The organism is Pseudomonas boreofloridensis (assembly GCF_030580795.1).
Classification (GTDB): domain Bacteria; phylum Pseudomonadota; class Gammaproteobacteria; order Pseudomonadales; family Pseudomonadaceae; genus Aquipseudomonas; species Aquipseudomonas boreofloridensis.
In genome coordinates this window covers 1-56,664 of the sequence record NZ_JAUQOQ010000018.1, presented here as the reverse complement: position 1 = coordinate 56,664, position 56,664 = coordinate 1, and the positions used below count along the sequence as shown (strand labels likewise).

At 60.0% G+C, this 56,664-nt stretch carries 59 protein-coding genes and 2 tRNA genes (1 of these 61 only partly in view); 4 read left to right on the top strand and 57 right to left on the bottom strand.

The window, feature by feature from the left end; translation table 11 throughout:
• On the bottom strand, positions 1 to 713 hold the 5' portion of the coding sequence (locus tag Q6A47_RS19055) for a sugar nucleotide-binding protein (RefSeq protein ID WP_080754769.1). It extends 172 nt beyond the left edge of the window; 713 of the gene's 885 nt are visible here — the first part of the coding sequence; it begins with the start codon at positions 711 to 713; its stop codon lies beyond the left edge, outside the window.
• A 181-nt stretch (positions 714 to 894) separates the two neighbouring features.
• On the opposite strand from Q6A47_RS19055, the gene Q6A47_RS19050 reads away from it, so the two are divergent.
• Positions 895 to 1,740, top strand: coding sequence for an alpha/beta hydrolase (locus tag Q6A47_RS19050; RefSeq protein WP_304485071.1), 846 nt, complete (start codon positions 895 to 897; stop codon positions 1,738 to 1,740).
• Positions 1,741 to 1,763: 23 nt separating this feature from the next.
• On the opposite strand, the gene Q6A47_RS19045 is transcribed toward Q6A47_RS19050, so the two are convergent.
• Positions 1,764 to 2,576, bottom strand: coding sequence for a helix-turn-helix domain-containing protein (locus Q6A47_RS19045; protein ID WP_295488742.1), 813 nt, complete (start codon positions 2,574 to 2,576; stop codon positions 1,764 to 1,766).
• A gap of 178 nt (positions 2,577 to 2,754) precedes the next feature.
• On the opposite strand from Q6A47_RS19045, the gene Q6A47_RS19040 reads away from it, so the two are divergent.
• Together Q6A47_RS19040 and Q6A47_RS19035 are read left to right on the top strand one after the other, a co-directional pair.
• Positions 2,755 to 4,197, top strand: a complete 1,443-nt coding sequence (locus tag Q6A47_RS19040) for an alanine/glycine:cation symporter family protein (RefSeq protein WP_304485070.1) — start codon at positions 2,755 to 2,757, stop codon at positions 4,195 to 4,197.
• A gap of 68 nt (positions 4,198 to 4,265) precedes the next feature.
• Positions 4,266 to 5,255: an asparaginase gene (locus Q6A47_RS19035; protein WP_029614559.1), complete on the top strand. Its 990-nt coding sequence runs from the start codon at positions 4,266 to 4,268 to the stop codon at positions 5,253 to 5,255.
• A gap of 333 nt (positions 5,256 to 5,588) precedes the next feature.
• On the opposite strand, the gene Q6A47_RS19030 is transcribed toward Q6A47_RS19035, so the two are convergent.
• The 11 genes from Q6A47_RS19030 to Q6A47_RS18980 all read right to left on the bottom strand — a co-directional run bounded on the left by Q6A47_RS19030 (position 5,589) and on the right by Q6A47_RS18980 (position 19,747).
• Positions 5,589 to 5,684 (bottom strand) — tRNA-Sec (locus Q6A47_RS19030).
• A 6-nt stretch (positions 5,685 to 5,690) separates the two neighbouring features.
• On the bottom strand, positions 5,691 to 7,613 hold the full coding sequence (gene selB / locus Q6A47_RS19025; protein ID WP_295488778.1) for a selenocysteine-specific translation elongation factor: 1,923 nt from the start codon (positions 7,611 to 7,613) through the stop codon (positions 5,691 to 5,693).
• The gene (selA, locus tag Q6A47_RS19020; RefSeq protein WP_304485069.1) at positions 7,610 to 9,037 is read right to left on the bottom strand and encodes an L-seryl-tRNA(Sec) selenium transferase; all 1,428 of its coding nucleotides are present in this window, start codon (positions 9,035 to 9,037) and stop codon (positions 7,610 to 7,612) included. The genes selB and selA overlap by 4 nt, the downstream gene beginning before the upstream one ends.
• 116 nt (positions 9,038 to 9,153) lie before the next feature.
• The gene (gene fdhE, locus Q6A47_RS19015) at positions 9,154 to 10,080 is read right to left on the bottom strand and encodes a formate dehydrogenase accessory protein FdhE (protein WP_304485068.1); all 927 of its coding nucleotides are present in this window, start codon (positions 10,078 to 10,080) and stop codon (positions 9,154 to 9,156) included.
• Between the two features lie 4 nt (positions 10,081 to 10,084).
• The gene (locus Q6A47_RS19010) at positions 10,085 to 10,741 is read right to left on the bottom strand and encodes a formate dehydrogenase subunit gamma (RefSeq protein WP_029614560.1); all 657 of its coding nucleotides are present in this window, start codon (positions 10,739 to 10,741) and stop codon (positions 10,085 to 10,087) included.
• Positions 10,738 to 11,688 (bottom strand): formate dehydrogenase subunit beta, encoded by a 951-nt coding sequence (gene fdxH / locus Q6A47_RS19005; protein WP_304485067.1) that lies wholly within the window; start codon positions 11,686 to 11,688, stop codon positions 10,738 to 10,740. The genes Q6A47_RS19010 and fdxH overlap by 4 nt, the downstream gene beginning before the upstream one ends.
• Entirely contained in the window at positions 11,688 to 14,756 is a 3,069-nt protein-coding gene (gene fdnG, locus Q6A47_RS19000; RefSeq protein ID WP_304485066.1) for a formate dehydrogenase-N subunit alpha, read from the bottom strand. Before fdnG ends, fdxH begins: the two co-directional genes overlap by 1 nt.
• Before the next feature lie 181 nt (positions 14,757 to 14,937).
• Positions 14,938 to 15,756: an EndoS/ChiA family endoglycosidase gene (locus tag Q6A47_RS18995; protein WP_304485065.1), complete on the bottom strand. Its 819-nt coding sequence runs from the start codon at positions 15,754 to 15,756 to the stop codon at positions 14,938 to 14,940.
• A gap of 120 nt (positions 15,757 to 15,876) precedes the next feature.
• Complete coding sequence (gene poxB, locus Q6A47_RS18990) at positions 15,877 to 17,595, bottom strand: ubiquinone-dependent pyruvate dehydrogenase (protein WP_304485064.1); 1,719 nt, start codon at positions 17,593 to 17,595, stop codon at positions 15,877 to 15,879.
• A 199-nt stretch (positions 17,596 to 17,794) separates the two neighbouring features.
• Positions 17,795 to 18,343, bottom strand: coding sequence for a single-stranded DNA-binding protein (locus Q6A47_RS18985; RefSeq protein WP_029614564.1), 549 nt, complete (start codon positions 18,341 to 18,343; stop codon positions 17,795 to 17,797).
• Positions 18,344 to 18,352: 9 nt separating this feature from the next.
• Positions 18,353 to 19,747: an MFS transporter gene (locus Q6A47_RS18980; RefSeq protein ID WP_039580798.1), complete on the bottom strand. Its 1,395-nt coding sequence runs from the start codon at positions 19,745 to 19,747 to the stop codon at positions 18,353 to 18,355.
• 129 nt (positions 19,748 to 19,876) lie between these two features.
• On the opposite strand from Q6A47_RS18980, the gene uvrA reads away from it, so the two are divergent.
• Positions 19,877 to 22,711 carry an excinuclease ABC subunit UvrA gene (gene uvrA / locus Q6A47_RS18975; protein ID WP_029614566.1) on the top strand — a complete coding sequence of 945 codons (2,835 nt, stop codon included), beginning with the start codon at positions 19,877 to 19,879 and terminating at the stop codon, positions 22,709 to 22,711.
• 100 nt (positions 22,712 to 22,811) lie between these two features.
• Here uvrA and bfr read toward each other — a convergent pair whose 3' ends face one another.
• From bfr to tuf (Q6A47_RS18755), 44 genes are all read right to left on the bottom strand, one after another.
• Positions 22,812 to 23,276 carry a bacterioferritin gene (bfr, locus tag Q6A47_RS18970; RefSeq protein WP_039580802.1) on the bottom strand — a complete coding sequence of 155 codons (465 nt, stop codon included), beginning with the start codon at positions 23,274 to 23,276 and terminating at the stop codon, positions 22,812 to 22,814.
• 163 nt (positions 23,277 to 23,439) lie between these two features.
• Complete coding sequence (locus tag Q6A47_RS18965; RefSeq protein ID WP_304485063.1) at positions 23,440 to 24,879, bottom strand: catalase; 1,440 nt, start codon at positions 24,877 to 24,879, stop codon at positions 23,440 to 23,442.
• A gap of 172 nt (positions 24,880 to 25,051) precedes the next feature.
• Positions 25,052 to 25,438, bottom strand: a complete 387-nt coding sequence (rplQ, locus tag Q6A47_RS18960; protein ID WP_003255451.1) for a 50S ribosomal protein L17 — start codon at positions 25,436 to 25,438, stop codon at positions 25,052 to 25,054.
• A gap of 42 nt (positions 25,439 to 25,480) precedes the next feature.
• Positions 25,481 to 26,482 (bottom strand): DNA-directed RNA polymerase subunit alpha, encoded by a 1,002-nt coding sequence (locus Q6A47_RS18955; RefSeq protein WP_003255452.1) that lies wholly within the window; start codon positions 26,480 to 26,482, stop codon positions 25,481 to 25,483.
• Between the two features lie 22 nt (positions 26,483 to 26,504).
• On the bottom strand, positions 26,505 to 27,125 hold the full coding sequence (gene rpsD, locus Q6A47_RS18950) for a 30S ribosomal protein S4 (protein WP_029614568.1): 621 nt from the start codon (positions 27,123 to 27,125) through the stop codon (positions 26,505 to 26,507).
• A gap of 15 nt (positions 27,126 to 27,140) precedes the next feature.
• On the bottom strand, positions 27,141 to 27,530 hold the full coding sequence (gene rpsK, locus Q6A47_RS18945; protein WP_003255454.1) for a 30S ribosomal protein S11: 390 nt from the start codon (positions 27,528 to 27,530) through the stop codon (positions 27,141 to 27,143).
• Between the two features lie 18 nt (positions 27,531 to 27,548).
• Complete coding sequence (rpsM, locus tag Q6A47_RS18940) at positions 27,549 to 27,905, bottom strand: 30S ribosomal protein S13 (RefSeq protein ID WP_003255457.1); 357 nt, start codon at positions 27,903 to 27,905, stop codon at positions 27,549 to 27,551.
• 131 nt (positions 27,906 to 28,036) lie between these two features.
• Positions 28,037 to 28,153, bottom strand: a complete 117-nt coding sequence (gene rpmJ / locus Q6A47_RS18935) for a 50S ribosomal protein L36 (protein WP_011531897.1) — start codon at positions 28,151 to 28,153, stop codon at positions 28,037 to 28,039.
• Between the two features lie 29 nt (positions 28,154 to 28,182).
• Positions 28,183 to 29,514, bottom strand: coding sequence for a preprotein translocase subunit SecY (secY, locus tag Q6A47_RS18930; RefSeq protein ID WP_003257108.1), 1,332 nt, complete (start codon positions 29,512 to 29,514; stop codon positions 28,183 to 28,185).
• Entirely contained in the window at positions 29,515 to 29,949 is a 435-nt protein-coding gene (gene rplO, locus Q6A47_RS18925; protein ID WP_039580851.1) for a 50S ribosomal protein L15, read from the bottom strand.
• A 3-nt stretch (positions 29,950 to 29,952) separates the two neighbouring features.
• A complete protein-coding gene (rpmD, locus tag Q6A47_RS18920; RefSeq protein ID WP_029614570.1) occupies positions 29,953 to 30,129 on the bottom strand; it encodes a 50S ribosomal protein L30 in 177 nt (58 codons plus the stop codon).
• Positions 30,130 to 30,131: 2 nt separating this feature from the next.
• Complete coding sequence (rpsE, locus tag Q6A47_RS18915) at positions 30,132 to 30,632, bottom strand: 30S ribosomal protein S5 (RefSeq protein WP_003255465.1); 501 nt, start codon at positions 30,630 to 30,632, stop codon at positions 30,132 to 30,134.
• Between the two features lie 3 nt (positions 30,633 to 30,635).
• The gene (rplR, locus tag Q6A47_RS18910) at positions 30,636 to 30,986 is read right to left on the bottom strand and encodes a 50S ribosomal protein L18 (RefSeq protein ID WP_029614571.1); all 351 of its coding nucleotides are present in this window, start codon (positions 30,984 to 30,986) and stop codon (positions 30,636 to 30,638) included.
• Between the two features lie 10 nt (positions 30,987 to 30,996).
• Positions 30,997 to 31,530: a 50S ribosomal protein L6 gene (gene rplF / locus Q6A47_RS18905; RefSeq protein ID WP_009681972.1), complete on the bottom strand. Its 534-nt coding sequence runs from the start codon at positions 31,528 to 31,530 to the stop codon at positions 30,997 to 30,999.
• Positions 31,531 to 31,542: 12 nt separating this feature from the next.
• Complete coding sequence (gene rpsH / locus Q6A47_RS18900) at positions 31,543 to 31,935, bottom strand: 30S ribosomal protein S8 (protein ID WP_008089805.1); 393 nt, start codon at positions 31,933 to 31,935, stop codon at positions 31,543 to 31,545.
• A 209-nt stretch (positions 31,936 to 32,144) separates the two neighbouring features.
• The gene (gene rpsN / locus Q6A47_RS18895) at positions 32,145 to 32,450 is read right to left on the bottom strand and encodes a 30S ribosomal protein S14 (RefSeq protein WP_009397499.1); all 306 of its coding nucleotides are present in this window, start codon (positions 32,448 to 32,450) and stop codon (positions 32,145 to 32,147) included.
• Between the two features lie 13 nt (positions 32,451 to 32,463).
• The gene (rplE, locus tag Q6A47_RS18890; RefSeq protein ID WP_012316517.1) at positions 32,464 to 33,003 is read right to left on the bottom strand and encodes a 50S ribosomal protein L5; all 540 of its coding nucleotides are present in this window, start codon (positions 33,001 to 33,003) and stop codon (positions 32,464 to 32,466) included.
• 20 nt (positions 33,004 to 33,023) lie between these two features.
• Complete coding sequence (gene rplX / locus Q6A47_RS18885) at positions 33,024 to 33,338, bottom strand: 50S ribosomal protein L24 (protein WP_016715319.1); 315 nt, start codon at positions 33,336 to 33,338, stop codon at positions 33,024 to 33,026.
• Positions 33,339 to 33,349: 11 nt separating this feature from the next.
• Entirely contained in the window at positions 33,350 to 33,718 is a 369-nt protein-coding gene (gene rplN, locus Q6A47_RS18880) for a 50S ribosomal protein L14 (protein WP_011063774.1), read from the bottom strand.
• A 23-nt stretch (positions 33,719 to 33,741) separates the two neighbouring features.
• The gene (gene rpsQ, locus Q6A47_RS18875) at positions 33,742 to 34,008 is read right to left on the bottom strand and encodes a 30S ribosomal protein S17 (protein WP_023534981.1); all 267 of its coding nucleotides are present in this window, start codon (positions 34,006 to 34,008) and stop codon (positions 33,742 to 33,744) included.
• Positions 34,009 to 34,010: 2 nt separating this feature from the next.
• Positions 34,011 to 34,202 carry a 50S ribosomal protein L29 gene (rpmC, locus tag Q6A47_RS18870; RefSeq protein WP_002555481.1) on the bottom strand — a complete coding sequence of 64 codons (192 nt, stop codon included), beginning with the start codon at positions 34,200 to 34,202 and terminating at the stop codon, positions 34,011 to 34,013.
• Entirely contained in the window at positions 34,202 to 34,615 is a 414-nt protein-coding gene (gene rplP, locus Q6A47_RS18865; protein WP_009397508.1) for a 50S ribosomal protein L16, read from the bottom strand. The genes rpmC and rplP overlap by 1 nt, the downstream gene beginning before the upstream one ends.
• Positions 34,616 to 34,627: 12 nt before the next feature.
• On the bottom strand, positions 34,628 to 35,314 hold the full coding sequence (gene rpsC / locus Q6A47_RS18860; RefSeq protein WP_003255481.1) for a 30S ribosomal protein S3: 687 nt from the start codon (positions 35,312 to 35,314) through the stop codon (positions 34,628 to 34,630).
• 13 nt (positions 35,315 to 35,327) lie between these two features.
• Positions 35,328 to 35,660: a 50S ribosomal protein L22 gene (gene rplV / locus Q6A47_RS18855; protein WP_003103908.1), complete on the bottom strand. Its 333-nt coding sequence runs from the start codon at positions 35,658 to 35,660 to the stop codon at positions 35,328 to 35,330.
• A gap of 11 nt (positions 35,661 to 35,671) precedes the next feature.
• On the bottom strand, positions 35,672 to 35,947 hold the full coding sequence (gene rpsS, locus Q6A47_RS18850; protein WP_010486981.1) for a 30S ribosomal protein S19: 276 nt from the start codon (positions 35,945 to 35,947) through the stop codon (positions 35,672 to 35,674).
• A 16-nt stretch (positions 35,948 to 35,963) separates the two neighbouring features.
• Entirely contained in the window at positions 35,964 to 36,788 is an 825-nt protein-coding gene (gene rplB / locus Q6A47_RS18845; RefSeq protein WP_029614573.1) for a 50S ribosomal protein L2, read from the bottom strand.
• 14 nt (positions 36,789 to 36,802) lie between these two features.
• Entirely contained in the window at positions 36,803 to 37,102 is a 300-nt protein-coding gene (gene rplW, locus Q6A47_RS18840) for a 50S ribosomal protein L23 (protein ID WP_029614574.1), read from the bottom strand.
• Complete coding sequence (gene rplD / locus Q6A47_RS18835; RefSeq protein WP_009397517.1) at positions 37,099 to 37,701, bottom strand: 50S ribosomal protein L4; 603 nt, start codon at positions 37,699 to 37,701, stop codon at positions 37,099 to 37,101. The genes rplW and rplD overlap by 4 nt, the downstream gene beginning before the upstream one ends.
• Before the next feature lie 12 nt (positions 37,702 to 37,713).
• Positions 37,714 to 38,349, bottom strand: coding sequence for a 50S ribosomal protein L3 (rplC, locus tag Q6A47_RS18830; protein ID WP_304485062.1), 636 nt, complete (start codon positions 38,347 to 38,349; stop codon positions 37,714 to 37,716).
• 81 nt (positions 38,350 to 38,430) lie between these two features.
• Positions 38,431 to 38,742 carry a 30S ribosomal protein S10 gene (rpsJ, locus tag Q6A47_RS18825; RefSeq protein ID WP_003186070.1) on the bottom strand — a complete coding sequence of 104 codons (312 nt, stop codon included), beginning with the start codon at positions 38,740 to 38,742 and terminating at the stop codon, positions 38,431 to 38,433.
• Positions 38,743 to 38,883: 141 nt separating this feature from the next.
• Entirely contained in the window at positions 38,884 to 40,077 is a 1,194-nt protein-coding gene (tuf, locus tag Q6A47_RS18820) for an elongation factor Tu (RefSeq protein WP_003255489.1), read from the bottom strand.
• A gap of 27 nt (positions 40,078 to 40,104) precedes the next feature.
• Positions 40,105 to 42,252, bottom strand: a complete 2,148-nt coding sequence (fusA, locus tag Q6A47_RS18815) for an elongation factor G (protein ID WP_029614356.1) — start codon at positions 42,250 to 42,252, stop codon at positions 40,105 to 40,107.
• A gap of 30 nt (positions 42,253 to 42,282) precedes the next feature.
• Complete coding sequence (gene rpsG / locus Q6A47_RS18810; RefSeq protein ID WP_003246741.1) at positions 42,283 to 42,753, bottom strand: 30S ribosomal protein S7; 471 nt, start codon at positions 42,751 to 42,753, stop codon at positions 42,283 to 42,285.
• 106 nt (positions 42,754 to 42,859) lie between these two features.
• A complete protein-coding gene (rpsL, locus tag Q6A47_RS18805; RefSeq protein ID WP_003257088.1) occupies positions 42,860 to 43,231 on the bottom strand; it encodes a 30S ribosomal protein S12 in 372 nt (123 codons plus the stop codon).
• Between the two features lie 210 nt (positions 43,232 to 43,441).
• Entirely contained in the window at positions 43,442 to 47,641 is a 4,200-nt protein-coding gene (gene rpoC / locus Q6A47_RS18800) for a DNA-directed RNA polymerase subunit beta' (protein WP_029614354.1), read from the bottom strand.
• A 64-nt stretch (positions 47,642 to 47,705) separates the two neighbouring features.
• The gene (rpoB, locus tag Q6A47_RS18795; RefSeq protein ID WP_039581072.1) at positions 47,706 to 51,779 is read right to left on the bottom strand and encodes a DNA-directed RNA polymerase subunit beta; all 4,074 of its coding nucleotides are present in this window, start codon (positions 51,777 to 51,779) and stop codon (positions 47,706 to 47,708) included.
• Between the two features lie 220 nt (positions 51,780 to 51,999).
• Positions 52,000 to 52,368, bottom strand: a complete 369-nt coding sequence (gene rplL / locus Q6A47_RS18790) for a 50S ribosomal protein L7/L12 (RefSeq protein ID WP_029614619.1) — start codon at positions 52,366 to 52,368, stop codon at positions 52,000 to 52,002.
• Positions 52,369 to 52,448: 80 nt separating this feature from the next.
• Positions 52,449 to 52,949, bottom strand: coding sequence for a 50S ribosomal protein L10 (rplJ, locus tag Q6A47_RS18785; protein WP_029614620.1), 501 nt, complete (start codon positions 52,947 to 52,949; stop codon positions 52,449 to 52,451).
• A gap of 203 nt (positions 52,950 to 53,152) precedes the next feature.
• On the bottom strand, positions 53,153 to 53,848 hold the full coding sequence (rplA, locus tag Q6A47_RS18780; protein WP_029614621.1) for a 50S ribosomal protein L1: 696 nt from the start codon (positions 53,846 to 53,848) through the stop codon (positions 53,153 to 53,155).
• Positions 53,848 to 54,279 (bottom strand): 50S ribosomal protein L11, encoded by a 432-nt coding sequence (rplK, locus tag Q6A47_RS18775; protein ID WP_028633698.1) that lies wholly within the window; start codon positions 54,277 to 54,279, stop codon positions 53,848 to 53,850. The genes rplA and rplK overlap by 1 nt, the downstream gene beginning before the upstream one ends.
• A 119-nt stretch (positions 54,280 to 54,398) precedes the next feature.
• The gene (nusG, locus tag Q6A47_RS18770) at positions 54,399 to 54,932 is read right to left on the bottom strand and encodes a transcription termination/antitermination protein NusG (RefSeq protein WP_029614622.1); all 534 of its coding nucleotides are present in this window, start codon (positions 54,930 to 54,932) and stop codon (positions 54,399 to 54,401) included.
• 9 nt (positions 54,933 to 54,941) lie between these two features.
• Positions 54,942 to 55,310, bottom strand: coding sequence for a preprotein translocase subunit SecE (gene secE / locus Q6A47_RS18765; RefSeq protein WP_029614623.1), 369 nt, complete (start codon positions 55,308 to 55,310; stop codon positions 54,942 to 54,944).
• A gap of 44 nt (positions 55,311 to 55,354) precedes the next feature.
• Positions 55,355 to 55,430 (bottom strand) — tRNA-Trp (locus tag Q6A47_RS18760).
• A gap of 55 nt (positions 55,431 to 55,485) precedes the next feature.
• Positions 55,486 to 56,664, bottom strand: a 1,179-nt coding sequence (gene tuf, locus Q6A47_RS18755; protein WP_304485061.1) for an elongation factor Tu, incomplete at its 5' end; no start/stop codon positions are given.

The window sequence follows — 56,664 nt, the reverse complement described above, 5'->3', positions numbered from 1 at the left end:
TGCGTGTGCCACTGCGCGGCCTCGGTCAGGATCGCCTGGCCCAGTGCCAACGGCGTGGTCGCTTCGTTGCCGGCGTAATGGTAGGTACCCCACAGCGGCGCCGCGCAGTCGAGCTGCTTGAGCACCGAGAGGATCACCCGCGCGGCATCGTCCACCGGCGTCGGGTTGCCGCGACGGTCATCGGCCAGCAGCAGTTCATGAGGCTGCTCGGCACGCGTGAGGAAGCGCCCGAGAATGCCGTCGGGACTTTCGTCCAGCAACCAGCCGAAACGCAGCAGCACATGCTGCGGACAGGCCGCCCGCACGCTCTGCTCGATGCGCCACAGCGCTTGGCCGCGCGTACCCAGCGGCACGGGCTCGTCCTTTTCGCTGTAGGAGGTGGCCCGCGAACCGTCGAACACCCGGTAGCTGGACGGCTGCAGCAAGGTGATTTCGTGGTGCTGGCAGAGTTCAGCCAGGCGCTCGATCGCCCGCTCCTGGGACGCCAGGCGCGGCTCGCTGACCGACTCGGCCTGGAACCAGTCGAAATAGTAGGCCAGGTTGACCAGGGTATCGGGGCGGTGATCGTCGAGCAGTTGGGTCAGGCTGGCCGCGTCCCAGCCATTTTCCGGCGGGCGCGGCGCCAGGAACGCGATGTCTTCCTCGGCCCCGAGACGAATCAGCGCTTGCCCGAGGGCATTGCCACCACCCAACAGCATCAGGCGCATACGCATAGAGTCAGCAGGTCCGCTCAGATCGATTAGAAAGGAGGCATTTTGCGGTTTCCGCCCGGGGAAGTCCAACCCGGACGCCTGGCGCTTCGGGCAGCCCGCAGGATTTTGCGGGCAGCGCTTCTGCGCCACTTGAAACTGACCGATACTGCCAGACGATCATTCGAGTCGCAGCAGGAGCGCCATGGACTTCGTCACCCGCACCGAGCATCGCAGCCGCTGGCAGTACGACGAGCCCGCTCCCGGCCGGGAAGGCTTCATCGACGAAACCTTCGACGGCTACCACCAACAAGCCCGCCTGTTGCTGCCGGAGGTGGAGCGCGCGCCCGCCGTGTTCGTGGTCGGCGGCGCGCGGTCGGACTTCACCCGACTCAATCCGCTGCTGTATCGCCTGCAACGCCAGGGCATCGGCTCAATGACCGGCAACCTCTCCGGCCACAGCCAGGCCAGCGAGCCCGGTGCCTCGGCGCCGTCGCTGGCAGTCAACCTGATAGAAGCGCAGCGTTTCATGGCGCATCTGGGCGAGGACTGTACGACGCTGGTCGGCCACAGCCTGGGCGCGTCGATTGCACTGAAGCTGGCCGCGCAACGGCCGCAGATCGACAAGCTGGTACTGATCTGCCCGGCGGTATACCCCGACGCCGCCCACGGCGCGCCCTTCGGCCCGGCCTTCAGCGCCGCGATCCGCACGCCCTGGGCCTTCCTCGATTGCGACAGCTACGCGTTCCTGCGCCAGTTTTCGGGGCGGGTGTTGCTGGTGATCGGCGAATACGACGGCCTCAATTCCAAGACTCATGGGCAAGGCGCCGGCACCTCGGCCGGCACTCGCCTGCTGCGCGGCGTTCCACGCTACAGCCCGATCCCGGAGGAAGTGACCCACGCCCTGCTGCGCTCGGTGCCCGCGCCGCATGTGCAATGCCTGCTGTTGACCGACTGCGATCACGGCATCGCGGCGCACCTGCGCGACGCCCCGCAGGTCGCCGATCAGGTGGCCGAGACCGTGGCTGAATTCATCCTTGAGGACGCTTGATCGACTCACGCACAAACGCGCCGCTATTCGATCTCGAACAGCCCATTGCTGACCGTCCCGGCGCTGAGCCGCTCGCGAATGTCGTCGTCGATGCGCGGATCGTCCGGTCGATACAGCTTGACCTGGCGATAGGCATTGATGCGGTTGATTTCCTCGCCGAGGAATTCCCACACCACACGCGTGCAGGCCGGGTTGCGCCGGTCGCCGCTGGAGACGCCGGTCTTCAGGCCGTTCAGGCGGGTGATTCGGCTCTTGAAGCTGGGGATGAGCACGGTCTGGCTCATTTCGTTGAGGGTCAGCGACTCGTAGTCGATGAGAAACAGCCGGTCCTGCAACTGAAACGCTGCGCCCAGGTAGCGACAGCGCACTTCGGCCTGTTGCAGTCCGGCGCTGCTGCGCTCCTGGCGCTCCTGACGCTCGAACAGAAAACTGCCTCGCTCCTCCCAGAGATGCACCAGCGACACCAGGATCGAACCTGGCACCGACATGCAGTTGGAATATTCGAAGTAGTAGCCGCAGTAGCGCGACAAATTGCCGGCCTGGGCATGCAGCGGCTTGAACAGTTCGCTGATCGGATCGTTTTGCGGCCCGGAGGTGGCCGAGGCATTGCGCGCACCGATCAGGCGGGCGAACTGCTCGGGAGGGAGCTTGAGTTCGTAGTCCTCCACACCGAAGAAGTCGCCGATGCGCTTGAGGTTGTATTTCGTCGGCTCGCTCTGGCCACTCAGGTATTTGTTGAATTGCGCGCGATGAATGGCGAGCTGACGGCAAACCTCTGAAATAGAGCGGTAGTGACTGCAGGCGAGCTTGAGATTGGCGGCTAGAAAATCGGCCATGGGGGCACTTCCAGATGATGCGAGTGCTGCAATTCTAGCAGCATGTCGCAGCAAAACAGAGCAACCCGCGAAATTGTAACCACAGGTGTCATGGCCAACCATGCGCGGCAACGATAGCGTGCGCCCCTGCCGCCGCTGGTCACTCCACATAAAAAATAAGAATCGAGGTCATTTTCCAATGCTCGAAGCACTTAACGATTTTCTGTCAGGAAAACTGCTCATCGTCCTGATCGTCGGGCTCGGTAGCTACTTCACCATTCGATCCCGGTTCGTCCAGTTCCGTCATTTCGCCCACATGTTCGGCGTGTTCAAGGAATCGCTGCGTGGCCAGGCTGGTCAGCTGAGCTCGTTCCAGGCGCTGATGCTGAGCCTGGCCGGTCGTGTCGGCGCGGGCAACATCGCTGGTGTCGGTATCGCCGTGACCCTGGGCGGCCCAGGCGCGGTGTTCTGGATGTGGGTCACCGCACTGGTGGGCATGTCCAGCAGCTTCTTCGAATGTACCCTGGCCCAGGTGTACAAGCGTGCCGACGGTGACGGCCTGTACCGTGGTGGCCCGGCCTACTACATCCAGCATGGCCTGAAGCTCAAGAGCATGGCCATCGTGTTCTCGGTGCTGCTGCTGGTGACCTACGGCTTCGCCTTCATCGGCCTGCAGTCGTACACCGTGACCCACTCGCTGCAGAACGCTTTCAACTTCGATCCGCGCCAGACGGGCATCGTCCTGGCAGTGCTGCTGGCCATCACCTTCATCGGTGGCATCAAGCGTATCGCGGCGGTGTCCGACCTGCTGGTACCGATCAAGACCCTGGCCTACATCGGCGTCACGCTGTATGTGATCGGCACTCAGATCGAACACGTGCCAGCCATGCTGGAAACCATCTTCAAGAGCGCCTTCGGCCTCGACCCTGCCTTCGGCGGCCTGCTCGGCAGCGCCATCGTCATGGGCGTGAAGCGTGGCGTGTTCGCCAACGAAGCCGGTCTGGGCAGTGCGCCGAACGTGGCTGCCGTCGCAGCCGTCAAACACCCGGGCGCCCAGGGCGTGGTCCAGGCCTTCAGCGTGTTCCTCGACACCTTCGTGATCTGCACCTGCACCGCGCTGCTGATCCTGCTGTCGGGCTTCTACACCCCGGGCTTCGAAGGCGACGGTATCGTCCTCACCCAGAACTCGCTGGCCGCCGTGGTCGGTGACTGGGGCCGTATCTTCGTCAGCGTCGCCCTGTCGCTGTTCGTCTTCACCTGCATCCTCTACAACTACTACCTGGGCGAGAACAGCCTGCAGTTCATGAGCCGCAACCGTGCCGTGCTGATGGTCTTCCGTGGCCTGGTACTGGCCCTGGTGGTCTGGGGTTCGATGCAAGACCTGTCGACCGTGTTCGCCTTCGCCGACATCACCATGACCTGCCTGGCGTTCGTCAACCTGGTGGCCCTGGCCCTGCTGTTCAAGGTCGGCCTGCGCGTGATGCGCGACTACGATGCCCAGCGCAAGGCTGGCATCAAGCAGCCGGTGTTCGATTCGTCGAAGTTCACCGACCTGGACCTGGACCGCGCCGCCTGGCCGGCCAATCCGGCTGTTGAAGCCGCTGACGACAAGGCTGCCGGCGAGCTTCAGCACCAGCGCTGATCCGCCCTCTCCAGCCGCCCCGTTCGCGGGCGGCTGACTCCTTTCTCGATTCGCTTCGGAATGCTTCCATGGACGCAGTCAAGAACCTTCTCGTGCTCTATACCGGCGGCACCATCGGCATGCTGCAGACCTCCGAAGGTCTGGCTCCAGCCGGCGGCTTCGACGCGCGCATGCGCGAACACCTGGCCCAACGCAGCGACGCTCCGGACCTGCAATGGACCCTGCGCGAACTCAATCCGCTGATCGATAGCGCCAACATGCAGCAGGCCAACTGGCTGGCGATGCGCGACGCGATCGTCGAGGCGGTCGAACGCGATGGCCATGACGGCGTGCTGGTGCTGCACGGCACCGACACCCTGGCCTACAGCGCCGCGACCCTGTCGTTCCTGCTGCTCGGCCTGCCGGTGCCGGTGCTGCTGACCGGTTCCATGTTGCCAGCCGGCACCCCGGACAGCGACGCCTGGGACAACCTGGTGGGCGCGCTGCGACACTTCGAGCGCGGCCTGGCCAACGGTGTGCAACTGTACTTCCACGGCCAACTGCTGCATGGCTGCCGCGCCTCCAAGCTGCGCAGCGAAGCCTTCGACGCCTTCGCCGTGCTGCCGCGCCATCGCGACAGCGAGCGCGCACAGCACGTGCCAGCCGAGCTGGGCTACGGTCAGGTCCGTCAGCCGGTGAAGCTGGCGGTGCTGCCAGTGTTCCCGGGGTTGTGCGCCGACTACGTGCAGGGGCTGGTCGAAGCCGGCGTGCAGGGCCTGCTGCTGGAATGTTATGGCAGCGGCACCGGGCCGTCGGACGACCAGGCACTGCTCGATGCCTTGCACCAGGCACGTCAACGCGGCGTGATGATCGTCGCCATCAGTCAATGCCCGGAAGGCGCGGTGGTGTTCGACACCTATGCCGCTGGCAGCCGCCTGCGTGACGCCGGCCTGGTCAGCGGTGGCGGCATGACCCGCGAAGCGGCGCTGGGCAAGCTGTTCGCCCTGCTGGGCGCGGGGCTGGACGTCAAGACGGCCGAACGCTGGTTCGCGCTGGATCTGTGTGGAGAGCGGGCTTAATCATCGGTAGGAGGCGTGGCCTGGTGTAGCGATGGGGCGCTGCGGTGTGTCAGGGCGTCTGGCACCGTCTGGTAGGCGGCCGCTGCGCGCCCGATCGCGACACAAAGCCGCTCCCACCGAGATTGCGCTCGCCTCACTTCCTGGGCACGGCATGCGAAACCGGGTGATCATGCATTTGATGTTCATCTGAAGCGCATGATTTCCAGAGTCCAGCGCGGCTTTTGTGGGAGCGGCCTTGTGTCGCGATTGGACCGCAAAGCGGTCCCGGCAATGACAGCGGCGAAGCTGAAAACCTGGGAACGGGACGGGCTGCCGATGCGTGTATCGGGAAAATGGCGGAAGGCAGCGGGAGTCGAACCTGCCCGGGAACGGATGCCGTCCCCAACCGGGTTTGAAGCCCGGCCGCGCCACCGGGCGCGATTGCCTTCCTTGAATTCAGGGCCTGGGCTGTTGCCGGGCCAGGGCGCTGTCCGCACGGATGTAGCGTTGATCGCCTACCCTGCGGGTCAGGCCAACACGGTCGAAGTACTCCAGTATTTGCACACTGCGCTTGCGACCGATGCACAACATATCGCGAAACGCCGCCACCTGCACTACCGGTGAGCCCTCGGCCTGGCTCAACAGCAACTCGACCATGCGCTGAAGCGTCTGCTGCGGATAGAACAGATCGCGCACCACCTGGTGCAGCACACCCAGGCGCGCCAGCTTGCGCATCAGCAATCGAACCTGGGCCTCCTCCACCTGCTCGGCAGCGGCCAAGGTCCTGACCCACGGCGGATCGAACGCGGCTTCGAGCAGGTGCGGCTGCAAGCGCGCCCACAAGGCGGTGTCGGCCTCGCTCAACTGCACCTTGTGATCCGGCAGATGCAGCCACGGACCACTGCTGGCGATGAAACCGTCGCTGAGCAATTCGTCCACCAGACTGACGAAGGTCGGCCGCTCCAGTGCCAGCGCGCAGAAGCGGCGCAGACGGTCGCGGTCAGGACCGAGCTGGTCCGGTTCCTGAGCATGAAAACGGGCCAACTGTGCCAGGACGTCGTCGCGCAGCGCCTGCCACTGTTGGCGGTCGAACAGCACACTGCCTTGGCGCGTGGCGATCACCTCGACGCTCTCGGGCAATTGCCAACTGTCGCGCAGTCGATTGAACTGGCGCTCCAGACGGTGCGGATCGAGCCCGGCCGGCGCGCTGGCGAGCAAGGCCGGCAGTGCCTGCTCCAGGTCGGTAGCCTCGCGCAGCACCTGCAATTGCCGCAGCCGTGCGTCGCTGCGACGGTGGCGACTGGGCGCGAACGGGTCGAGCACCCGGCCGCCGCCCAGGGTGCGCTGAGCGCGCTGGTCACGCAGCACCAGGCGGTCGCCATGCACGGCCTGCAACGGCGCATTGAGCAGCAACTGGGCGAACATGCGCTGCCCGGCGGCCAGGGTCTGGCCCTCCAGCAGCGCCACCCGCGCGGTGACATCTTGCGTCCCGAGATGCACGTGCACCGCGCTGAAGTGTTCGAAAGCGCGGGGCTCGCTCGCCAGCAGCGTCAGCTCGATGTCGATGCGCGAACTGGGCGCATGCAACCACGCTGGCACCAGCCAGTCGCCGCGGTGTACCTGCTCCACAGCCAAGCGCTCGGCACTGATGTTCAGCGCCACCCGCTGCCCGGCTTCGGCCACCAGCGCCGCCTGGTTCTGCGCATGCAAACCGCGCACGCGCACTGGCTTGCCGAGCTTGCCCAACAGCAGCGTGTCACCCGTGCTCACCCGGCCGGCCAGCGCCGTGCCGGTGACCACCACACCCGCACCGGACACGGCGAAGGCGCGGTCGATGGCCAGGCGAAAACCGCCCTGAGTGGAGCGTCTGCGAACCTGGGACGCGGCCGCCAGCAGCGCCTGGCGCAGGGCCTCGACACCGGCCCCGGTCACGCTCGACAACGGAAACTGCAACGCCCCGGCATAGGGGCCTGGCGCCAGCAACGCCTCGACCTGCTGCTGCACCTCGGCCACGCGCGCCGGTTCCACCCGGTCGCACTTGCTGATCGCCACCAGCGCCTGGGGAATGCCCAACAGCTCGATGATCGCCAGGTGCTCGCGGGTCTGCGGCATCACCCCATCGTCCGCTGCGATCACCAGCAGCACCAGGTCGATACCCTGGGCCCCGGCCAGCATGTTGTGAATGAACCGCTCGTGCCCCGGCACATCGATGAAGCCGGTCAAGGGCTCGCCGTCGGCCAGGGCCGCGTAGCGGTAACCCAGGTCGATGGTCATGCCCCGGGCACGCTCTTCCTGACGGCGGTCGCCGACCTGCCCGGTGAGCGCTTCGAGCAACGCGGTCTTGCCGTGGTCGATGTGCCCGGCGGTGCCGACGATCACTGCACAGGCCCCAGGTGCAGCGCCGGCAGTTGCGCCAGCCACTGCGCCTCATCGTCCAACTGCCGCAGGTCGAGCCACAGGGCGTCGTCGTCGATGCGCCCGAGCACCGGCACCGGCAGGTCGCGCAGCGCCTGCTCCAGCACTCGCAAGCTGCGCCCACGCAGTTTCTTCGACACCTGCGCGCGCAGGCACAGGGCTGCACTGGGCAGCCGCGCCACCGGCTGGCTGCCGCTGCCGATCATGCCCAGGGTCGGCTCGACGCTGACTGTCCAAGGCTCGCCCAGGCGCGCGGCCAGTTCCGGCGCCAGGCGCTCGGCCTGGGCAGCGATGTCAGCGTGTGGGCGCGTCAGTAGACGCAGGCTCGGCAGACGCTCGGCCAGCCGGTCCGGATCGCGGTACAACGCCAGCACCGCCTCCAGCGCCGCCAGGGTGATCTTGTCGACGCGCAGGGCGCGCTTGAGCGGGTTCTTCTTGATCCGCGCGATCAGCTCCTTACGGCCGACGATGATGCCCGCCTGCGGGCCGCCGAGCAGCTTGTCGCCGCTGAAGGTGACGATATCGGCACCGTCGAGCAGGGCCTGGCGCACCGTCGGTTCGGCCGACAGGCCCCAGCGGGTGAGGTCGAGCAGGCTGCCGCTGCCCAGGTCTTCGAGCAACGGCAGTTGATGGGCATGGGCGATGCGTGCCAGTTCGGCGGTCGGCACCTGGGTGGTGAAGCCCTGGATGCTGTAGTTGCTGCAATGCACACGCATCAGCAGCCCGGTGCGCGGATTGATCGCCGCCTCGTAGTCGCGGGCGTGGGTACGGTTGGTGGTGCCGATCTCATGCAGTCGCACCCCGGCCCGGGCCATGATATCGGGAATGCGGAACGCGCCGCCGATCTCGATCAGTTCGCCCCGGGAGATGATGCCCTCGCGGCGTGCGCCCAGGCTGTTGAGCGCCAGCAGCACGGCGGCGGCGTTGTTGTTGACCACCGTGACCGCCTCGGCACCGGTCAACTCGCGGATCAGGCCCTCGATCAAGTCGTCGCGGTCACCGCGCTTGCCGGTGACCAGGTCGAACTCCAGGTTCAGGGGATAGCGCGCAGCGGTCTGCATGGCTTCGACGGCCGCTTCGGGCAACAACGCACGCCCCAGGTTGGTGTGCAGCACCGTGCCGGTCAGGTTGAACACGCGCCGCACCTGGCTGCGCTGCTGAAGCGTCAGGCGCTCACCGGCGCGCCCGAGCAGCACCTCGGCGGCCAGTTCCACGGCACTCAGTTGACCCAGGCGAGCCGGCTCGCGCAGGTCGTCGAGCAACTGGCGCAGCGTGGCCAGGGTGGCATCGCGGCCATGGCGCTCGAGCAGAGGGGCGCAGGTGGGGTGACGCAGCAGGGTGTCGATGGATGGCAGACGTGGAGCGGGGGTGGCATTGCTTGACGACATGCGGGTACGACCTTGACTGATCCGGTGTCTGATTCGCGCTCATCGCCAATGAACCCGCTCCTGGCAGGAGCGGGCTCACGCGCAACGAGCACGACGAGATCCAGCAGTGTAGCCCGTTACCCGCCCCCTGGCGCCAGCATCAGGTTGGGCGCCATCCGCTGGAAGCCCTCCTCGTTCAGACGCATGTCCAGCGCCAGACTGGCCAGATCGTCGGCCAAGGCCTCGGCGACCGCGTCGTTTTCCAGATAGCAGTGCTTGAGGTAGGTGTTGCAGCCCGGACAGCATTCGGCCCGCAACGGCGCCTTGCCCGGCCCGTGGCGGTCATCCTCCAGACTGGTGTAGCGCAAGTCCTTGCTCGACTCGCAGTACACGCACTTGACCCGCACCACATGCCACTCGCAGGCGCACAGCGAACAGACCAGGTAGCGCAGCCCATTGTGCTTGCCGCGGTTGCGCACCAACCCGGCCATGGCCGGCGAGCCGCAGCAGGGGCACTGCGCCAGACTGCCGCCCTGCTTGAGCTCATCACTGGGCAAGGCCCGTCGCCAACTGGCCCAGGCCGCCTGCAATGCCGCCCCGATGAACGGCACCAAGGCCGCCGGCAGCGCATCGTATTGGCCACCGAGCAAGGCGATGCCCCAGCCCTTGCGCTGCACGTCATCGCTGTCGCGCAAGGTCTGCAGCGCATCGGCCAACGCGCCCGGCGCGGGTGCATCGAAGCGGTCGAGCAGCGCCTGCAGCCAGATCAGCCAGGGGCCCTCGCGCACTAGACTGTCGGCCGCCAGCGGTGGCAGACCATGGCTGATGCACAGCCGCTGACGTGCTTCGGCCACCGGCACGTCGGAAGGCGGATCATCCAGTAACTGTTGCTGCACCCGGCACAGCCGGGCGATCAGCCGCAGGTACTCGCCCAGCGCATGGCCCTGCGCCAAATGCTCGAGGCGCAGCGCCCGCAGTTCGAACAGGTTGTCGGCGGGCAGGTGCAGAAACGGCGGCATCACTGCCGACGCTTCGATCTGCCCAGGTTCGAGAATCGTGCTCACGCGCTCATCCTTTCTTTCCACCGTGATTATGTGGCGTCTTGTCGCCGGTCACATCGCGGTACCACAGTTCATGATGCTTGCGTGCCCAGGCGCGGCTGACCCAACCATGCAGCATGGCGCCGATCGAGCCCTTGATCCAGATGCCGGCATAGATGTGCACGATGATGCTCAGCACCAGCACGAACGCCGCCAGGGCATGCATCAAGGTGGCCAGGCGGATCGCGCCGATACCGAAGAACGCGCTGAAGTAGGCGCGCCAGATCACCACACCGCTGACCAGCAGGATCAGCATGCACGCCAGCAAGGTCCAGAACAGCAGCTTCTGCCCGGCGTTGTACTTGCCAATTGGCGGCACGCCTTCTTCCTGGTTGCGCATCACCCGGTCGACGCGGCGCAGCCACAAACGGTCGTTGGCGGTGATGAAGTTGGCGCGCCAGAAGCGCACCACCAGGCCGAGGAAGAACACGAACATCGCCACGCCGAGAAACGGATGCAGGATCCGCGTCCACGGCCCACCGCCGAACAAGTTGCTCAGCCAGAACAACGCCGGATGGAACAGCGCCAGCCCGGACAGCCCGGCCATGAAGAACAGGATCGCGACGATCCAGTGGTTGGTCCGCTCGTTGGCGTTGTAGCGCAGGATAGGCTTGTTGTCGTTCATGGCCGCTGCTCCCCTTCCCCGCCGGGCGTGCCCGGATCATAGACATGCACTGCCGGGTCCACCTGATGCACGCCTGTATCGGCAGGCTCAGGGCGCTCGTCCTCTTCCACCCGCTGTGGACCGACGCGCACATAGTGGAAGAAGCCGGCCAGCACCGCCGCGCCCATCGCCAGCAGCGACAGCGGCTTGCTGATGCCCTTCCACAGCCCCACCAGCGGGCTGATCACCGGCTGATCCGGCAACCCGGCGTACAGCCTCGGCGTGTCGGCATGGTGCAGCACATACATCACATGGGTGCCGCCCACCCCATCCGGGTCGTACAGGCCGGCGTTCTCGTAGCCGCGCGACTTGAGGTCGACGATGCGTTCGTCGGCATGCACCTTCATCTCGTCCTTGCTGCCGAAGACGATCGCCCCGGTCGGGCAGGTCTTCACGCACGCCGGCTCCAGCCCCACGGCCACGCGGTCGGAACACAGGCTGCACTTGTAGGCCTTGTGGTCTTTCTGCGAGATCCGCGGAATGTTGAACGGGCAGCCGGTGATGCAGTAGCCGCAACCGATGCAGTGGTCCTGGTTGAAGTCGACGATGCCGTTGGCATGCTTGATGATCGCACCCGGGCTCGGGCAGGCCTTCAGGCAGCCGGGCTCGGCGCAGTGCATGCAGCCGTCCTTGCGGATCAGCCACTCCAGGTTGCCATCGTCGCGCTCGTGCTCGGTGAAGCGCATCAGGGTCCAGGTGTCGGCGGTCAGGTCCTGCGGGTTGTCGTAGGTGCCGTGGTTGTGGCCGACCTCGTCACGCAGTTCGTTCCATTCCGAGCACGCCACCTGGCAGGCCTTGCAGCCGATGCACTTGGTGGTGTCGATCAGCTTGGCGACTTGCTCTTGCTGACGGACCGAGGACGGAACGGTCGTGGTGGCCGAGCGGGCGATGATATCTTGCTGGGCCATCAGATTTTCTCCACGTTGACGAGGAACGACTTGGACTCCGGCGTCTGGGTATTGCCATCACCGAGGAACGGCACCAGGGTGTTGGTCAGGTAGCCATGCCGGGTCGAACCGGTGAAGCCCCAGTGCAGCGGGATGCCGATCTGGTGCACGGTCTGGTTGTTGACCTGCAGCGGACGGATCCGCTTGGTCACCACCGCCACCGCCTCGATGTGCCCGCGCTTGCACGACACCCGCACCCGATCACCGGCCTTGATGCCCTTCTCGCCCGCTAGCACCTCGCCAATTTCCACGAACTGCTCGGGCTGGATGATGGCGTTGAGCCGAGCGTGCTTGCTCCAGAAGTGGAAGTGCTCGGTCAGCCGGTAGGTGGTCGCCGCGTAAGGGAACTCATCACGTGTGCCGAGGGTTTCCCACACCGAATCGAAGATCCGTCCGGCCGGATTGCTGATGACCTTCTTGTTGTTCGGGTGCAGCGGGTTGATCCCGATCGGCGTTTCGAACGGCTCGTAGTGCTCGGGGAACGGCCCTTCAGCCATCTTGTCGATGGCGAAGAAGCGCGCCACGCCCTCGGGATTCATGATGAACGGGTTCATCCCCGCTTCCGGCGGCGAATCGACCTTGAAGTCCGGCACATCGGTGCCGCCCCACGACTTGCCGTTCCACCACACCAGACGCTTCTTCTGCGCATCCCACGGCTTGCCTTGCGGGTCGCTCGAAGCGCGGTTGTAGAGAATGCGGCGGTTGGCCGGCCAGGCCCAGGCCCAGTTCTGCGCCTGGTGCATGCCGTACGGGTCGCTGTTGTCGCGCCGGGCCATCTGGTTGCCCTGCTCGGTCCAGCAGCCGGCGAAGATCCAGCAGCCGGACGCCGTGCTGCCGTCGTCCTTGAGCTGACCGAACCCGGACAACTGCTGGCCGCCCTTGACCGTCAGGCCGGTAGCGTCGGTCATGTCGGTGACGGCGTAACCGTTCATCTCCTTGGCCAACTCTTCCGGCGAGGGTTCGTCGGGGATCTTGTACGGCCAACTGATGTTGAGCAGCGGGTCTGCGTAGCTGCCGCCTTCGTTCTTGTAGCGCTGGCGCAGGCGCAGGAACAGCTCACTCATGATCTGCACGTCGGTGCGGGTCTCGCCCGGACCATCGGCGCCCTTCCAGTGCCACTGCAGCCAGCGGCTGCTGTTGACCAGCGAGCCGTCTTCCTCGGCGAAGCACGTGGTGGGCAAGCGAATCACTTCGGTCTGGATGCTGGACGTGTCGACATCGTTGTACGGGCCGACATTGCGCCAGAACTCGGACGTTTCGGTGGCCAGCGGGTCCATGACGACCAGCCACTTGAGCTTGCCCAGCGCGGCGGTGACGCGGTTTTTATCCGGCAGCGCGGCGATGGGGTTGAAGCCCTGGCACATGTAGCCGTTGACCTTGCCCTGGCTCATCATCTCGAACATGCGCAGCACGTCGTAGGCGGCCACGTCGAGCTTGGGCAGCCAATCGTAGCCCCAGTTGTTCTGCGCGGTGGCGTTGTCGCCATACCAGGCCTTCATCAGGCTGACGTGGAACTTGCCGTAGTTCTGCCAGTACGACAATTGCCCCGGACGCAGCGGCTTGGAGGCGCGCTTGTCGATGTAGGCGGCGTAATCCTGCTCGGCGTCGCCTGCCAAGGTCAGGTAGCCCGGCAGCGAGTTCGATAGCAGCCCGAGGTCGGTCAGTCCCTGGATGTTGGAGTGCCCGCGCAGGGCGTTGACGCCACCGCCAGGCATGCCGACGTTGCCCAGCAGCAACTGGACCATGGCCGCGCTGCGAATGATCTGCGCGCCTATCGAATGCTGGGTCCAGCCCAGGGCATAGAGGATCGTCATGGTCTTGCCCGGCGCCGAGCACGTGGCGATCTCTTTCCACACCTTCATCATCTGATCGAGGGGCATGCCGCAAGTCATGCTGGCGATTTCCGGCGTGTAGCGGCTGTAGTGCTGCTTCATCAACTGGAACACGCAGCGTGGATGCTGCAGCGTCGGGTCGACCTTGGCGTAGCCGTCCTCGCCCAGCTCGTAACCCCAACCAGACTTGTCGGCATAGATCCGCTTGGCCGCGTCGTAGCCACTGAACAGGCCATCTTCGAAGCCATAGCCTTCTTTGACGATGAACGACACGTCGGTGTAGTTACGCACGTATTCGTGCTGGATCTGATCAGTGCTCAGCAGGTAGTTGATCAGGCCGCCCATGAAGGCGATGTCGCTGCCGGTACGAATCGGCGCGTAGTAGTCCGCCACCGAAGCGGTACGGGTGAAGCGCGGATCGACCACGATCAAGCGCGCCTTGTTGTGCGCCTTGGCCTCGGTGACCCATTTGAATCCGCAGGGATGGGCCTCGGCTGCGTTGCCGCCCATGACCAGCACCAGGTTTGCGTTGGCGATATCGGACCAGTGATTGGTCATCGCGCCACGGCCGTACGTCGGGGCAAGACTTGCCACCGTCGGGCCGTGTCAGACACGCGCCTGGTTATCGAACCCCAGCATGCCGAGAGAACGGATGACCTTATGGGTCAGGTAGCCTGCTTCGCTGGACGCTGCCGACGCCGCGAGGAAGCCGGTGGTCAACCAGCGGTTGACCGTCTGCCCTTGGGCGTTCTTCTCGATGAAGTTGGCATCGCGGTCCTGCTTCATCAGCGCGGCGACGCGATCCAGCGCCTCGTCCCAACTGACCCGCACCCACTCGTTGCTGCCGGGTTTGCGCACTTCGGGGTACTGCAGGCGGCTCGGGCTGTGGATGAAGTCGAGCAGGCCGGCACCTTTGGGGCACAGGGTGCCGCGGTTGACCGGGTGATCGGCATCGCCTTCGATGTGGATGATGTTCTGTTTGACGTTCTTGCCCGCATCGCCCTGGCTGTACAGGATCAGGCCGCAGCCGACCGAGCAGTAGGGACAGGTGTTGCGGGTTTCTTTGGTGTGCGTCAGCTTGAAGTGGCGCACCTGCTCGGCGAACGCGGGCGTCGGGGCCATGCCCAACGCCGCGAGGCTAGAGCCTCCAAGGCCGACAGCGGCGACCTTGAAGAATTGCCGACGGTTGAGATCCATCGTGCACTCCTGATCAGGTTTGGACGCACGGTCATGGCCGGCGCCTCTCGGAAATCACGGCGGCGACGTACAGAGGTCGCCAACGCTAAGACTAGCCGATAACACTGAAAGTGCGGTGACATAGATCAGTTTAAGCTGTAGGCATTTGTAGTAAGACCCGCCGATCGGGTGCTCTATCGACTTATTTCATCAACCGCTTGAGCCGGCGAGTCCAACTGAAATCGGTGGACTGGAGAGCGTCGTCGCCTTCCTTCACCCCATCTCGGTCCACGGCATAGGAAAACAGGCCGCCCTTGTTGCCCTGGCTGGGCTGCCAGAGTGCGTAGTGCCGGGCCGTGCTGGTATCGAAGTCCCGTGTATCGCCCCATTGGGCCCCGCGCTCTTCGTAGAACGAAAAGCCCACCATGAATTTCCGGGGCGCGAGAAAGTCGGCGAACAGTCGGTCGAAGTGTTGCTGCACCTGATCGGTTTTTTGCCCATAGGCCTGGAAAAGCACGTAGTCCAACGCGCTCTCCAGCGAGCGCAGCAAATCCATGTCGCCTATCTCACTGGTGTCGTAGATGAACAGCTTGCCCTCTTGCTTCAGACGCTTGGCCAAAATCAGCGAGACTTCGCGGGCCTTGTTGCGCTGGGCCTCGGACAGGCGCGTTTCGAGATCCACATCCAGCCCATCCAGGCCCTGCACCGACAGGAAACGGCTCTGCAGATGGTCGGCCAATTGCTGGTAGCCCTCGGCCGAATCGGGGAAGTCCGGATTGATCAGCTCATCGATGAACAGGGTGCGCACGACCTTGATGCCTTTGGCGTGCATCGCCGGAATCATTTCCGCTTCCAGCTTTTGCCAGAACTGCGGCGTTTCCTCGCCATTGGGAAAAACGAATGCGATATCGACTTCTTCGGGCAGTTGCAGCATTGAGCAGTGGTTGCCCACTTCACCATTGGCGGTGTCGCGCCAAGAGCGGAAGTAACAGCCCATCAAGGGTTTCGGAGAGTTGGACATGAGCGGCTCCATTGATACAAAAGGTGCCGCGATTCAAGCGTCTGTCGCCAGACGCCGGAATCCTGAACGCTTTCCATGATGCCTGCGGGCAAGCCTATGACGACTCGAACATGAGCGCCCCTAGCGCAGCAAATTGTTCTTCGCCAGATTCACCAACTCCTTGGCCCGACCATCCATGACCGCACGCAGCATGAACAGGCCGAAGCCTTTCACGTTCTCGGCGGTGATTTCGGGCGGCATGATCAACTCTTGCCGTTCGCTCACCACATCCACCAACACTGGCCCATCGTGGGCGAAGGCCTCGCGCAGCGCCGCTTCGAGTTCCTGCGGTTGCTCCACTCGAATGCCCTTGATGCCCATGCTTTGAGCGAACGTGGCGAAGTTGGGGTTCTTGAGCTCGCAGCCAGTATCCAACAGGCCGCTGGCTTTCATCTCCATTTCCACGAAGCCCAAGGTGCCGTTGTTCAGCACGATCACCTTGACCGGCAGATTGGCCTGACTCAGGGTGAGGAAATCGCCCATCATCATGCTGAAACCTCCATCACCCGACATCGACACCACTTGCCGCCCCGGACAGCTCGCCTGGGCGCCGATGGCCTGCAGCATGGCATTGGCCATCGAGCCATGGTTGAACGAGCCAATCAGCCGGCGCTGACCATTCATCTTCAGGTAACGCGCCGCCCAGGCGGTGGGCGTACCGACATCACAGGTGAAGATGGCGTCCTCGTCGGCCAACTCGCTCACCAGTCGATTGAGGTATTGCGGGTGGATGATCGCGCTGTTGGGGCTGCTTTCGGCCAGTCCGTCAAGGCTCTTGCGGGCGTCGCGATAGTCGGCCAAGGCCTTGTCCAGGTGAGCGGTGTCGGTGCGCTCCGGCAGAAGCGGCAGCAGTTGCTCGAGCGTGTGCTTGATGTCGCCGATCAGGCCAATCTCCAGCGCGCAGCGATTGCCCAGCGCCTCGGGCTTCAAATCGATTTGGGCAATACGTGCTTTCTCGGGGAAGAATTGCCGGTAAGGGAAGTTGCTACCCAGCATCAGCAGCGTGTCGCAATCCTTCATGGCATTGAAACCCGACGCGAAGCCGATGAGCCCCGTCATGCCGACGTCGTAGGGATTGTCATACTCCAGGTGCTCCTTGCCCCGCAGCGCATGCACGATGGGTGCCTTCAACTGCCTGGCCAGGGCGACCACTTCAGTGTGGGCGCCGGCGCAGCCTGCCCCGCACAGCAGCGTGATGCGTTTGCCGGCGCTCAGGAACTGCGCCAGCTCATCGAGTTTGGCAGGTTCAGGCACCACCACCGGCGGTGTAGGCGTCAACCACCGGCCGACCTTGGCATCGAGCGGGGCCAGTGCCACGTCGCCGGGAATCACCACCACCGCCACCCCGCGCCGGCTGACCGCCACACGCATGGCGCGCTCGAGAATCTGCGGCAACTGCTCGGGCCGCGACACCAGTTCGACGTAGTGACTGCACTCTTTGAACAGCGATTCGGGGTGAGTGGCCTGGAAGTAGTCGATGCCGATCTCGCTGCTGGGGATGTGCGCGGCGATCGCCAGCACCGGCACACCGCTGCGATGGCAATCGAACAGGCCATTGATCAGGTGCAGGTTGCCCGGTCCACAGCTCCCGGCGCACACCGCCAGCTCGCCAGTGAGATGGGCCTCGCCGCCGGCGGCGAAGGCACCGGCTTCTTCGTTGCGCATGTGAATCCAGTCCAGTCCACCCAGGCGGCGCATGGAGTCGGTGAACCCGTTCAATGAATCGCCGACAACCCCGTAAACACGTTTGACGCCGGCTTGTTTGAGGGTGTTGACCATGAAATCAGCAGCGGTGGCCATGGGAGGGTCCTTGAATGACGGTGAGTTCAAGGTCTGAGTCCAGGCAAAACGCGCGTGTTCCAACGCGATCATTAAGAAAAAGCTAAGCGGCCCAAGGATCAGTCGTCACATTCGGTGGAATGGATATTGGCGGGCAGAAAAAAAGCGAAGCCAGGTTTCTGGCTTCGCTTTGGGTGTTTACCGCGTCGAGGACGGTTTCTCAGAACGGAATATCGTCATCGAAGCTGTCGAAGTCAGCGGCGGGCTGGGGGGCCTGCTGCTGTGGCGCGGGACGCTGCTGTGCCTGCTGCGGACGCGGCGCCTGCTGACGTGGTGGGGCTTGGTTGTATTGCTGCTGACCACCGCCCTGGTTGTAGTTGTTGCCACCACCCTGGTTGTACTGATCGCCGCCTTGCTGGTTCTGCGGACGACCGCCGAGCAGCTGCATGGTGCCCTGCATGTCGACGATGATTTCGGTGGTGTAACGCTTGATGCCGTCCTTTTCCCACTCACGGGTCTGCAGCTTGCCTTCGATGTAGCACTGCGAACCCTTGCGCAGGTACTCGCCAGCGATCTCGGCCACTTTGCCGAACAGCGAGACGCGGTGCCACTCGGTGCGTTCGACCTTCTGTCCCGACTGCTTGTCGGTCCACTGTTCGCTGGTGGCCAGGCTCAGGTTGGTCACGGCGTTACCGTTGGGCAGGTAGCGGACTTCGGGATCCTGGCCGCAGGTACCGACCAGAATGACTTTGTTAACCCCACGGGCCATAACGTTCTCCTAGGCTTCGCACGCCGTCGGGGCTGGGTTCACCAGACGCTCGAGGGTCGCACGGTCCAAAATTTTCGTATCCAGTTTGATATAGATGGCGGCTTCTTCTGCCACCACCACGGCGTCGGTCACACCCGTCACGGCCATCAGACGTTCGGCCAGTCCGGCTTCCCGAACCGCCTCCGGCGTCAGCGGCATACGCAGGCTGGTGACATAAGGCGGTTCGTTCATGCCCAAGGCAGATACCAGCCAGATACCACACAGTACAGCACATCCGAGGAACACCGTGCCCAGGCCTCCGTGCTGGAACAACCAGCCACCGATGATGCCTCCCAGCGCCGCGCCGAGGAACTGGCTCGTGGAATAGACTCCCATGGCCGTCCCCTTGCCGCCAGCGGGCGACACCTTGCTGACCAGCGAAGGCAAGGATGCCTCCAACAGGTTGAAGGCCGTGAAGAATATCACGGTGCCGGTCACCAATGCCCGCAGGTCGTCAGCCCAGCGCCAGAAGAACACCTCGGTGAGCAGCAGCACGGTGACTGCACCCACCAACACGCGCTTCATCTTGCGCTTCTTTTCGCCGTAGATGATGAAGGGCACCATTGCAAAAAATGAGATCAGCAATGCGGTCAGGTATACCCACCAGTGCTGTTCCTTGGGTAACCCGGCGCGCTCTACGAAGGCCAGTGGCAGGGCCACGAAGCTGGCCATGAGGATCGCGTGCAGCACGAAAATGCTCAGGTCCAGGCGTAGAAGGTCCGGATTGCGCAGGGTCGGACCGAGGGCCTGACGTGCCACGCCCGATTCTCGATGCTGCAACACGCTGTGCGTGCTGGGCACGACGAAGGCGATCAAGGCGATACCCACTACCGCCAGTCCTGCGGTAGCGAGGAACAATCCTGACAAACCGAAGGCACTTGTCAGCAACGGGCCAACCACCATGGCAACGGCGAACGACACGCCGATGCTCATGCCGATCATGGCCATGGCCTTGGTGCGGTGTTGCTCGCGGGTCAGGTCGGAAAGCAGGGCCATGACGGCTGCGGAAATGGCACCCGCCCCCTGCAGAATACGGCCGGCGATCACGCCCCAGATCGAATCGGCCTGCGCCGCCAGTACGCTGCCCAGGGCGAACACCACCAGTCCCAGATAGATCACCGGGCGTCGGCCAATCCGGTCGGAAATCATCCCGAACGGAATCTGCAGGACCGCCTGGGTCAAGCCATAGGCACCGATGGCCAGGCCGATCAGCGCGGGTGTGGCGCCGGCCAGGTCCATGCCGTAGGTGGCCAGCACGGGCAAGACCATGAACATACCCAGCATACGAAAGGCAAAGACCAGGGCAAGGCCGCCTGCGGCGCGGGTTTCGCTGCCGCTCATGCGTTCTTGATGGATGTCGTGCATGGATGAACCTCGTCTGAACCGGCGGCGATTCTATCAGTCCCACGACCAGACGGCATCTGCGCGACGCTTTGCCGCGTAGTGGCAGCGCGCCGTATACTTCTTCGTTTACGCCCGCCGAGCGAGGCTGCTTTGGACACGATCCTGATCCGTGGGGCACGCACCCACAACCTGAAGAACATCGACCTGACCCTGCCACGGGACAAACTGATCGTCATCACCGGTCTGTCCGGTTCCGGCAAGTCTTCCCTGGCCTTCGACACCCTCTACGCCGAGGGCCAACGTCGCTACGTGGAGTCGCTGTCGGCCTATGCCCGACAGTTCCTGTCGATGATGGAAAAGCCCGACGTCGACACCATCGAAGGCTTGTCGCCGGCGATTTCCATCGAGCAGAAGTCCACGTCGCACAACCCGCGCTCGACCGTGGGCACCATCACCGAAATCTACGACTACCTGCGCCTGCTGTACGCGCGCGTGGGCACACCGCGCTGCCCGGATCACGACATTCCGCTGGAGGCGCAGACCGTCAGCCAGATGGTCGACCTGGTGCTGGAACAACCCGAGGGCAGCAAGCTGATGCTGCTGGCACCGGTGGTGCGCGAGCGCAAGGGCGAGCACTTGGCAGTGTTCGACGAGATGCGCGCCCAAGGCTTCGTCCGCGCCCGGGTCAACGGCAAGCTCTACGAGCTGGATGAACTGCCTAAGCTCGACAAGCAGAAAAAGCACAGCATCGACGTGGTGGTCGACCGCTTCAAGGTCCGCGAAGACCTGCAGCAGCGTCTGGCCGAGTCGTTCGAGACGGCCTTGAAACTGGCCGACGGCATCGCCCTGGTGGCGCCGATGGACGACGACAGCGGTGAAGACATGATCTTCTCGGCGCGCTTCGCCTGCCCCGTGTGCGGCCATGCGATCAGCGAGCTGGAACCCAAGTTGTTTTCCTTCAACAACCCGGCCGGTGCCTGTCCGACCTGCGACGGCCTGGGGGTCAAGCAGTTCTTCGACACCAAGCGCCTGGTCAACGCCGAGCTGACCCTGGCCGAAGGCGCGATCCGCGGCTGGGACCGGCGCAATGTGTATTACTTCCAGATGCTCGGCTCATTGGCCGCGCACTATGGCTTCAGTCTCGACCAGCCTTTCGGTGAACTGGCGGCCGAGCACCAGAAGGTCATCCTGCAGGGCAGTGGCAAGCACAGCGTCGACTTCAAGTACCTCAACGACCGCGGCGACATCGTTAAACGCTCGCACCCCTTCGAGGGCATCGTGCCGAATCTGGAGCGGCGCTACCGCGAAACCGAGTCGGCCACCGTGCGCGAGGAACTGGCCAAGTTCCTCGGCACCCAGCCCTGTCCAGACTGCCGCGGCACTCGCTTGCGCCGCGAGGCACGGCATGTCTGGGTCGGTGAGAAGACGCTGCCGGCGGTCACCAACCTGCCGATCGGCGATGCCAGCGAATACTTCGCTGCGCTAACCCTGACCGGCCGACGTGGCGAGATCGCGGCGAAGATCTTGAAGGAAATCTGCGAGCGGCTGCAGTTTCTGGTCAACGTGGGCCTGGACTATCTCACCCTCGACCGCAGCGCCGAAACGCTCTCCGGGGGCGAAGCGCAGCGCATCCGCCTGGCCAGCCAGATCGGTGCGGGCCTGGTGGGGGTCATGTACATCCTCGACGAGCCATCGATCGGCCTGCACCAGCGTGACAACGATCGCCTGCTGGCCACCCTCAACCACCTGCGCGACCTGGGCAACACGGTGATCGTCGTAGAGCACGACGAGGACGCCATTCGCCTGGCCGACTATGTCGTGGACATTGGCCCAGGCGCTGGTGTGCATGGCGGGCAGATCGTCGCCGAAGGTACGCCGGACGAGGTCATGGCCCATCCAGACTCGGTGACCGGCATGTATCTGTCCGGTCGCAAGAAGATCGTCGTTCCAGCCAAACGCACACCCCGCAACAAGAAGCTGCAACTCAAGCTGAAAGGTGCGCGCGGCAACAACCTGCAGAATGTCGATCTGGAAGTCCCCATTGGCTTGCTGACGTGCGTCACCGGGGTTTCGGGGTCAGGGAAATCGACACTGATCAACAACACCCTGTTCCCCCTGGCCGCCACCGCCCTGAACGGTGCCAGCAGCCTGGAGCCGGCCGCCCACAGCAGCATTGACGGCCTGCAGCACCTGGACAAAGTGGTCGACATCGACCAGAGCCCAATCGGTCGTACCCCACGCTCCAACCCGGCGACTTACACCGGCATTTTCACGCCGATTCGCGAGCTCTTCGCGGGCGTGCCAGAGTCACGCTCACGCGGCTACGGTCCGGGACGGTTTTCTTTCAACGTCAAGGGCGGACGCTGCGAGGCGTGCCAGGGCGATGGCCTGATCAAAGTGGAAATGCACTTCCTGCCAGATATCTACGTGCCGTGCGATGTGTGCAAGAGCAAGCGATACAACCGCGAAACGCTGGAGGTCAAGTACAAGGGCAAGAACATCCACGAAGTGCTGGAAATGACCATCGAGGACGCCCGCGAGTTCTTCGATGCGGTTCCGGCACTGGCGCGCAAACTGCAGACGCTGATGGATGTGGGTTTGTCTTATATCAAGCTGGGACAATCGGCGACGACGTTGTCGGGCGGTGAAGCGCAGCGAGTGAAACTGTCGCGCGAGCTGTCCAAGCGCGATACGGGCAAGACCCTGTACATCCTTGACGAGCCCACTACAGGCTTGCACTTTGCCGATATCCAGCAACTCTTGGACGTCCTTCACCGTTTGCGCGACCACGGCAATACCGTGGTGGTGATCGAACACAACCTGGATGTGATCAAAACCGCAGACTGGCTGGTAGACCTGGGTCCAGAAGGGGGCTCACGCGGCGGGCAAATCATCGCCTGCGGCACACCGGAAGAGCTCAGCAAGATGAAGCAATCCTACACCGGGCACTATCTGAAACCGCTATTGGAACGGGACCGGGCATAACGCATAAGGCCGCGCCTATAAAACAGTGCAGATCCGATGATCTGCACAGTCTTGTAAGTGCGGCCTCATGTGTCGAGAGGACTAAACAGCCCTCCTGGTGTCACATCTGCGATTGCAGGTAGTTCTGCAGCCCGATGGATTTGATCAACCCCTGCTGCTTTTCCAGCCAGTACGTGTGATCTTCCTCGGTATCAGCCAACTGCGCGCGCAGGATGTCACGGCTGATGTAATCCTTGTGCGACTCGCACAACTCGATGCCCTTGCACAGGGCAGCACGCACTTTGTACTCCAGGCGCAAGTCGGCGGCGATCATTTCAGGCACCGTCGTGCCGATATCGAGGTCGTCCGGCCGCATGCGCGGCGTGCCTTCGAGCATGAGGATACGACGCATCAGAGCATCGGCGTGCTGCGCCTCTTCTTCCATCTCATGATTGATACGCTCGTAGAGCTTCGAGAGCCCCCAGTCTTCGTACATGCGCGAGTGGATGAAGTACTGATCGCGTGCCGCGAGTTCGCCCGTGAGCAACGTGTTGAGGTAATCGATGACGTCCGGGTGACCTTGCATCGCCCTGATACTCCTGAATAACGCTTGATAGGCTCATAGTGTGAACCATGATTTTCCCAAGGTCACTCGATACCGCGCAATTTATGCGAAAAAACTCGACAAACAGTAGTGATTTTCATTGAAAAACCGCCCAAATGCGGGCGGTTCTCCTTATCACTTCGACTCAGAACAGATTGATGCCCAGCGCTTTGGCAATCCCGCCACCATAAGCCGGATCGGCTTTATGGAAGTGCTGCAACTGGCGTCGAACCACTTCTTCCGTCACACCCGCCATAGTGCCTGCGATGTTGTCGATCAACAGCGCTTGTTGCTCAGGACTCATCAACCGGAACAGTGCACCGGCATGGCTGTAGTAGTCGTCGTCCTCACGATGATCGTGACGATCGGCTGCGCCATTGAGCGCCAAGGCGGGTTCCGCCTGGCGCGGGGACTGCTTGGGCGCGTCGGCGAAGCTGTTTGGCTCGTAGTTAGGAGCACTGCCATAGCTACCCATGCTCATGGCACCGTCGCGCTGATAGCTGTTTACCGCGCAGCGCGGCGCATTCACCGGCAAGTGTTGGTGATTGGTACCGACGCGGTAACGATGGGCGTCAGCGTAAGCGAACACGCGACCCTGCAGCATACGATCGGGCGACAAGCCCACGCCCGGCACCATGTTGCTCGGCCCGAATGCAGCCTGCTCGACTTCGGCGAAGTAGTTGAGCGGATTGCGGTTGAGCTCAAGCACGCCAACTTCGATCAGTGGATATTCTTTCTGCGACCAGGTCTTGGTGACGTCGAACGGGTTTTCGGCTCGGTTGGCAGCCTCCTCCTCGCTCATGACCTGAATGCATACTGTCCAACGCGGATAGTTGCCCTGCTCGATGGCCTCGAACAAGTCACGCTGGGCGTAGTCAGGGTCAGTACCTGCGATACGCGCAGCATCGGCCGGCGTCAGGTTCTTGATGCCCTGCTGCGTCTTGAAGTGCCATTTGACCCAGGTGCCCTGTCCCTCGGCGTTTATCAGGCTGTAGGTGTGGCTGCCGAAGCCGTGCATGTGGCGGTAGCCATCCGGAATGCCACGATCAGAGAACAGTATGGTGACCTGGTGCAGCGCCTCAGGCGAATGCGACCAGAAGTCCCACATCATTTGCGCACTTTTCAGGTTGGTCTGAGGGTTGCGCTTCTGCGTGTGGATGAAGTCGGGGAACTTGAGTGGATCGCGAATGAAGAACACGGGCGTGTTGTTACCCACGATGTCCCAGTTGCCCTCTTCGGTATAGAACTTGACGGCGAAGCCACGTGGATCGCGTTCGGTGTCGGCAGAGCCGCGCTCTCCACCTACGGTAGAGAACCGCAGGAAGGTTTCGGTCTGCTTGCCGATGCCATCGAAAAGCCGAGCATTGGTGTACTCAGTGATATCGCGAGTCACGGTGAAGGTGCCATAGGCGCCCGAGCCCTTTGCGTGCACACGGCGCTCAGGGATGTTTTCGCGGTTGAAATGGGCAAGCTTTTCGATCAGGTGGAAATCGTCGAGCAGCAATGGACCGCGCGGACCCGCGGAGCGGGAATTCTGGTTGTCGGCAACGGGCGCACCGCTGGCGGTGGTGAGGATCTTGCTCATGGGCTCTCCTTATCAGACGCAAATGTTGGCTTGATCGGCTTGGGGAGCAGTATCGCGAGCACAGATAAAAAGATCTAATGCATTGATGTTTTATGTTCGATAGATTTTTACAATTTATTCGAACACAAAAAACCGGGCACTAGGCCCGGTTCTTTGTAGCAGACGGAACGTCTTACTCGGCAGCTTCTACAGCACCACCGACTGGACGATCAACCAGCTCGACGTACGCCATAGGCGCGTTGTCGCCAGCGCGGAAACCGCACTTCAGGATGCGCAGGTAGCCGCCCTGACGAGTGGCGTAGCGCTTGCCCAGATCGTTGAACAGTTTGCCAACAGCAGACTTCGAACGGGTACGGTCGAAGGCCAGACGACGATTGGCAACGCTGTCTTCCTTGGCCAGGGTGATCAGCGGCTCGGCAACGCGGCGCAGTTCCTTGGCTTTCGGCAGGGTGGTTTTGATCAGCTCGTGCTCGATCAACGACACTGCCATGTTCTGGAACATAGCCTTGCGGTGAGAGCTGGTACGGCTCAGGTGACGTCCACTTTTACGATGACGCATGATTCATTCCTTACCAAACACTACGTTCGGTGATTACGACGATCAGGCAGTCGCCTTGTCGTCTTTCTTAAGACTTGCAGGCGGCCAGTTGTCGAGGCGCATGCCGAGAGACAGACCACGAGAGGCCAGGACGTCCTTGATTTCGGTCAGGGACTTCTTGCCCAGGTTAGGAGTCTTCAACAGCTCTACTTCGGTACGCTGAATCAGGTCGCCGATGTAGTAGATGTTCTCCGCCTTGAGGCAGTTGGCCGAACGTACAGTCAGTTCCAGGTCGTCAACCGGGCGCAGCAGGATCGGATCGATCTCGTCTTCCTGCTCGACCACGACCGGCTCGCTGTCACCTTTGAGGTCGACGAACGCGGCCAGCTGCTGTTGCAGGATGGTCGCGGCCCGACGGATGGCCTCTTCAGGATCCAGGGTGCCGTTGGTTTCCAGATCGATGACCAGCTTGTCCAGGTTTGTACGCTGTTCAACACGGGCGTTCTCGACCACGTAGGCGATACGACGCACCGGGCTGAACGAAGCGTCCAGCTGAAGACGGCCAATGCTGCGGCTTTCGTCTTCGTCGGTTTGACGGGAGTCGGCCGGCTCGTAACCACGACCACGAGCTACGGTGAGCTTCATGTTCAGGGCGCCGTTGGACGCCAGGTTCGCGATTACGTGATCGGGGTTGACGATCTCGACATCGTGATCCAGCTGAATATCGGCAGCGGTAACCACCCCCGAACCCTTTTTCGACAAGGTCAGCGTAACTTCGTCACGACCGTGCAGCTTGATAGCCAGACCTTTGAGGTTCAACAGGATTTCAATGACGTCTTCCTGTACACCTTCGATCGCGGAGTACTCATGGAGTACGCCATCGATCTCGGCCTCGACTACTGCACAGCCAGGCATGGAGGACAACAGGATGCGGCGCAGCGCGTTGCCCAGGGTATGGCCGAAACCACGCTCGAGAGGCTCGAGCGTGATCTTGGCGCGGGTTGGACTGACCACCTGAACGTCGATGTGACGGGGCGTCAGGAACTCATTTACCGAAATCTGCATGGATGCACCTATTTTCTAGCCCTTACTTGGAGTAGAGCTCGACAATCAGGTTTTCGTTGATGTCGGCGGACAGGTCGCTGCGAGCAGGAACGTTCTTGAAAACGCCCGACTTTTTAGCGGAATCAACGTCTACCCACTCAACGCGGCCACGCTGAGAGCACAGTTCAAGGGCCTGAACAATGCGCAGCTGGTTCAGCGACTTCTCGCGAACTGCGACCACGTCACCCGGACGAACTTGGTAGGATGGAATGTTTACAGTCTTACCGTTGACGCTGATCGCTTTGTGCGAAACCAGCTGACGGGACTCGGAACGAGTCGAGCCGAAGCCCATACGGTAGACGACGTTATCCAGACGGCACTCGAGCAGTTGCAGCAGGTTCTCACCGGTTGCGCCTTTTTTCGAGGCAGCAGCTTGGTAGTAACCGCGGAACTGACGCTCCAGAACACCGTAGATACGACGGACTTTTTGTTTCTCGCGCAGCTGGGTACCGTAGTCGGACTGACGGCCACGGCGCTGGCCGTGGATACCTGGGGCTGCTTCGATGTTGCACTTCGATTCCAGAGCGCGAACGCCGCTCTTCAGGAACAGGTCGGTGCCTTCACGACGAGACAGTTTGCATTTTGGACCAATGTAACGTGCCATTCTTCTGTCTCCTGATTACACGCGACGCTTCTTCGGCGGACGGCACCCGTTATGCGGGATAGGCGTCACGTCGGTGATGCTGGCGATCTTGTAGCCGCAGCTGTTCAATGCACGAACGGCGGACTCACGACCTGGACCTGGACCCTTGACGTTCACGTCGAGGTTCTTCAGACCGTATTCCAGCGCAGCTTGACCAGCACGCTCAGCAGCGATCTGAGCTGCGAACGGGGTGGATTTGCGCGAACCACGGAAACCCGAACCACCGGAAGTCGCCCAGGACAATGCGTTGCCCTGACGATCGGTGATGGTCACGATGGTGTTGTTGAAAGAAGCGTGGATGTGGGCGATGCCATCAACCACTGTCTTTTTGACTTTCTTACGAGGACGAGCAGCAGGTTTTGCCATGTCTATATTCCTGGGCGATTACTTGCGGATCGGCTTACGCGGGCCCTTACGGGTGCGTGCGTTGGTCTTGGTGCGCTGACCGCGAACCGGCAGACCTTTACGATGGCGCAGGCCGCGGTAGCAACCCAGGTCCATCAAGCGCTTGATCTTCATGTTGATGTCACGACGCAGGTCACCTTCGGTGGTGAACTTCGCAACTTCGCCACGCAGGGTTTCGATTTGCTCGTCGCTCAGATCCTTGATCTTAGCGGCTGGATTTACACCAGCATCTGCACAGATTTTCTGTGCAGTAGTGCGACCGACACCATAGATGTAGGTCAGCGAGATAACAGTATGCTTGTTATCTGGAATGTTGACGCCTGCAATACGGGCCATTCAGTGGGACTCCAATTGACAGCTACCTACGCCCCGGAAGCCAAGAAATAGGGCGCGAGATAATATCGCTGTAGAAACGAATAATCAACCCAGCAGCGCACTAGCTGCTGGGTTTGAAGCGCAGATCACACTCAGCCTTGGCGCTGCTTGTGACGCGGTTCCGCGCTGCAGATCACGCGCACGATACCTTCGCGACGAATGATCTTGCAGTTGCGGCACAGCTTTTTCACCGATGCACGAACTTTCATTACCGACTCCTCGAACCTTAGGGGGTCTATCAGCGCAGCAGACCGCTGCCACCGTAGCCTTTCAGGTTGGCTTTCTTCATCAGGGATTCGTACTGGTGCGAAACGAGGTGCGATTGTACTTGGGACATGAAGTCCATCACAACCACCACCACAATCAGCAACGAGGTCCCGCCAAGGTAGAACGGCACGTTTGCAGCCACCACCAGGAACTGGGGCAGAAGGCAGACGGCCATCATGTAAAGAGCACCGAACATGGTCAGACGAGTCAGAACGCCATCAATGTAGCGCGCCGACTGCTCACCAGGACGGATACCCGGAATAAAGGCACCGGACTTCTTCAGGTTTTCCGCTACGTCTTTCGGGTTGAACATCAACGCTGTATAGAAGAAGCAGAAGAAAATGATCCCTGCACTAAACAGCAGAATGTTCAACGGCTGACCAGGAGCGATCGACTGCGAGATGTCCTGCAGCCAGCCCATACCTTCAGACTGACCGAACCAGGCACCCAACGAAGCCGGGAACAGCAGGATGCTGCTGGCAAAAATGGCGGGAATGACGCCCGCCATGTTTACCTTCAACGGCAAGTGGCTGGTCTGCGCAGCGAAAACCTTGCGGCCCTGCTGACGCTTGGCGTAGTGAACGGCGATACGACGCTGACCACGCTCGATGAACACCACGAAACCGATGATCGCTACTGCAAGCAAACCGATAGCGACCAGGGCGAAAATATTGATATCGCCTGTGCGCGCAGACTCGAAAGACTGCCCGATTGCTCTCGGAAGACCGGCAACGATACCTGCGAAGATCAACATCGAGATACCGTTGCCTACACCGCGCTCGGTGATCTGCTCGCCGAGCCACATCATGAACATTGCGCCGGCCACAAAGGTGGAGACGGCAACGACATGGAAGCCCAGGCCTACAGAAAACGCCACGCCCTGGTTGGCCAGGCCAATGGACATGCCAATGGCTTGAACCAGCGCCAGGATAACGGTGCCGTAGCGGGTGTACTGGCTGATCTTGCGACGGCCAGCTTCACCTTCCTTCTTCAACTGCTCCAGTTGTGGGCTGACCGCGGTCATGAGCTGCATGATGATCGATGCCGAAATGTACGGCATGATCCCCAATGCGAAAATACTCATGCGCTCCAGCGCACCACCGGAAAACATGTTGAACAAGCTAAGAATGGTCCCCTCATTCTGCCGAAACAGATCCGCCAGACGGTCTGGATTGATGCCAGGCACCGGGATGTGCGCGCCGATCCGGTAGACGATGATCGCCATGAACAGAAAGCGCAGACGAGCCCAGAGTTCCGACATCCCGCCCTTACCGAGCGAAGAGAGAGCACCTTGCTTAGCCATTTATTCCTCGAACTTGCCGCCAGCTGCTTCGATAGCCGCACGCGCACCTTTGGTGGCTGCGATGCCCTTGATGGTGACAGCGCGAGTGACTTCGCCCGACAGCATGATTTTCACACGCTGAACGTTCTGGCCAATCACGTTGGCGTCCTTCAGGGACTGTACGGTAACCACGTCACCTTCCACCTTGGCCAGCTCGGACAGACGCACTTCGGCGCGGTCCATTGCCTTCAGGGAGACGAAGCCGAACTTCGGCAGACGACGGTGCAGCGGTTGTTGACCGCCTTCGAAGCCCGGAGCGATGGTGCCACCGGAACGGGAGGTCTGACCTTTGTGGCCGCGGCCACCAGTCTTGCCCAAACCGCTACCGATACCACGACCCGGACGATGCTTCTCGCGACGGGAACCCGGCGCTGGACTCAGATCATTGAGTTTCATCGATTAACCCTCGACGCGCAGCATGTAGTAAGCCTTGTTGATCATCCCGCGATTCTCGGGAGTATCCTGGACTTCTACAGTGTGACCGATGCGACGCAGACCCAGGCCTTTAACGCACAGAATGTGGTTAGGCAGACGGCCAGCGGTGCTCTTGATCAGCGTTACTTTTACGGTTGCCATGATCAGAAGATCTCCTCGACGCTCTTGCCGCGCTTGGCAGCAATGGATTCAGGAGATTGCATGGCTTTCAGACCCTTGAAGGTGGCGTAGACCACGTTCACTGGGTTGGTCGAACCGTAGCACTTGGCCAGAACGTTCTGGACGCCAGCAACTTCCAGGACAGCACGCATTGCGCCGCCGGCGATGATACCGGTACCTTCCGAAGCAGGCTGCATGTAAACCTTCGAGGCGCCGTGGGCAGCCTTGGTGGCGTACTGCAGGGTGGTGCCCTTCAGGTCAACCTGGATCATGTTGCGACGTGCAGCTTCCATGGCTTTCTGAATCGCAGCAGGTACTTCGCGCGACTTGCCACGGCCGAAGCCGACGCGACCTTTACCATCACCTACCACGGTCAACGCGGTGAAGGTGAAGATACGGCCGCCTTTGACGGTTTTAGCAACGCGGTTAACTTGAACCAGCTTCTCGATGTAGCCTTCGTCGCGCTTTTGATCGTTATTTGCCATAACTTAGAACTCCAGCCCGCCTTCACGAGCAGCATCGGCCAGCGCTTTGACGCGGCCATGGTACTTGAAGCCGGAACGGTCAAAGGCAACTTGAGATACACCGGCGGCTTTCGCACGCTCAGCAACCAGCTTGCCAACCTTAGTGGCCGCGTCGATGTTGCCGGTGGCGCCATCACGCAGGTCTTTGTCCAAGGTCGAGGCGCTTGCCAGAACCTTGCTGCCGTCGGCCGAAATGACTTGGGCATAGATGTGCTGCGAGGAGCGGAACACGCACAGACGCACGGCTTCGAGCTCGTGCATTTTCAGGCGTGCTTTGCGAGCGCGACGCAGTCGAGTAACTTTTTTGTCGGTCATTTGCTAGGCCCTACTTCTTCTTGGCTTCTTTACGACGGACTACTTCGTCCGCGTAACGCACACCCTTGCCTTTGTAAGGCTCTGGCGGACGGAAGTCGCGGATTTCAGCGGCCACCTGACCCACCAGCTGCTTGTCGATACCCTTGATCAGGATATCGGTCTGGCTTGGGGTTTCTGCGGTGATACCGGCTGGCAGTTCGTAGTCCACTGGATGCGAGAAGCCCAGAGCCAGGTTCAGGACAGTGCCCTTGGCCTGTGCCTTGTAACCAACACCGACCAGCTGGAGCTTGCGCTCGAAGCCTTGGCTTACGCCCTGGACCATGTTGTTCACCAGAGCACGGGTGGTACCGGCCATGGCGCGAGCTTGCTGGTCACCGTTGCGAGCGACGAAGCGCAGTTCGCCGGACTCTTCGGTAACTTCAACAGACGAGTGAACGTTCAGTTCGAGAGTGCCCTTGGCACCCTTCACCGAAAGCTGCTGGCCGGCGAATTTGACTTCGACACCGGCGGGCAGCTTAACGGGGTTCTTAGCAACGCGAGACATGCCTATCTCCCCTTAGAACACTGTGCACAGAACTTCGCCACCGACACCGGCAGCGCGCGCAGCGCGATCAGTCATCACACCTTTGTTGGTGGAGACGATAGACACGCCCAGACCGCCACGTACTTTCGGCAGATCGGTGACGGACTTGTACTGGCGCAGGCCTGGACGGCTGGAGCGCTTCAGTTCCTCGATGACCGGACGGCCTTCGAAGTACTTCAGTTCGATCGACAGGGAAGGCTTGGCCTCACCAGTTACCTGGTAGCCGGCGATGTAACCTTCATCTTTCAGAACTTTGGCAACCGCGACCTTCAGGGTGGAGGAAGGCATGCTTACGACGGACTTTTCAGCCATCTGGGCATTACGGATGCGAGTTAGCATGTCCGCTAACGGGTCCTGCATACTCATGGGCTAGATGCTCCTGATACAAGAATTATTAGCCTTGCGGCTATCACAACCACCTAAGCAGGCAGGGCAAAATACCCAGGCCCAGGTGAGCCGGTCATTCTAGACACAAGACAGAAACGAAACAAGCCCCATGAAGGGGCTTGTTCGTTGGCGAGGCCACCGGTGGTCGGAGATTTCTCTCCTTCCACCGGAAATCACACCAGCAGCGCTTACCAGCTGGCCTTGACCAGACCTGGTACGTCGCCGCGCATTGCAGCCTGGCGCAGCATGTTACGGCCCAGGCCGAACTTACGGTAAACACCGTGAGGACGACCGGTCAGGCGGCAACGGTTGCGCAGACGTGCGGCACTGGCATCACGCGGCTGCTTCTGCAGCGCGACAACGGCAGCGAAACGCTCTTCAGGAGAGGCGTTCAGGTTGACGATGGTCGCTTTCAGCTCGGCACGCTTTTTAGCGTACTTGGCTACCGTGAGCTGACGCTTCAGCTCGCGGTTTTTCATGCTCTTCTTGGCCATTTTCCTACTCCAATCAGTTGCGGAACGGGAACTTGAAAGCACGCAGCAGAGCGCGGCCTTCGTCGTCCGAACGAGCAGTGGTGGTCAGGGTGATGTCCAAACCGCGCAGAGCATCGATCTTGTCGTAGTCGATTTCCGGGAAGATGATCTGCTCTTTCACGCCCATGCTGTAGTTGCCACGACCGTCGAAGGACTTGGCATTCAGGCCGCGGAAGTCGCGAACCCGAGGCAGGGAGATCGCCAGCAGGCGGTCCAGGAACTCGTACATTTTTTCGCGACGCAGGGTCACCTTGACACCGATCGGCCAGCCCTCACGGACTTTGAAGCCCGCGATGGATTTACGAGCGAAGGTCACGACCGGCTTTTGGCCGGTGATCTTTTCGAGATCGGCAACAGCGTGCTCGATGACTTTCTTGTCACCGATCGCTTCGCCCAGACCCATGTTCAGGGTGATCTTGGTAACGCGCGGAACTTCCATTACGTTCGACAGCTTAAGTTCTTCCTTAAGCTTGGGAGCGATTTCGTTCCGGTAAATCTCTTTCAGTCGTGCCATGGTCTTCTACCTAGCAGTGTTCAAGCATCAACCGCTTTTTGGGTCGACTTGAAGACACGAATTTTCTTACCGTCTTCTACTTTGAAACCAACACGGTCAGCCTTGTTGGTTTCGCCATTGAAGATGGCCACGTTGGAAGCGTGCAGAGGCGCTTCTTTCTCGACGATACCGCCCTGAACGCCTGCCATCGGGTTCGGCTTGGTATGACGCTTGACCAGGTTGACACCACCAACGACCAGACGGTCGTCAGCGAGCACCTTCAGCACCTTACCGCGCTTGCCCTTGTCTTTGCCGGCGATCACGATGATCTCGTCGTCACGACGAATCTTTTGCATGTCGGATCTCCTTACAGCACTTCAGGGGCGAGCGAGACGATCTTCATGAACTTCTCGTTACGAAGCTCACGGGTCACTGGCCCGAAGATGCGAGTACCGATCGGCTCTTGCTTGTTGTTCAGCAGAACAGCAGCGTTGCCGTCGAAACGAATGATGGAACCGTCAGCGCGACGTACACCGTGACGGGTACGGACGACAACAGCGGTCATCACCTGGCCTTTTTTGACCTTACCGCGAGGAATCGCTTCCTTGACGGTTACTTTGATGATGTCACCGATGCCAGCGTAACGGCGGTGCGAACCGCCGAGCACCTTGATGCACATGACGCGACGAGCGCCGCTGTTATCGGCCACATCGAGCATGGATTGAGTCTGAATCATAAAATTTCTCCGACCCCTAGCCCTTAGACTTCAACAGCGCGTTCGAGGACTTCAACCAGTGCCCAGGACTTGGTCTTGGCCAGCGGACGGGTTTCGGTGATGGAAACCTTGTCGCCGATTTTGCACTGGTTAGTTTCGTCGTGCGCGTGCAGCTTAGTCGAACGCTTAACGTATTTACCGTAGATCGGGTGCTTGACGCGACGCTCGATCAGAACGGTGATGGTCTTGTCCATTTTGTCGCTGACGACACGGCCAGTCAGCGTACGGACGGTTTTTTCAGCTTCAGCCATGATCACTTACCTGCCTGCTGGTTGAGCACAGTTTTCACGCGAGCGATGTCACGCTTAACTTGCGAGAGCAGGTGCGACTGCCCCAACTGGCCAGTTGCTTTCTGCATACGCAGATTGAACTGGTCGCGCAGCAAGCCGAGCAGTTGCTCGTTCAGTTGCTGTGCCGATTTTTCACGAAGTTCATTCGCTTTCATCACATCACCGTCCGCTTAACAAAGGAGGTGGCGAGAGGCAGCTTTGCAGCGGCCAGAGCGAAAGCTTCGCGCGCCAGCTCTTCAGAAACACCCTCGATCTCGTACAGGACTTTGCCTGGCTGGATCTGGGCAACCCAGTACTCCACGGAACCCTTACCTTTACCCATCCGCACTTCAAGAGGCTTCTTGGTAACTGGCTTGTCCGGGAAGACGCGGATCCAGATCTTGCCGCCACGCTTAACGTGACGGGTCAGTGCACGACGTGCCGACTCGATCTGACGGGCGGTGAGGCGACCGCGAGCAACAGCTTTCAGGGCGAACTCGCCGAAGCTGACCTTGCTACCGCGCAGTGCCAGACCACGGTTGTGGCCAGTCATCTGCTTGCGGAATTTTGTACGCTTTGGTTGCAACATTTGGCGTACCCCTTACTTAGCAGCTTTTTTACGAGGCGCTGGTGCTTGCGGCTTCAGCTCTTCCTGGCGACCACCAATCACTTCGCCTTTGAAGATCCAAACCTTCACACCGATCACACCGTAGGTGGTGTGAGCTTCGTAGGTGTTGTAGTCGATATCGGCACGCAGGGTGTGCAGTGGCACACGACCTTCCCGATACCACTCAGTACGGGCGATCTCGGCACCGCCGAGACGACCGCTCACCTGGATCTTGATGCCCTTGGCACCAATACGCATGGCGTTCTGTACTGCGCGCTTCATGGCGCGACGGAACATAACGCGGCGCTCCAGCTGCTGGGCAACGCTTTGAGCAACCAGCATGGCGTCGAGCTCCGGCTTGCGGATCTCTTCGATGTTGATGTGCACAGGCACACCCATCTGCTTGGTCAGGTCCTGACGCAGCTTCTCGACATCCTCACCTTTCTTGCCGATAACGATACCGGGACGAGCAGTGTGGATGGTGATGCGTGCAGTTTGAGCCGGACGATGAATATCGATACGGCTTACGGACGCGCTTTTTAGTTTGTCTTGGAGGTACTCACGCGTTTTCAGATCCTTCAACAGGTAATCTGCGTAAGTAGCACCGTCTGCGTACCAGACGGAGGTGTGCTCCTTGACGATTCCCAGGCGAATGCCAGTGGGATGTACTTTCTGACCCATCTGATCGACTCCGTTACTTGTCCGCAACCTTGACAGTGATATGGCAAGACCGCTTGACGATGCGATCAGCGCGGCCTTTGGCACGCGGCATGATGCGCTTAAGCGAACGCCCTTCGTTGACGAAAACGGTGGAGACCTTCAGGTCATCAACGTCTGCGCCTTCGTTGTGTTCGGCGTTGGCAACGGCCGACTCGAGGACTTTCTTCATGATTTCAGCGGCTTTTTTGCTGCTGAAGGCCAACAGGTTGAGCGCTTCGCCCACCTTCTTCCCGCGGATCTGGTCGGCGACCAAGCGGGCTTTCTGGGCGGAGATTCGAGCGCCCGACAACTTAGCGGCTACTTCCATTTCCTTACCCCTTAACGCTTGGCTTTCTTGTCAGCCACGTGCCCGCGATAGGTGCGGGTACCGGCGAACTCGCCCAGTTTGTGGCCGACCATGTCTTCGTTCACGAGAACGGGGACGTGTTGGCGACCGTTGTGTACCGCGATGGTCAGACCGACCATTTGTGGCAGGATCATCGAACGGCGCGACCAGGTTTTCACCGGCTTGCGATCGTTCTTTTCCACCGCCACTTCGATCTTCTTCAGCAGGTGAAGATCGATAAAAGGACCTTTTTTCAGAGAACGTGGCACTGTCGTATCCCTCTAGTTACTTGCGACGACGGACGATCATGTTGTCGGTACGCTTATTACCGCGGGTCTTCGCACCCTTGGTTGGGAAGCCCCATGGCGATACCGGATGACGACCACCGGAGGTACGACCTTCACCACCACCATGCGGGTGGTCAACCGGGTTCATGGCAACACCACGAACGGTTGGGCGAACGCCGCGCCAGCGTTTAGCACCTGCTTTACCCAGCGAACGCAGGCTGTGCTCGGAGTTCGAGACTTCACCCAGGGTCGCACGGCATTCAGCCAGTACTTTGCGCATCTCACCGGAGCGCAGACGCAGAGTCACATAGGCACCTTCACGAGCGATCAGCTGAGCCGAAGCGCCAGCGGAACGAGCGATCTGTGCACCTTTACCCGGCTTCAGCTCGATGCCGTGAATGGTGCTACCTACTGGGATGTTGCGCAGCTGCAGGGAGTTACCAGCCTTGATTGGGGCCAGTGCACCTGCGATCAGCTGGTCGCCAGCGCTCACGCCTTTAGGGGCGATGATGTAGCGACGCTCGCCGTCTGCGTAGCACAGCAGTGCGATGTGAGCAGTACGGTTCGGGTCATATTCGACGCGCTCGACAGTGGCAGGGATGCCATCTTTGTCGTTGCGACGGAAGTCGACCAGACGGTAGTGCTGCTTATGACCACCACCCACATGACGGGTAGTAATGCGGCCATTGTTGTTACGACCACCAGACTTCGATTTCTTCTCGAGCAGCGGTGCGTGAGGAGCGCCTTTGTGCAGCTCCTTGTTGACCACCTTGACCACGAAACGGCGGCCAGGGGAAGTCGGTTTGCATTTAACGATTGCCATGATGCACCCCTTCCTTACTCAGCACTGCTGCTGAAATCGAGATCTTGGCCTGGCTGAAGGGATACGATCGCCTTCTTCCAGTCATTGCGCTTGCCCAGACCACGTGCGGTACGCTTGGTTTTACCCATCACGTTGACAGTCGACACGTTTTCAACTTTCACGTTGAACAGGCCTTCGACAGCTTTCTTGATTTCCAGCTTGGTTGCATCGGTAGCAACCTTGAATACGAACTGGCCTTTTTTCTCAGCCAGAACGGTAGCCTTCTCGGAAACGTGCGGGCCAAGGAGGACTTTGAATACGCGTTCCTGGTTCATCCCAGCAGCTCCTCGAATTTCTTCACGGCGGAGACAGTGATCAACACTTTCTCGTAGGCGATCAGGCTTACCGGGTCGGAACCTTGTACGTCACGTACGTCGACGTGCGGCAGGTTACGAGCAGCCAGATACAGATTCTGATCAACTGCGTCCGAAACGATCAGAACATCGTTCAGGCCCATGCCGTTCAGCTTGTTCAGCAAGTCTTTGGTTTTCGGCGCTTCGACAGCGAAGTCCTGAACCACGACCAGACGATCGCTACGCACCAGCTCGGAGAGGATGGAGCGCAGAGCTGCGCGGTACATCTTCTTGTTGAGCTTCTGCGAGTGATCTTGAGGGCGAGCTGCGAAGGTGACACCACCGCCACGCCAGATCGGACCACGAGTGGTACCGGCACGAGCACGGCCAGTACCCTTCTGACGCCATGGGCGCTTACCGCCACCGGCCACGTCGGAACGGGTCTTTTGCTGCTTGGTGCCCTGACGGCCGCCGGCCATGTAGGCCACGACTGCTTGGTGTACCAGCGTCTCGTTGAATTCGCCACCGAAAGTCAGTTCGGAAACTTCGATCGCCTGAGCGTCATTTACATTAAGTTGCATGTCAGTTTCCCCTTAACCGCGAGCCTTGACAGCTGGACGCACAACCACGTCGCCGCCAGTAGCGCCTGGAACGGCACCCTTGATCAGCAGGAGGTTGCGTTCAGCGTCTACGCGTACTACTTCCAGGGACTGAACAGTCACGCGCTCGGCGCCCATGTGACCGGACATCTTCTTGCCCTTGAATACACGACCAGGAGTCTGGCACTGGCCGATGGAGCCAGGGACACGGTGCGATACGGAGTTACCGTGGGTGCTGTCCTGACCACGGAAGTTCCAACGCTTGATGGTACCGGCGAAGCCTTTACCTTTGGACTGACCGGTTACGTCTACCAGCTGGCCTGCAGTGAAGAGTTCAGCTTTGATCAGATCGCCAGCCTGGAAATCGCCTTCTTCAAGACGGAACTCCCAGACACCGCGACCAGCGGCAACGTTAGCCTTGGCGAAGTGACCTGCCTGAGCGGCAGTCACACGCGAAGCACGACGCTCGCCGACAGTGACTTGCACTGCACGGTAGCCATCGGATTCTTCAGTTTTGAACTGGGTGACGCGATTCGGCTCGATCTCAATGACCGTGACCGGAATGGAGACACCTTCTTCGGTGAAAACGCGGGTCATACCGCATTTGCGACCGACTACACCAATAGTCATGTTGTAAACCTCATGAGTGTACGGGGCTTTCACCCGCTATGGCCGCCCATTTCAGAGCGTTACACGACTAGGACCGAAGTCTTAGCCGAGGCTGATCTGCACTTCCACACCTGCCGCAAGATCAAGCTTCATCAGCGCATCAACGGTTTTATCCGTCGGCTGGACGATGTCCAGAACGCGCTTATGAGTGCGAATCTCGTACTGGTCACGCGCGTCTTTGTTGACGTGCGGGGAGACCAGAACGGTGAAACGCTCTTTGCGAGTAGGCAGTGGAATTGGACCACGCACTTGTGCACCAGTACGTTTCGCGGTTTCCACGATTTCCTGGGTGGATTGGTCGATCAGGCGATGGTCGAAAGCCTTCAACCTGATACGGATTTGCTGATTTTGCATTGGATTTCAGACTCCAGGCTGTTCCCAACGGACGCACTACGCCCGCTAAAAGGAGGCGTGATTCTATAGACGCCCCCATTTAGTGTCAACCCAATAAAAAAAGCCCCCGCTGAGCGGGGGCTTTTTCAACCGGTCGAGTGATTACTCGATGATTTTTGCTACGACGCCGGCGCCGACGGTACGACCGCCTTCACGGATGGCGAAGCGCAGACCGTCTTCCATTGCGATGGTCTTGATCAGAGTGACAGTCATCTGAATGTTGTCACCTGGCATTACCATTTCAACGCCTTCCGGCAGTTCGCAGTTACCGGTCACGTCAGTGGTACGGAAGTAGAACTGAGGACGGTAGCCTTTGAAGAACGGCGTGTGACGGCCGCCTTCTTCTTTCGACAGAACGTAGACTTCTGCGGTGAACTTGGTGTGCGGCTTGACCGAACCTGGCTTGACCAGAACCTGGCCACGCTCAACGTCGTCACGCTTGGTACCACGCAGCAGAACGCCGCAGTTCTCGCCAGCACGACCTTCGTCCAGCAGCTTGCGGAACATCTCAACGCCGGTGCAGGTGGTGGTGGTGGTGTCACGCAGACCAACGATTTCCAGCGGATCCTGAACGCGGACGATACCACGCTCGATACGACCGGTCACAACGGTACCACGGCCCGAGATCGAGAACACGTCTTCGATCGGCATCAGGAACGGCTGGTCGATGGCACGAACTGGCTCAGGAATGTAGCTGTCCAGAGTCTCTACCAGCTTCTTGACAGCGGTAGTGCCCATTTCGTTGTCGTCTTTGCCTTCCAGCGCCATACGAGCCGAACCGATGATGATCGGGGTGTCGTCGCCTGGGAAGTCGTAGGTGGACAGCAGGTCGCGAACTTCCATCTCGACCAGTTCCAGCAGCTCAGCGTCGTCTACCAGGTCAGCCTTGTTCAGGAAGACCACGATGTACGGAACGCCAACCTGACGGGACAGCAGGATGTGCTCACGGGTTTGTGGCATCGGACCATCAGCGGCCGAGCACACCAGGATCGCGCCGTCCATCTGGGCAGCACCGGTGATCATGTTCTTCACGTAGTCAGCGTGACCTGGGCAGTCAACGTGAGCGTAGTGACGAATGGTCGAGTTGTACTCAACGTGAGCGGTGTTGATGGTGATACCGCGCGCTTTTTCTTCCGGAGCCGAGTCGATCTTGTCGAACTCAACGATTGCCGAACCGAAAACTTCGGAGCAAACGCGAGTCAGAGCTGCGGTCAGAGTGGTCTTACCGTGGTCAACGTGGCCGATGGTGCCGACGTTAACGTGGGGAAGGGAACGATCAAATTTTTCTTTAGCCACGACAGTGAACCTCTTGCCTAAAGGGGATTAGCCTTGTTTTTTAACGAGTGCTTCGACGATGTTCGACGGAGCTTCGGCGTATTTGGAGAATTCCATGGAGTAGCTTGCGCGACCCTGAGACATGGAACGAACATCGGTTGCGTAACCGAACATCTCTCCCAGCGGCACCTCAGCAGTGATTACCTTGCCGGACACCGAGTCTTCATTACCCTGGATCATCCCGCGACGACGGCTCAGGTCACCCATCACGTCACCCAGGTAGTCTTCCGGGGTTACAACCTCGACCTTCATGATCGGCTCGAGAACCACGCCACCGCCCTTCTGGGCCAGTTGCTTGGTGGCCATCGAAGCAGCGATTTTGAACGCCATTTCGTTGGAGTCGACGTCGTGGTACGAACCGTCGAATACCGTGGCCTTCAGGCCGAGCAGAGGATAACCGGCGACAACGCCGTTCTTCATCTGTTCTTCGATACCCTTCTGGATCGGGGCGATGAATTCCTTAGGAATCACACCACCAACGACTTCGTTGGTGAACACCAGACCTTCGGTGATGTTGCCCTTCTCGTCGACGTCCGGTTCCGAGAAACGGATCCAGCAGTGACCGAACTGACCACGACCACCCGACTGACGAACGAACTTACCTTCGATCTCAACGTTGGACTTGGTGATCTTCTCGCGGTACGAAACCTGCGGCTTGCCGACGTTGCACTCGACGTTGAACTCGCGCTTCATGCGGTCAACGAGGATGTCCAGGTGCAGCTCACCCATACCGGAGATGATGGTCTGACCGGTTTCTTCGTCGGTCTTGACGCGGAACGACGGGTCTTCCTGGGCCAGTTTGCCCAGAGCAATACCCATCTTCTCCTGGTCAGCCTTGGTTTTCGGCTCTACGGAGAGCGAAATGACCGGCTCAGGGAAGTCCATACGCTCGAGGATGATCGGCTTGTCGGCGTTGCACAGGGTGTCGCCGGTAGTGACGTCCTTCATGCCGATCAAAGCAGCGATGTCGCCAGCGCGTACTTCTTTGATCTCTTCACGCTGGTTGGCGTGCATCTGCACCATACGACCAACGCGCTCTTTCTTGCCCTTGACCGAGTTGATGACGGAGTCACCGGAGGTCAGGAAGCCCGAGTAGACGCGAACGAAGGTCAGAGTACCCACGAACGGGTCGGTGGCAATCTTGAACGCCAGAGCCGAGAACGGCTCGTTGTCGTCAGCAGGACGCTCGTCATACTGTTCTGGCTTGACTTCGTCCTTCGGCACGTCGATCAGATCGGGATGGATACCCTTGATCGCCGGAATCTCGGTCGGAGCAGGCAGGAAGTCGATGACAGCGTCGAGAACCAGAGGAACACCCTTGTTCTTGAACGAAGAACCGCAGACAGCCGGAACGATCTCGCTGGCCAGGGTGCGCGCACGCAGGCCTGCCTTGATCTCTTCGGCGGTCAGCTCACCTTCTTCAAGGTACTTGTTCATCAGCTCTTCGTTGGCTTCAGCGGCGGCTTCAACCATGTTGCTGCGCCACTCTTCAGCCAACTCCAGCATATCGGCAGGAATTTCTTCCTCACGATAGGAGGTGCCTTTGTCGTCATCGTTCCAGTAGATGGCCTTCATCTTGATCAGGTCAACCTGACCCTGGAAGTCATCTTCTGCACCGATAGCCAGCTGAACCGGAACCGGAGTATGACCCAGACGGTTCTTGATCTGACCGACAACGCGCAGGAAGTTGGCACCCGCGCGGTCCATCTTGTTCACGTAGACAACACGTGGAACACCGTACTTGTTGGCCTGGCGCCATACGGTTTCGGACTGCGGCTCAACGCCGGAAGTACCGCAGAATACGACGACCGCGCCGTCGAGTACGCGCAGCGAACGCTCAACTTCAATGGTGAAGTCAACGTGGCCGGGGGTATCGATGACGTTTACGCGGTAGTTGTCGTACTGACCACGGGAACCTTTCCAGAAGGTAGTAACGGCAGCGGAGGTAATGGTGATACCCCGCTCCTGCTCCTGCACCATCCAGTCGGTGGTCGCGGCGCCGTCGTGCACCTCGCCCATTTTGTGGCTCAGACCTGTGTAGAACAGGATCCGCTCGGTAGTGGTAGTCTTACCCGCATCAACGTGCGCGCAGATACCGATGTTACGGTAGCGGTTAATTGCTGTAGTACGAGCCATAAAGCCCTCGCAAAATGATTGATGCTTGAATTAGAAGCGGTAGTGCGAGAACGCTTTGTTGGCCTCGGCCATACGGTGCACGTCTTCACGCTTCTTGACTGCAGCACCCTTGCCTTCAGCAGCATCCAGCAGCTCGCCAGCCAGGCGCAGAGCCATCGACTTCTCGCCGCGCTTGCGGGCGTAGTCTACGAGCCAGCGCATTGCCAGAGCGTTACGACGGGATGGACGAACTTCAACCGGAACCTGGTAAGTGGCACCGCCGACACGGCGGGACTTGACTTCGACCAGCGGAGCGATGGCGTCGAGAGCTTTCTCGAAGATTTCCAGGGGGTCGCTGTTCTTGCGTGCTTTGACGGTATCCAGAGCACCGTAAACGATGCGCTCGGCTACGGCCTTCTTGCCGCTTTCCATCACGTGGTTCATGAACTTGGCGAGGATCTGCGATCCGTATTTAGGATCGTCCAGGATCTCACGTTTTGCTGCTACACGACGTCTTGGCATGATAAGCCCTCAAACGGTCTTCAGGTTAGCCCGGGACTTGGGTCTTCGACCCCTGCCCGACCTTACTCTTATCGACTCAAATAAATGGATGTCTGCAAACGGCCGATTACTTCGGACGCTTGGTACCGTACTTCGAACGACCCTGGTTACGGCCTTTGACGCCCGAAGTATCCAGAGAGCCGCGAACGGTGTGGTAACGAACACCTGGCAAGTCTTTTACACGGCCGCCACGGATCAGGACGACGCTGTGCTCTTGCAGGTTGTGGCCTTCACCACCGATGTACGAGGAAACCTCGAAACCGTTGGTCAGACGCACACGGCATACTTTACGCAGTGCCGAGTTAGGTTTTTTCGGCGTGGTGGTGTACACACGGGTGCACACGCCACGACGTTGCGGGCAGTTCTGCAGCGCAGGTACGTCGGATTTCTCGACGGTACGCTTGCGCGGCTGACGTACCAGCTGGTTGATAGTTGCCATCTACTAGCTCCACTGAATGTCTTGCGACGCTATTGTCTTGCAAGAAAGCCAAAAATTGGCGAGACGGAGCCTCACCAAATTTAAGGGTACAAAAGTCTAAAGAGGATCTTGCACCCAGTCAAGACAAGGCCCCGACCCTTCCTGCCCGGTCATCGGCAACAATTCATGTCGCCGCGGCGGGGAGGAAGGGGCCGGGGCCCCGCCTCTACCTTAGTTACCGCTGGAATTCAGCGCTTCGGTCAGTGCGGCTTCCACCTCACTGGCGCTCACACGCAGCGGCTTGTCGGCATCACGGCGACGCTTGCGCTCGCTGTGGTAAGCCAGGCCGGTACCCGCCGGGATGAGACGACCGACGACCACGTTCTCTTTCAGTCCGCGCAGATAGTCGCGCTTGCCGGTTACCGCCGCCTCGGTCAGTACACGGGTGGTTTCCTGGAAGGAAGCCGCCGAGATGAACGATTCGGTGGACAGCGAGGCCTTGGTGATACCCAGCAGCACACGCGAGAACTTCGAGATGAACTTGTCTTCACTGGCCAGGCGCTCGTTCTCCACCAGCACCTGAGTCAGTTCCATCTGGTCACCCTTGATGAAGCTGGAGTCGCCCGACTCGCTGATCTCGACCTTGCGCAGCATCTGACGCAGGATGGTCTCGATGTGCTTGTCGTTGATCTTCACGCCCTGCAGACGGTACACGTCCTGGATCTCGTTGACGATGTACTTCGCCAGCGCGCTCACACCCAGCAGACGCAGAATGTCATGCGGATCGCTCGGACCGTCCGAGATCACCTCACCACGGTTGACCTGCTCGCCCTCGAAGACGTTCAGGTGGCGCCACTTCGGAATCAGCTCTTCGTACGGATCGCTGCCGTCGGTCGGGGTAATGACCAGACGGCGCTTGCCCTTGGTCTCTTTACCGAACGCGATGGTACCGCTGACTTCCGCCAGGATCGACGCTTCCTTCGGACGACGCGCTTCGAACAAGTCGGCAACGCGCGGCAGACCACCGGTGATGTCGCGGGTCTTGGACGTTTCCTGCGGAATACGCGCGATAACGTCACCGACACCGATCTGAGCACCGTCAGCCACACCGACAAGGGCGTTGGCTGGCAGGAAGTACTGAGCCGGTACGTCGGTACCTGGCAGGTACAGATCCTTGCCATTGGCATCGACCATCTTGATCGCTGGACGGATTTCCTTGCCAGCAGCCGGGCGATCCTTCACGTCCATCACTTCAATGTTGGTCAGACCGGTCAGTTCGTCGGTCTGGCGCTTGATGGTGATGTTCTCTTCCATGCCCACGAAGGTCACGGTACCTTTCAGTTCGGTGACGATTGGGTGGGTGTGCGGGTCCCACTTGGCGACGATGGCGCCAGCTTCGACCTTGTCGCCTTCCTTCACCGAAATCACGGCACCGTACGGCAGCTTGTAGCGCTCACGCTCACGACCGAACTCGTCGGCAATGGCCAGTTCACCGGAACGCGATACCGCGACCAGATTGCCATCGGCACGCTCGACCTGCTTCAGGTTGTGCAGACGCACCATGCCGCCATTCTTCACCTGAACGCTGTCGGCAGCCGAAGTACGGCTTGCAGCACCACCGATGTGGAAGGTACGCATGGTCAGCTGGGTACCCGGCTCACCGATCGACTGCGCGGCGATGACGCCGACAGCTTCACCGATGTTCACCTGGTGACCACGGGCCAGATCACGACCGTAGCACTTGGCGCAGATGCCGAAGCGGGTTTCGCAGCTGATCGGCGAACGCACGATCACTTCGTCGATGCTGTTCAGCTCGATGAATTCGACCCACTTCTCGTCGACCAGGGTGCCGGCCGGAACGATGACGTCTTCGGTACCCGGCTTGAACACGTCACGGGCAATGACACGACCCAGTACGCGCTCGCCCAACGGCTCTACGACGTCGCCGCCTTCGATGTGCGGAGTCATCAGCAGACCGTGGTCGGTACCGCAGTCGATCTCGGTCACCACCAGATCCTGGGCGACGTCCACCAGACGACGCGTCAGATAACCGGAGTTCGCAGTCTTCAGTGCGGTATCCGCCAGACCCTTACGAGCACCGTGGGTCGAGATGAAGTACTGCAGTACGCTCAGACCTTCACGGAAGTTCGCAGTGATAGGCGTCTCGATGATCGAGCCATCCGGCTTGGCCATCAGACCACGCATACCGGCCAACTGACGGATCTGTGCAGCGGAACCCCGCGCACCGGAGTCAGCCATCATATACATCGAGTTGAAGGATTCCTGATCGACTTCGTTACCTTCGCGGTCGATGACTTTCTCTTTCGAGAGGTTGGCCATCATCGCCTTGGACACTTCGTCGTTCGCCTTCGACCACAAGTCGATGACCTTGTTGTACTTCTCGCCCTGAGTGACCAGGCCGGAGGCGTACTGACTCTCGATTTCTTTAACTTCATCAGTGGCCGAGCCAATGATGCGGGCTTTTTCGTCAGGGATAACGAAGTCGTTAACACCGATCGAAACGCCGGAAATGGTCGAGTAGGCAAAGCCGGTATACATCAACTGGTCGGCAAAGATGACGGTTTCCTTCAAACCAACCACGCGATAGCACTGGTTGATCAGCTTGGAAATAGCCTTTTTCTTCATCGGCTGGTTGACCACGTCGTACGGCAGACCTGCCGGAACGACTTGGAACAACAGGGCACGGCCGACGGTGGTGTCGACGATGCGAGTGTTCTTGACCACAGAGCCGTCACGCTCTTTCACGGTTTCGTTGATACGAACCTTGATTTTCGCGTGCAGAGCGGCTTCGCCGGCGCGGAATACGCGGTCGACTTCCTGCAGGTCGGCGAATACGCGACCTTCACCCTTGGCGTTGATGGCCTCACGGGTCATGTAGTACAGACCCAGTACAACGTCCTGCGACGGAACGATGATTGGCTCACCGTTGGCTGGCGACAGAATGTTGTTGGTCGACATCATCAGAGCGCGTGCTTCGAGCTGGGCTTCCAGCGTCAGCGGCACGTGAACGGCCATCTGGTCACCGTCGAAGTCGGCGTTGTACGCGGCACAAACCAACGGGTGCAGCTGGATAGCCTTGCCTTCGATCAGAACCGGCTCGAACGCCTGGATACCCAGACGGTGCAGGGTCGGTGCACGGTTGAGCAGTACGGGGTGTTCGCGGATCACCTCGGCGAGCACGTCCCACACCTCAGGCAGCTCGCGCTCGACCATCTTCTTGGCAGCCTTGATGGTGGTCGCCAGACCACGCATTTCCAGCTTGCCGAAAATGAACGGCTTGAACAGCTCGAGGGCCATCTTCTTCGGCAGACCGCACTGGTGCAGACGCAGGGTCGGGCCTACGGTAATAACCGAACGGCCGGAGTAGTCCACACGCTTGCCGAGCAAGTTCTGACGGAAGCGACCCTGCTTACCTTTGATCATGTCGGCCAGGGACTTCAGCGGACGCTTGTTCGAGCCAGTGATGGCGCGACCGCGACGGCCGTTGTCCAGCAGGGCGTCGACCGCTTCCTGCAGCATGCGCTTTTCGTTGCGCACGATGATGTCCGGCGCCGACAGATCGAGCAGGCGCTTCAGACGGTTGTTACGGTTGATCACCCGACGATACAGGTCGTTCAGGTCGGAGGTCGCGAAGCGGCCACCATCCAGCGGCACCAGCGGACGCAGGTCCGGCGGCAGTACTGGCAGGACGGTCAGAACCATCCACTCAGGCAGGTTGCCCGAGCCCTGGAAAGCTTCCATCAGCTTCAGGCGCTTGGACAGCTTCTTGATCTTGGTTTCGGAGTTGGTCTGCGGAATTTCTTCACGCAGGCGGCCAATCTCGTGCTCCAGGTCGATCGCGTGCAGCAGCTCGCGGACAGCCTCGGCACCCATGCGGGCGTCGAAGTCGTCACCGAACTCTTCCAGCGCTTCGAAGTACTGCTCGTCGTTCAGCAGCTGACCCTTTTCGAGGGTGGTCATGCCCGGATCGATGACGACGTAGCTCTCGAAATAGAGCACGCGCTCGATGTCACGTAGGGTCATGTCCATCAGCAGGCCGATACGGGACGGCAGCGACTTCAGGAACCAGATGTGGGCGACCGGCGAGGCCAGTTCGATGTGCGCCATGCGCTCACGACGAACTTTGGCCAGGGCAACTTCAACGCCGCACTTCTCGCAGATCACGCCGCGGTGCTTGAGGCGCTTGTACTTGCCGCACAGGCACTCGTAGTCCTTGACTGGGCCAAAGATCTTGGCGCAGAACAGACCGTCACGCTCAGGCTTGAACGTACGGTAGTTGATGGTCTCCGGTTTCTTGACTTCACCGAACGACCACGAACGGATCATTTCAGGCGATGCCAGACCGATGCGGATGGCGTCGAACTCTTCGACTTGACCCTGGTTTTTCAGCAGATTCAGTAGGTCTTTCAAGGCCTTTCCTCCTGGCGGAGCAGGAAGCGGGCTGTGCCAGCCCCACTCCCCTTCGCGTCACGTGTTATTCGGTTTCCAGATCGATATCGATACCGAGCGAACGGATCTCTTTGATCAACACGTTGAAGGACTCGGGCATGCCCGGCTCCATACGGTGATCGCCATCCACGATGTTCTTGTACATCTTGGTACGGCCGTTCACGTCGTCCGACTTCACTGTGAGCATTTCTTGCAGGGTGTATGCCGCGCCGTATGCTTCCAGCGCCCACACTTCCATCTCCCCGAAACGCTGACCACCGAACTGCGCCTTACCACCCAGCGGCTGCTGGGTAACCAGGCTGTAAGAACCAGTGGAACGCGCGTGCATCTTGTCGTCCACCAAGTGGTTCAGCTTGAGCATGTACATGTAACCAACGGTCACTGGACGCTCGAACTTGTTGCCGGTACGACCATCGAACAGCACCATCTGGCCGCTCTCTGGCAGATCGGCCAGCTTCAGCATGGCCTTGATCTCGCGCTCCTTGGCACCGTCGAAGACTGGAGTGGCCATTGGCACGCCTTTCTTCAGGTTGTTGGCCAGGGCGAAGATCTCTTGATCGGAGAACTCGTCGAGGTTTTCCTGACGACCACCGATCTCGTTGTAGATCTCGGTCAGGAAGCTACGCAGTTCGGCAGCCTTGCGTTGCTCTTCGATCATGCGGTCGATCTTCTCGCCCAGCCCTTTGGCCGCGAGGCCCAGGTGGGTTTCGAGAATCTGACCGACGTTCATACGCGAAGGTACGCCCAGCGGGTTCAGTACGACATCGACCGGTGTACCGTTGGCGTCATGCGGCATGTCTTCGACCGGCATGATCACCGAGACGACACCCTTGTTACCGTGACGACCGGCCATCTTGTCACCCGGTTGGATGCGACGGCGGATAGCCAGGTAGACCTTGACGATCTTCAGTACGCCTGGAGCCAGGTCATCGCCCTGCTGCAGCTTGCGCTTCTTGTCTTCGAACTTGTCGTCGAGCAGACGACGGCGATCGACGATGTACTGCTGAGCCTTTTCCAACTGCTCGTTCAGTGCATCTTCGGCCATGCGCAGCTTGAACCACTGACCGTGCTCCAGACCGCCCAGCACTTCGTCGGAGATCACGGTGCCTTTCTTCAGGCCCGCGCCGCCGTCGACCACTTGGCCGTTCAGCGCAGAGCGCAGACGCTCAAAGGTCGCGCCCTCAACGATACGGAACTCTTCGTTGAGGTCCTTACGGATCTCGTCCAGCTGCATCTTCTCGATGGCCAGGGCTCGGCTGTCGCGCTCGACGCCATCACGGGTGAAGACCTGAACGTCGATGACGGTGCCCTTGGTGCCAGTTGGCACACGCAGGGAGGTATCTTTGACGTCGCTGGCCTTCTCACCGAAGATCGCCCGCAGCAGTTTCTCTTCGGGCGTCAATTGGGTCTCGCCTTTCGGAGTGACCTTGCCGACCAGAATGTCGCCAGCGCCGACCTCGGCACCTACGTAGACGATACCGGCTTCGTCCAGCTTGTTCAGCGCAGCTTCACCCACGTTCGGGATGTCCGCGGTGATTTCCTCTGGGCCAAGCTTGGTGTCACGCGCCACACAGGTCAGTTCCTGGATGTGGATCGTGGTGAAACGGTCTTCCTGAACCACACGTTCGGAGAGGCAGATGGAGTCTTCGAAGTTGAAGCCGTTCCACGCCATGAACGCGATGCGCATGTTCTGGCCCAAAGCCAGCTCACCCATATCGGTGGACGGACCATCGGCCATGATGTCACCGCGCGCGACCACGTCACCTTTGCTGACCAGCGGACGCTGGTTGATGCAGGTGTTCTGGTTCGAGCGGGTGTACTTGGTCAGGTTGTAGATATCCACACCGGCTTCGCCGGTCTCGACTTCATCATCCGCGACGCGAACCACGATCCGGCTGGCATCGACCGAGTCGATTACACCGCCACGACGAGCGACTACACAAACACCGGAGTCACGGGCAACGTTGCGCTCCATGCCGGTACCTACCAGCGGCTTGTCGGCACGCAGGGTGGGTACAGCCTGGCGCTGCATGTTCGAGCCCATCAATGCACGGTTGGCGTCGTCGTGCTCGAGGAACGGAATCAGCGAGGCTGCAACGGAAACGACCTGCTTCGGCGAAACGTCCATCAAGGTGACGTCTTCCGGCGCCTTGACGGTGAACTCGTTCAGGTGACGAACAGCAACCAACTCATCGATGAGCTGCTTCTTGTCGTTCATCGCAGCCGAAGCCTGGGCGATCACATGATCGGCCTCTTCGATTGCCGACAGGAACACGATGTCGTCGCTGACCACACCTTCTTTCACCACGCGGTACGGGCTTTCCAGGAAGCCGTACTGGTTGGTGCGAGCATAGGCCGCCAGGGAGTTGATCAGACCGATGTTCGGACCTTCCGGCGTTTCGATCGGGCACACGCGGCCATAATGGGTCGGGTGTACGTCACGCACTTCGAAGCCAGCACGCTCACGGGTCAGACCACCTGGGCCGAGCGCGGAAACGCGGCGCTTGTGAGTGATCTCGGAGAGCGGGTTGTTCTGGTCCATGAACTGGGAAAGCTGGCTGGAGCCGAAGAACTCCTTCACCGCCGCCGCAACCGGCTTGGCGTTGATCAGGTCCTGCGGCATCAGGCCTTCGCTTTCAGCCATCGACAGACGTTCCTTGACCGCACGCTCTACGCGCACCAGGCCAACACGGAACTGGTTCTCGGCCATCTCGCCAACGCAACGTACGCGGCGGTTGCCCAGGTGGTCGATGTCGTCGACGATGCCCTTGCCGTTACGGATGTCGACCAGCGTCTTCAGCACGTCAACGATGTCTTCCTTGCTCAGCACGCCCGAACCTTCGATCTCGGTCCGACCGATACGACGGTTGAACTTCATGCGGCCTACGGCCGACAGGTCGTAACGCTCAGCGCTGAAGAACAGGTTGTTGAACAGGGTTTCGGCAGCGTCCTTGGTCGGCGGCTCGCCTGGACGCATCATGCGATAGATTTCGACCAGTGCTTCCAGCTGGTTGCTGGTGGTGTCGATCTTCAGCGTATCGGCAATGAACGGACCGCAGTCGATGTCGTTGGTGTACAGCGTCTCGATGCGTACTACCTGAGCTTTGGCGATCTTGACCAGCAGATCGGTAGTCAGCTCAGTATTGCACTCAGCCAGGATCTCACCCGTTGCCGGATGCACGATGGCCTTGGCAGTGGTGCGACCAATGACATATTCCAGCGGGACTTCCAGCTGTTTGACGCCGGACTTCTCGATCTGGTTGATGTGACGCGCGGTGATCCGGCGCCCCTGCTCGACGATGACCTTGCCGGTTTCGTCGGTGATATCCATCACCGCGACTTCACCACGCAAGCGTTGGGCAACCAGCTCCAGGCTCAACTTCTCGCCGGAAACGTGGAATACGTTGGTGGTGTAGAAGGTGTCCAGGATCTCTTCGGTGCTGTAGCCCAGCGCACGCAGCAGGACGGACGCCGGCAGCTTGCGACGACGGTCGATACGCACGAACACGCAGTCCTTCGGGTCGAACTCGAAGTCCAACCACGAGCCGCGGTAAGGAATGATGCGAGCGGAGTACAGCAGCTTGCCGGAGCTGTGAGTCTTGCCACGGTCGTGGTCGAAGAACACACCTGGCGAACGGTGCAGCTGGGAAACGATCACACGCTCGGTACCGTTGATAACGAAGGTACCGTTCTCAGTCATCAGGGGGATTTCACCCATGTAGACTTCTTGCTCTTTGATGTCCTTGATCGCTTTGTTCGACGACTCTTTGTCGAAGATGATCAGGCGCACCTTGACCCGCAGTGGGACCGCGAAGGTCACGCCACGCAGGACACATTCCTTCACATCGAAGGCAGGCTCGCCCAGGCGATAGCCTACGTACTCCAGGGCAGCATTGCCGGAGTAGCTGATGATCGGGAATACCGATTTGAAGGCCGCATGCAGACCGACGTCGCGGAACTGATCCTTGGATGCTCCCGCCTGCAGGAATTCGCGATACGAATCCAGCTGGATGGCCAGGAGGTACGGCACATCCATGACGTCCGGCAACTTGCTAAAGTCCTTGCGGATACGTTTTTTCTCAGTGTATGAGTAAGCCATCAGCGTTCCCCAGCTTGGTCACCTGCTTGTTTGGCTTCTCCCGGCGGGAGCAGCCAGAAAATCGTGCAAACCCCTTGGTTTGCGCCACCCACATGGGTGTCTTGCAGCTCGTTATCGGGGCCGACAGGATCGGCCACCAATAACGGAAAAAGGCCGGTGGCACAGGCCACCAGCCATCAGCCCTATGCTTGACGCTCAGGCTGCAGTCGCAAAGTCGAAATTACTTCAGCTCGACTTTAGCGCCAGCTTCTTCCAGCTTCTTCTTAGCGTCTTCAGCGGCTTCTTTCGAAACGCCTTCAGCTACGACCTGAGGAGCGCCATCGACTTTCTCTTTGGCTTCTTTCAGGCCCAGACCGGTCAGTTCGCGAACGGCTTTAATGACGTTCACTTTCTTGTCGCCAGCTTCGAGCAGGACAACGTTGAACTCGGTCTGCTCTTCGGCAGCAGGAGCGGCAGCAGCTGGGCCAGCGGCAACAGCGGCAGCAGCGGTAACGCCGAAGGTTTCTTCCATCGCTTTGATCAGTTCAACAATTTCCAGAACGGTTTTCTGGCCGATCGCTTCGATGATTTGCTCGTTAGTCAGAGACATGACTATGAATTCCTGTATTGGGGTGACAGCCTACGCGGCCATCAAATTAAACGTTTGATTTCGAGAGAAACTACGCTGCCTTAGGCAGCCGCTGCTTCTTTCTGGTCGCGCAGAGCAGCCAGGGTACGTGCCAGCTTGCTGGTTGCACCTTGGATCACGCTCATCAGCTGTGCGATAGCCTCGTCGCGAGTTGGCAGAGTTGCCAGCACGTCGATCTGGTTAGCGGCAAGGAACTTGCCGTCGAACGCAGCTGCCTTGATCTCGAACTTGTCCTGACCCTTGGCGAATTCCTTGAACAGACGGGCAGCGGCGCCCGGGTGCTCATTGGAGAACGCGATCAGGGTCGGGCCGGTGAAAGCGTCGTTGAGAACACTGAATTCAGTGTCAGCAACAGCACGCTTGAGCAGGGTGTTACGTACGACACGTACATAAACACCAGCTTCACGAGCCTCTTTACGGAGTCCGGTCATTGCGCCTACAGTCACACCACGGGCATCAGCCACGACAGCGGACAGAGCGACTTTGGCAGCCTCGTTGACTTCAGCGACGATGGCCTTCTTGTCTTCGAGTTTAATTGCCACGGGTTTACTCCTGGTTTCTACCGTTTCATCTGGCCGAGGCCGGATGTCGTTTTGGTGTCTGATTCGCGAGCGAATCGGGAGCACCATCTGCGTAGGCTTGGGTTTTAAGACTTGCGTCGCCTACGGTCTTGGATAGCCCCCGCCAGGCAGGGACCCCAATCTTGTTGCCGTCGGCGCGCTCTAGAGAACGCACCGACGCTGCATTACACGTCCAGCGAGCTCTGATCGATGACCAGACCCGGGCCCATAGTGGTGCTCAGGGTAACGCGCTTGACATAGATACCTTTCGAAGAAGCCGGCTTGATGCGCTTCAGGTCAGCGATCAGGGCCTCAACGTTTTCCTTCAGCTTGCCAGCTTCGAAGCCGACCTTGCCAACGGAGGTGTGGATGATACCGTTCTTGTCGGTACGGTAGCGAACCTGACCAGCCTTGGCGTTTTTCACGGCAGTGGCTACGTCTGGGGTAACAGTACCGACTTTCGGGTTAGGCATCAGGCCGCGAGGACCGAGAACCTGACCCAACTGACCAACGACACGCATGGCATCAGGGGATGCGATGACTACGTCGTAGTTCAGATCGCCGCCTTTCATTTCAGCAGCCAAGTCGTCCATGCCAACGCGGTCTGCACCGGCAGCCAGAGCGGCTTCAGCAGCAGGACCTTGGGTGAAGACGGCGACACGTACGGTCTTGCCAGTGCCGTGTGGCAGCACGGTAGCGCTACGAACGACCTGGTCGGATTTACGCGGGTCAACACCCAGGTTTACGGCGATGTCGTAGGACTCTACGAACTTGGCAGCAGGCAGCGATGCCAGCAGCGTTGCAGCTTCTTCGAAGTTGTAGGCTTTGCCTGCTTCGATTTTTTCGGCGATAGCCTTTTGGCGCTTGGTCAGCTTAGCCATTACACACCCTCCACGTTCAGGCCCATGCTGCGGGCAGAGCCAGCGATGGTGCGTACAGCTGCGTCCAGGTCAGCGGAAGTCAGATCGGCCTGCTTGGTCTTGGCGATCTCTTCCAGCTGAGCACGGGTGACGGTACCGACTTTGACGGTGTTCGGACGGGCCGAACCGCTGGTCAGGCCGGCAGCTTTCTTCAGCAGAACCGAGGCAGGCGTGCTCTTGGTCTCGAAGGTGAAGCTACGGTCACTGTAGACGGTGATGATCACTGGAGTCGGCAGACCAGCTTCTTGACCCTGAGTACGGGCGTTGAAAGCCTTGCAGAACTCCATGATGTTCACACCGTGTTGACCCAGTGCTGGACCAACGGGTGGGCTTGGGTTGGCCTGGCCGGCCTTTACTTGCAGCTTGATGTAAGCCTGAATCTTCTTAGCCATGAGCTACTCCAAAATCGGGTTCGAACGCCTGGTGGCTCCCCGGATAACTTGCGTTTTATCCCAGTGACGACAAAACCCCGCAGCACGTAGAGCTGCGGGGTAAGGGATGCGCCGTCCAGTTAGACCTTTTCGACCTGACTGAACTCGAGCTCCACCGGAGTGGAACGACCGAAAATGAGCACCGCAACCTGCAGACGACTCTTTTCGTAGTTAACTTCTTCGACGTTGCCATTGAAGTCAGCAAACGGACCATCAATGACACGAACCACTTCACCGGGCTCGAACAACGTCTTCGGCTTAGGCTTGTCGCTACCGTCGGCAACGCGACGCAGAATAGCTTCGGCCTCTTTATCGGTGATCGGCGCAGGCTTGTCTGCTGTACCACCAATGAAACCCATGACGCGAGGGGTATCCTTGACCAAGTGCCAAGTCCCTTCGTTCATTTCCATCTGCACCAGGACATAACCTGGGAAGAATTTACGCTCACTCTTGCGCTTCTGGCCGTTGCGCATTTCGACGACTTCTTCGGTCGGGACGAGAATCTCGCCAAACCCGTCTTCCATGCCTGCCAGCTTTACGCGCTCGGTGAGGGAGCGCATGACATGCTTCTCGTAACCCGAGTAAGCATGCACAACATACCAACGCTTAGCCACGAGACACCCTTAGCCAACAATCAAGGAAACCAACCAACCGAGCAGGGAATCGAGACCCCACAACAGCAGCGCCATAACGAGCACGACGGCAACAACGATCAACGTGGTCTGCGTAGTCTCTTGGCGGGTCGGCCACACGACTTTACGAATCTCGGCACGTGCTTCCTTCGCAAGCGTAAAGAACGATTTGCCCTTCGCGGTCTGCAGAGCAACGAAACCTGCAGCAGCAGCCAGTGCAAGGAGCGCCAGAACGCGGTACAGGATAGGAGCAGCGGAGTAATACTGGTTACCCACAACGCCTACGACAACCAATGCAACTACAGCCAGCCACTTGATCAGATCGAAACGCGATTCTTGGGCTTCAGTTTTGGGAGTCATCGGGGAGGATCCTGTAAGAAGAAAGCCAATCACGCCGAGGTGAATGGCAGGTCAGGAGGGAATCGAACCCCCAACCTACGGTTTTGGAGACCGTCGCTCTGCCAATTGAGCTACTGACCTTTAACGCTGTATCAGGCCGGCCATTATGCCGACCTGATCGAGATAAATCAACTACTTATTCAATAATTTTAGCTACGACGCCGGCGCCGACGGTACGACCGCCTTCACGGATGGCGAAGCGCAGACCGTCTTCCATTGCGATGGTCTTGATCAGAGTGACAGTCATCTGAATGTTGTCACCTGGCATTACCATTTCAACGCCTTCCGGCAGTTCGCAGTTACCGGTCACGTCAGTGGTACGGAAGTAGAACTGAGGACGGTAGCCTTTGAAGAACGGCGTGTGACGGCCGCCTTCTTCTTTCGACAGAACGTAGACTTCTGCGGTGAACTTGGTGTGCGGCTTGACCGAACCTGGCTTGACCAGAACCTGGCCACGCTCAACGTCGTCACGCTTGGTACCACGCAGCAGAACGCCGCAGTTCTCGCCAGCACGACCTTCGTCCAGCAGCTTGCGGAACATCTCAACGCCGGTGCAGGTGGTGGTGGTGGTGTCACGCAGACCAACGATTTCCAGCGGATCCTGAACGCGGACGATACCACGCTCGATACGACCGGTCACAACGGTACCACGGCCCGAGATCGAGAACACGTCTTCGATCGGCATCAGGAACGGCTGGTCGATGGCACGAACTGGCTCAGGAATGTAGCTGTCCAGAGTCTCTACCAGCTTCTTGACAGCGGTAGTGCCCATTTCGTTGTCGTCTTTGCCTTCCAGCGCCATACGAGCCGAACCGATGATGATCGGGGTGTCGTCGCCTGGGAAGTCGTAGGTGGACAGCAGGTCGCGAACTTCCATCTCGACCAGTTCCAGCAGCTCAGCGTCGTCTACCAGGTCAGCCTTGTTCAGGAAGACCACGATGTACGGAACGCCAACCTGACGGGACAGCAGGATGTGCTCACGGGTTTGTGGCATCGGACCATCAGCGGCCGAGCACACCAGGATCGCGCCGTCCATCTGGGCAGCACCGGTGATCATGTTCTTCACGTAGTCAGCGTGACCTGGGCAGTCAACGTGAGCGTAGTGACGAATGGTCGAGTTGTACTCAACGTGAGCGGTGTTGATGGTGATACCGCGCGCTTTTTCTTCCGGAGCCGAGTCGATCTTGTCGAACTCAACGATTGCCGAACCGAAAACTTCGGAGCAAACGCGAGTCAGAGCTGCGGTCAGAGTGGTCTTACCGTGGTCAACGTGGCCGATGGTGCCGACGTTAACGTGGGGAAGGGAACGATCAAA

Bases quoted from the DNA above. Each gene is read 5' to 3' on its own strand.
- Q6A47_RS19050 (WP_304485071.1), top strand. From the start codon at position 895: ATGGACTTCGTCACCCGCACCGAGCATCGCAGCCGCTGGCAGTACGAC.
- Q6A47_RS19045 (WP_295488742.1), bottom strand. From the start codon at position 2,576: ATGGCCGATTTTCTAGCCGCCAATCTCAAGCTCGCCTGCAGTCACTAC.
- Q6A47_RS19040 (WP_304485070.1), top strand. From the start codon at position 2,755: ATGCTCGAAGCACTTAACGATTTTCTGTCAGGAAAACTGCTCATCGTC.
- Q6A47_RS19035 (WP_029614559.1), top strand. From the start codon at position 4,266: ATGGACGCAGTCAAGAACCTTCTCGTGCTCTATACCGGCGGCACCATC.
- selA (WP_304485069.1), bottom strand. From the start codon at position 9,037: ATGTCGTCAAGCAATGCCACCCCCGCTCCACGTCTGCCATCCATCGAC.
- Q6A47_RS19010 (WP_029614560.1), bottom strand. From the start codon at position 10,741: ATGAACGACAACAAGCCTATCCTGCGCTACAACGCCAACGAGCGGACC.
- fdxH (WP_304485067.1), bottom strand. From the start codon at position 11,688: ATGGCCCAGCAAGATATCATCGCCCGCTCGGCCACCACGACCGTTCCG.
- Q6A47_RS18995 (WP_304485065.1), bottom strand. From the start codon at position 15,756: ATGTCCAACTCTCCGAAACCCTTGATGGGCTGTTACTTCCGCTCTTGG.
- poxB (WP_304485064.1), bottom strand. From the start codon at position 17,595: ATGGCCACCGCTGCTGATTTCATGGTCAACACCCTCAAACAAGCCGGC.
- Q6A47_RS18985 (WP_029614564.1), bottom strand. From the start codon at position 18,343: ATGGCCCGTGGGGTTAACAAAGTCATTCTGGTCGGTACCTGCGGCCAG.
- Q6A47_RS18980 (WP_039580798.1), bottom strand. From the start codon at position 19,747: ATGCACGACATCCATCAAGAACGCATGAGCGGCAGCGAAACCCGCGCC.
- bfr (WP_039580802.1), bottom strand. From the start codon at position 23,276: ATGCAAGGTCACCCGGACGTCATCGATTACCTCAACACGTTGCTCACG.
- Q6A47_RS18965 (WP_304485063.1), bottom strand. From the start codon at position 24,879: ATGAGCAAGATCCTCACCACCGCCAGCGGTGCGCCCGTTGCCGACAAC.
- rplQ (WP_003255451.1), bottom strand. From the start codon at position 25,438: ATGCGTCATCGTAAAAGTGGACGTCACCTGAGCCGTACCAGCTCTCAC.
- Q6A47_RS18955 (WP_003255452.1), bottom strand. From the start codon at position 26,482: ATGCAGATTTCGGTAAATGAGTTCCTGACGCCCCGTCACATCGACGTT.
- rpsD (WP_029614568.1), bottom strand. From the start codon at position 27,125: ATGGCACGTTACATTGGTCCAAAATGCAAACTGTCTCGTCGTGAAGGC.
- rpsK (WP_003255454.1), bottom strand. From the start codon at position 27,530: ATGGCAAAACCTGCTGCTCGTCCTCGTAAGAAAGTCAAAAAGACAGTG.
- rpsM (WP_003255457.1), bottom strand. From the start codon at position 27,905: ATGGCCCGTATTGCAGGCGTCAACATTCCAGATAACAAGCATACTGTT.
- rpmJ (WP_011531897.1), bottom strand. From the start codon at position 28,153: ATGAAAGTTCGTGCATCGGTGAAAAAGCTGTGCCGCAACTGCAAGATC.
- secY (WP_003257108.1), bottom strand. From the start codon at position 29,514: ATGGCTAAGCAAGGTGCTCTCTCTTCGCTCGGTAAGGGCGGGATGTCG.
- rplO (WP_039580851.1), bottom strand. From the start codon at position 29,949: ATGAAACTCAATGATCTGAGTCCAGCGCCGGGTTCCCGTCGCGAGAAG.
- rpmD (WP_029614570.1), bottom strand. From the start codon at position 30,129: ATGGCAACCGTAAAAGTAACGCTGATCAAGAGCACCGCTGGCCGTCTG.
- rpsE (WP_003255465.1), bottom strand. From the start codon at position 30,632: ATGGCAAATAACGATCAAAAGCGCGACGAAGGCTACATCGAGAAGCTG.
- rplR (WP_029614571.1), bottom strand. From the start codon at position 30,986: ATGACCGACAAAAAAGTTACTCGACTGCGTCGCGCTCGCAAAGCACGC.
- rplF (WP_009681972.1), bottom strand. From the start codon at position 31,530: ATGTCTCGCGTTGCTAAGAACCCCGTTAAGCTGCCCGCCGGTGTCGAA.
- rpsH (WP_008089805.1), bottom strand. From the start codon at position 31,935: ATGAGTATGCAGGACCCGTTAGCGGACATGCTAACTCGCATCCGTAAT.
- rpsN (WP_009397499.1), bottom strand. From the start codon at position 32,450: ATGGCCAAGAAGAGCATGAAAAACCGCGAGCTGAAGCGTCAGCTCACG.
- rplE (WP_012316517.1), bottom strand. From the start codon at position 33,003: ATGGCACGACTGAAAGAGATTTACCGGAACGAAATCGCTCCCAAGCTT.
- rplX (WP_016715319.1), bottom strand. From the start codon at position 33,338: ATGCAAAAGATTCGTCGTGACGACGAGATCATCGTGATCGCCGGCAAA.
- rplN (WP_011063774.1), bottom strand. From the start codon at position 33,718: ATGATTCAGACTCAATCCATGCTCGATGTGGCCGATAACAGCGGCGCT.
- rpsQ (WP_023534981.1), bottom strand. From the start codon at position 34,008: ATGGCTGAAGCTGAAAAAACCGTCCGTACGCTGACTGGCCGTGTCGTC.
- rpmC (WP_002555481.1), bottom strand. From the start codon at position 34,202: ATGAAAGCGAATGAACTTCGTGAAAAATCGGCACAGCAACTGAACGAG.
- rplP (WP_009397508.1), bottom strand. From the start codon at position 34,615: ATGTTGCAACCAAAGCGTACAAAATTCCGCAAGCAGATGACTGGCCAC.
- rpsC (WP_003255481.1), bottom strand. From the start codon at position 35,314: ATGGGTCAGAAAGTACATCCCACTGGCATTCGCCTGGGAATCGTCAAG.
- rplV (WP_003103908.1), bottom strand. From the start codon at position 35,660: ATGGAAGTAGCCGCTAAGTTGTCGGGCGCTCGAATCTCCGCCCAGAAA.
- rplB (WP_029614573.1), bottom strand. From the start codon at position 36,788: ATGGCAATCGTTAAATGCAAACCGACTTCCCCTGGCCGCCGTTTCGTG.
- rplW (WP_029614574.1), bottom strand. From the start codon at position 37,102: ATGAACCAGGAACGCGTATTCAAAGTCCTCCTTGGCCCGCACGTTTCC.
- rplD (WP_009397517.1), bottom strand. From the start codon at position 37,701: ATGCAACTTAATGTAAATGACGCTCAGGCGATCGAAGTTTCCGAACTG.
- rplC (WP_304485062.1), bottom strand. From the start codon at position 38,349: ATGACTATTGGTGTAGTCGGTCGCAAATGCGGTATGACCCGCGTTTTC.
- rpsJ (WP_003186070.1), bottom strand. From the start codon at position 38,742: ATGCAAAATCAGCAAATCCGTATCAGGTTGAAGGCTTTCGACCATCGC.
- fusA (WP_029614356.1), bottom strand. From the start codon at position 42,252: ATGGCTCGTACTACAGCAATTAACCGCTACCGTAACATCGGTATCTGC.
- rpsG (WP_003246741.1), bottom strand. From the start codon at position 42,753: ATGCCAAGACGTCGTGTAGCAGCAAAACGTGAGATCCTGGACGATCCT.
- rpsL (WP_003257088.1), bottom strand. From the start codon at position 43,231: ATGGCAACTATCAACCAGCTGGTACGTCAGCCGCGCAAGCGTACCGTC.
- rpoB (WP_039581072.1), bottom strand. From the start codon at position 51,779: ATGGCTTACTCATACACTGAGAAAAAACGTATCCGCAAGGACTTTAGC.
- rplL (WP_029614619.1), bottom strand. From the start codon at position 52,368: ATGTCTCTGACTAACGAGCAAATCATCGAAGCGATCGGCCAGAAAACC.
- rplA (WP_029614621.1), bottom strand. From the start codon at position 53,848: ATGGCTAAGCTGACCAAGCGCCAAAAGGCTATCGCCGAAAAAATCGAA.
- rplK (WP_028633698.1), bottom strand. From the start codon at position 54,279: ATGGCTAAGAAGATTCAGGCTTACATCAAGCTGCAAGTAAAGGCCGGC.
- secE (WP_029614623.1), bottom strand. From the start codon at position 55,310: ATGACTCCCAAAACTGAAGCCCAAGAATCGCGTTTCGATCTGATCAAG.